Origin of the sequence: Pseudomonas sp. RGM2987 (genome assembly GCF_022952855.1) — a bacterium.
Classification (GTDB): Bacteria; Pseudomonadota; Gammaproteobacteria; order Pseudomonadales; family Pseudomonadaceae; genus Aquipseudomonas.
This window is the reverse complement of the sequence record NZ_JALJDX010000200.1, coordinates 1-57,671: the sequence shown is the minus strand read 5'-3', so window position 1 is coordinate 57,671 and position 57,671 is coordinate 1. Positions and strand designations below refer to the sequence as shown.

Here is a 57,671-nt window from a genome sequence, read left to right as displayed (position 1 = left end):
AGCATCGGTGCCGATCCGCTGGCTGGTTACCTGAACCCGCGCAAGTTGGTGAACCTGGCGGTGGAGACTGGCTGCGATGCCTTGCATCCCGGCTACGGTTTCCTTTCGGAAAACGCCGAACTGGCAGACATCTGCGCCGAACGCGGCATCAAATTCATTGGTCCATCGGCGGAAGTGATTCGCCGCATGGGCGACAAGACCGAAGCGCGCCGCAGCATGATCAAGGCCGGTGTGCCGGTCACGCCGGGCACCGAAGGCAACGTGTCGGGCATCGAAGAAGCGCTGACCGAGGGAGATCGCATCGGTTACCCGGTGATGCTCAAGGCCACGTCCGGCGGCGGCGGTCGTGGTATTCGTCGCTGCAACAGCCGCGAAGAACTCGAACAGGCCTTCCCGCGGGTCATATCCGAAGCCACCAAGGCGTTCGGGTCGGCGGAAGTGTTCCTGGAAAAATGCATCGTCAATCCCAAGCACATCGAGGCGCAGATCCTCGGAGACAGCTTTGGCAACGTGGTGCACCTGTTCGAGCGTGACTGCTCGATCCAGCGCCGTAACCAGAAGCTGATTGAGATCGCCCCCAGCCCGCAACTGACCCCCGAGCAGCGCGCCTACATCGGCGACCTCTCGGTGCGCGCCGCCAAGGCCGTGGGCTACGAGAATGCCGGCACCGTGGAGTTCCTGCTCGCCGAAGGCGAGGTGTACTTCATGGAGATGAACACCCGGGTGCAGGTGGAACACACCATCACCGAAGAAATCACCGGGATCGACATCGTTCGCGAGCAGATCCGCGTTGCGTCCGGGCTGCCGCTCTCGGTCAAGCAGGAAGACATCGTGCACCGTGGCTTTGCGTTGCAGTTCCGGATCAACGCCGAGGACCCGAAAAACAATTTCCTGCCCAGCTTCGGCAAGATCACCCGCTACTACGCCCCAGGCGGCCCGGGTGTGCGCACCGACACGGCGATCTATACCGGCTACACCATCCCGCCGTTCTACGATTCGATGTGCCTGAAACTGGTGGTCTGGGCGTTGACCTGGGAAGAAGCGATGGACCGTGGCCTGCGAGCCCTGGACGACATGCGCCTGCAAGGGGTCAAGACCACCGCCGCGTATTACCAGGAAATCCTGCGCAACCCGGAATTCCGCAGCGGCCAGTTCAACACCAGCTTCGTTGAAAGCCACCCTGAACTGACCAACTACTCGATCAAGCGCAAACCCGAAGAGCTGGCCCTGGCCATCGCCGCCGCCATTGCCGCCCACGCAGGCCTGTAAGGAACCATGACAATGTCCAAGAAGATCCACGTAACCGACACAATCCTGCGCGACGCCCATCAATCGCTGCTTGCCACTCGCATGCGCACCGAAGACATGCTGCCAATCTGCGACAAGCTCGACAAAGTCGGCTACTGGTCGCTGGAAGTCTGGGGCGGCGCGACGTTCGACGCCTGCGTGCGCTTCCTCAAGGAAGACCCGTGGGAGCGCCTGCGCCAACTGCGCGCGGCCTTGCCTAACACCCGTCTGCAAATGCTCCTGCGCGGCCAGAACCTGCTGGGCTACCGCCACTACAGCGATGACGTGGTTCGGGCATTCGTGGCCAAGGCCGCCGTCAATGGCATCGATGTGTTCCGGATTTTCGATGCAATGAACGACGTGCGTAACCTGCGGGTTGCCATCGAAGCGGTGAAGGCTGCCGGCAAGCATGCCCAGGGCACCATCGCCTACACCACCAGCCCGGTGCACACCATCGACGCGTTCGTGGCCCAGGCCAAGCAGATGGAAGCCATGGGTTGCGACTCGGTGGCGATCAAGGACATGGCCGGCCTGCTGACCCCTTACGCCACCGGCGAATTGGTCAAGGCCCTGAAGGCTGAGCAATCGCTGCCGGTGTTCATCCACTCCCACGACACCGCCGGCCTGGCCGCAATGTGCCAGCTCAAGGCCGTGGAAAATGGCGCCGATCACATCGACACCGCCATCTCCAGCTTCGCTTGGGGTACCAGCCATCCGGGCACCGAATCGATGGTCGCCGCCCTTAAAGGCAGTGAGTTCGACACCGGCCTGGACCTGGAACTGTTGCAGGAAATCGGCCTGTACTTCTACGCCGTGCGCAAGAAGTACCACCAGTTCGAAAGCGAGTTCACTGCGGTGGACACCCGTGTCCAGGTCAACCAGGTCCCGGGCGGGATGATTTCCAACCTCGCCAACCAGTTGAAAGAGCAGGGCGCGTTGAACCGGATGAACGAAGTGCTGGCGGAAATCCCGCGGGTGCGCGAAGACCTCGGCTTCCCGCCGCTGGTCACCCCGACCTCGCAGATCGTCGGCACCCAGGCGTTTTTCAACGTGCTGGCCGGTGAGCGCTACAAGACCATCACCAATGAAGTGAAGCTTTATCTGCAGGGCGGCTACGGCAAGGCGCCGGGTTTGGTCAACGAGAAACTGCGTCGCCAGGCCATCGGCAGCGAAGAGGTGATCGACGTGCGTCCGGCCGATCTGCTCAAGCCGGAAATGACCAAGCTGCGCGGTGAAATCGGCGCGCTGGCCAAGTCCGAAGAGGACGTCCTGACCTACGCCATGTTCCCGGACATCGGTCGCAAGTTCCTCGAAGAACGTGAAGCCGGCACCCTGACTCCGGAAGTGCTGTTGCCGATCCCCGAGGCTGGCAGTGTCACCTCTGCCGGCGGCGAAGGCGTGCCGACCGAGTTCGTCATCGATGTGCACGGCGAGACCTACCGCGTCGACATCACTGGCGTCGGCGTCAAGGCTGAAGGCAAGCGCCACTTCTACCTGTCCATCGACGGCATGCCGGAAGAAGTGGTGTTCGAGCCACTCAACGAGTTCGTCGGCGGCGGCAGCAGCAAGCGCAAACAAGCCACTGCACCGGGTCACGTCAGCACCACCATGCCGGGCAACATCGTCGATGTGCTGGTCAAGGAAGGCGACGTCGTCAAGGCCGGCCAGGCGGTACTGATCACCGAAGCCATGAAGATGGAAACCGAAGTGCAGGCGGCCATCGCTGGCAAGGTCACCGCCATTCATGTGGCCAAGGGCGACCGGGTCAACCCCGGCGAGATCCTGATCGAGATCGAAGGCTGAGTCAGCAGCCTCGATCCAACCTTTTTACCTCGGGGGAGCATGTGCTCCCCTTTTTTTTGCCCATTGCTTGCCGCTGTCGCCTTTGTGGGAGCGGGCTTGCTCGCGAAGACGTCGGCACATCCAACCTGTATGTTGACTGTTACATCGCTTTCGCGAGCAAGCCCGCTCCCACAAGGGCGGCGACGGGTCAGAACATCATTCGCCACTGACCCAGCAACGCGCCGTTGCGGTTGTCCTGACCCGTTTCGCTGTTATAGCTCAGCCCCAGGGTATGCCGTGGCGAAACCGCCAGGTCCAGCCCCGCTTCGACGAGCAGGCTGTCGCGGTCCAGTTCGATGCCTTCGATGGTATACGTGTTGCCGCCATTCGCCAGGCGCTGGCGGGAGAGACCCCTCACCTCGCCGTAGCGATGTTTCCAGCCGACATTCAGCCGAGGTGACAGCGCCATGCCCTGATCGAACGCAAAGCCCCGGGCGAGGCGCAGGCCCAGGTTGCTGTGGTAAGTGTCTTGGGCCTGGCTGTTGACCTGCAACGCGGCGTCGCCACCTTTCTCGGTATATCGGTCGCGCTGGTAGCGTTGGTAGCCCAGGTGGACATAGGGCTCGACATCGATCTGGGCGACGTCGAAGCTGTAGCCGACTTGGGTAAAGGCCTGATGCGTGCGGGCATCGTAACGACCTTTAAGATGATCACTGAAACGGTTGAAGGCCACATGACGCTTGGTGGTGCCGTCATGACTGCCGAACGTGGCGCCGAAGCGCAGCGCCAGAGGGCCGTCCTGACGCAAGGCGTAGGCGCCAACGTGCCAACTGTCGAGCCCTCCGTCGAATCGGTAACCGTCCAACCGGGTCTGGCTCTTGCTGCCGATTATTCCCAGGCGCCATTCGGGGCTGACGGCCCAATCGGTTCCCAGCATCAGGCCTTTGGTCGAATGCTTGAGGGCATAGCGGTCCAATTGCTTGCCCAGTGTGCCGCTATTGCCCAGCGCCTGGACCCAGACCTGGCCGTCGGCATACCCGCTCCCTGGGTGGTTCTGGCCCATGGCCGAGATCATGCCGGCGCTGATCGGAGCCATGCTGCTCAGGGTGGCATTGCCCAGGTCTGCCGTGTCATAGCCGCCTAATTGATCGATGGCCTCGGCGGCTGTGATCAGGTTGGTGCCGAGCAGGGCGCTGATGGCTGCGTTGGGTTTTGGTGTGGTGCTCGCGGTTTGCGGTTGGCTCGCAGGTCTTGGGGTGGCTTCTGTGCTTTTGAGAGGCTCGACGGGCTGATGCGTTGGGATCTCATCTTCCGGTATGGCGGCTGACACCTGCGCACCGGCTGGCGCATCAACAAGCGCTGGCTTCGGTGGTTTATTCGCCGGCGGCGTTACTACACTAGACCCAAATTTTTTCCCGTTAGGGGTATTGGCAGCGTCCTCGATTAGGACCCCATTGCGGACATAGGTCAGCCGAACCTCTGTCCCAGGGTAGTGTGGCTGAGCTGTCACGTACGCAAGCTGACTGACGACCTGACCGAACTCTCCCTCAACTTTTTTCGCCTGGATGACGGTATGCCCACCGGTATCAATGTGCTCGCCCGGTACACTGGTGATGGTCAGTGTCGCGTTGTTCAGATGTGCGATGCCGCCGACTTTAATGGTGGCGTGATCGCCCTCGGCATTGACGCGATAGATCAGGTTTGCCGTTTTTGAAAGGGAAAGGTTCTGGGTAACAGTAGGAGCGCCGATCTCTGGGCCGACCTCCAACTGGCCTGCCACGTTCAGGAGTCCCACCGTTCCGTTGCCTGCGAACCAGGCATTCTCACGCACGTCGACCCGGCCAGAGACAGTGCCGGTGTTGGTCATGCGGGCTTTTGGTTCAACAGTGACGCTATTGGCGACAACCCCCTTGTTATCGAACACACCGAGAACCCCAATCTGCCCGCCAATATGGCCGGTGTTCACCAGCATGGTTTTCGGCTCGATCACTCCCCAGCCAGCGAAATTCCCAGCCTGCTCCCACTCGCCTTTGGTAACGTGCAGGGCCTCGAAATTGCGCGCTTCTTCCAGTTTGCCGCCCTTGGTAATGTCCAATTGCAGCATGTTGGTGCCACCACCACCGTCCACCGAACCTACGAACTTTGCGCGTCCGCTGAGGACCGCCAGATCGTTTGTATCCGCCAATTTTTCCTCGCCTTGGTGAGGCTTCGGGACTTTGGAGGGCGTGGTATCCGTTGCAGCGGCGAACGCCTTGAGGCGGCCTTGCAGCTCGGCTGTTGTAGCGGCGGGGACAGGGATGTCGGCAGGTTGCTGAGCCATGGAAACATCAGCGCACCCCAGCACCAAGGCAACAGCCAGGGCGAGGTGCTGGGGTGGGTAAACGTGTCGGGTTTGCATCGAATGCAGCCTCTTTTGAGTAGAGTCTGCACTTTAAAAACTCCGTCTGGCGGGCGATGCCAGCCATGTCTCTGCCGTTGGCAAGACACATCGGATGCGAGTTGTAGGCCGATGATGCTGCGAACGGAGCAGCGCCGCGATTACCTCCATGAGCTGCGGCTTTGCCCTACAGCATTCGTGGACCTGTCTCTATAACTGAAACGGTGTCAGGCAACGCTCAATCGTAAGGCGCAGTATCAATTGCTCGATACAGATTAGGTTCGCGATGGTAGGCTTGCGGCCGATCAAAATTGAGCTTTGTAAAGCCTTTCTGTGTTTCGCGTAGGATCGTTCCGAGATACAGAAACTCAGCTTTGTAGCGTCAGGGTGTCGCCTATAGTTCTCTCGTCACCGACCAATCGGTGATCGATCTTAGCCGGTCGAACAAGAGAGCACGAGCGCCCCCCAACGGCGGCGCTTTTTGCTGCTTAGGTTTCCATCTATGGCAGCTGTGCGTGGGACATCTTCGGGTGTGCCGGATTCTCTTGTCCGGTCGGCTAACCCGCGTACAGCCGCCACCCACATTTGCTTAGCCGCGAACGGTGGTAGCTCCTAACTCAAGAGAGCAATCCCGATGGTCAAATATCACCCCCTTCAGGCAAATACCAGCACAGGCGCCACACTGTTCATCGACTCAGAAGCTGGCGCCTCCGATCTTCTCGAAACAGCTGTACACCGAATCAGAGCTGCTCGGGATCTACTCAACAGTGTTTCCTGCCTATGTACGAAAAACGCTGAAGGTTATGACCTTGAGCACTTCGCCAATGCGGCTCACTTACTACTGCAGGACGGCTGCGATGCATTGGAAGTGCTGGGGTGGGGCATCGAGGGACGGGGCGATCTCACCGTATCTTCCAATAGCGATTCGTCCTCGGAGCCTATGGATTTAACCGTCTAGCCGGAGGACTGGCATGGCGTCAGTAAAGCTGTATATTCATACAGCATTGCTGGCGTCAAACTGGTTGGCAGTGGTTCTGCCACGTCAGTTACCAATTGTGGACCACCTTTTTTTCACGCAACATCGCGTAACGGCGATAGGCGGGACGTGCAGACCTTCAAAGCAAGGTAGAATCGCGACCCGCTTTTGGGGGCTGTATGGCAAAAGAGGCGCAAATGACATTCGCTGAGCTGGACGTACCATTCTTTTCGAAGGCACCTGTCCAGTCATTGACTACCGCTCGGGCCGCAGCTCGTGCAATGGCTACTGAAATCCCCGCGGCGTGCCAGCTGGCGTTTGCAAGAGCGTTTGGCGTTCGGCTGATTGAAGCCTGGTGGCGCGGCCTCAACGAGCTCAAAATCGCGCCTCAAGAGCTTCGGTTACCTCTTGCTGAATTTGAAACCTCAACGCTTTCCGACACTGCCAACCTGCTGGCTGAGCAGATTGGTTTGGAAGCCGCAAAATTCGATGCTGAAACGGCCGCTTATCAGATAGGGCTTACCTATACCAGTATGCTGCCCGCGGAGCATCGGGGAGAGTTCGGTATTTTCTATACTCCTCCCGCCCTCACTGCGCGGCTTATTGATCAAGCCACTTCAGCTAATGTCGATTGGGCAACGTGTCGTGTGCTGGATCCGGCGTGTGGCGGTGGTGCGTTCCTTGCGCCTATCGCACAACGGATTATGAAGGAGCTTGCTCAGTGCAGCCCCAAGCTGTTGCTGCAAAGTATCGGTAACCGGCTACATGGTTTTGAAATAGATGCCTTTGGAGCTTGGCTCAGCCAAGTGACGTTGGATGCAGTGTTGTTACCTATCAGCAGCACTTCGGGTCTGCGCTTACCCATCATGATTACGGTATGTGACTCCTTGCGTAATCATCCGACCAAAGACGGGTTCGACTTGGTCATCGGTAATCCGCCATATGGCAAAGCAAAGCTGGATGCCGCAACACGAGAGCTATACAAGCGCTCTCTATATGGCCATGCCAATCTTTATGGCCTGTTTACTGATTTTGCCATTCGCCAAACCAAACCAGGAGGGGTGATTGCTTTCGTTACCCCTACATCTTTCTTGGCAGGGGGATACTTCAAAAATCTTCGTGCTTTGATAGGCCAGGAGGCCCCTCCGATTTCTCTTGATTTTGTCGCCGCCCGTAAAGGCGTTTTCGATGATGTTCTACAAGAAATGGCGCTCACCACGTACCGAAAAACTGGCAAAGCCGTACCCGTAGCAGTGTCTGAAATAATATCTGCTGAGGGTGTGACCGAGATTAGGGAAACCGGCTCGATTTTTTTGCCGAAGGACATCACTCTGCCTTGGCTGCTGCCTCGCAACCCCAGCCAAACCTCACTTGTGGCAAAGCTTGTCGAGATGCCTCATCGGCTTGTCGATTGGGGTTATCGAGTGAGTACGGGGCCATTGGTCTGGAACCGCCATAAATCGCAATTGGTTTACCAAAAGGGTAGCAGTCGGCTGCCGCTTATTTGGGCTGAAGCAATTACAGCTGATGGTGAGTTCGTTTTTCGAGCAGAGAAAAAGAACCACGCTCCGTACTTCGAACTGGCTCCCGCTGACCAATGGCTGGTGACCACTGAGCCTTGTGTGCTGTTACAGCGCACCACTGCCAAGGAGCAGAGCCGTCGTCTTATTGCGACCGCTTTACCGATAGATTTCCTTCAGTCACATGGCGGAGTGGTTATAGAAAATCATATCAATATGGTCAAGCCCATCACAGACGCTCCCAAAGTCAGTACTGCTGTGCTAGCCGCATTTCTGAACAGCGGAGCTGCTGACCGTGCGTTTCGGTGCGTCAGTGGGTCTGTGGCGGTTTCAGCCTATGAGCTGGAGTCTTTGCCTTTGCCCAATCCGTCAGCCTTGAAGGAACTGGCGAGGCTGGTTGACGCTGGTGCTTCAAAAGAGGCCATCGAAGTTGCATGCTCCAAACTTTTCTAAGGAAGAAATAGTGCTACCACCTTACGTCTCGCGATTGCTGATATCCGAAAGGCTGCCTCTGATTTTTCCAGAGGGAACGCCCAACCGTTCCTATTGCACACGCGAGCTGGCGGCGAGCACAGTTTTTGCGATGCTCTATATCGGTGCAGTCGAGGGTGCGGATGTTTGGCTTGGGCCGGTGCATGTGTATCGAATGACAGATACACAGGCTGAAGATTGCTGTCAAAACGCTCGCTTAAGTTACCGGAGCAACTTGCGGAAAAAGGCCTTTCAGGTCCCAGGCGTTCGTTGGTACGCAGACAATACCCGTGAACCTATTCGCGACGAAACCTTGAGAGAAGGTTTGTTAGTGGTGGGGGCTGTGCTTGAACGGCCTGATGTACCTACGACATCGGGGCTGCCCCGTTATGCACTTAAAGCGGACCTTGCGGCTCTTTTCGACCCTGACCTAGCAGGTGAGGACTTGTCCGCTGCCATCTTGGAATGGCAGGAAAAACATCTGTCGCGCAGTGCGAGAGCTCGTGTGTCCCTCATGCGAGCAGGTACGGCAGGAAGAGAGGGTGTTTTAGTGTCTTTCCCTAATGGGGACACCCGTCGGCTCGTTTCGGGGCCTAGCTCAGACATATCGAAGGCAGTTGTGGAGGTTTTTGCTGCCAAGTTCTTGGAACAGCCAGGAGTCATCTGGCTGAGTGAATCAGGTAACAAGGTTGCTCATCCCGATCTTCAGCTGGCTTCGGTTATTGGACTGGACATTGAAGCGCAGAAAAATCTTCCTGACCTGATTCTGGTAGATCTTGGCCCGATTGAACCATTGATCGTCTTTGTCGAGGTAGTTGCTACCGACGGAGCGATTACCCCTCGCAGGCAAGAGGCGTTGTACGCGATAACAGACAAAGGTGGCTTCAGTCGCTCACAAGTCGCTTTTGTAACGGCTTACGCGGACAGGGAAGCAGCCGGATTCAAGAAAACCATCACGGGGTTGGCTTGGGGGACTTTTGCTTGGTTTATGTCTGAGCCGGATAACTTGGTGCTTCTTCAGAATGGCGTGAGTCGGCTCGCAAGCCTCAACGTATTTATTGAGGCGAAAGACCCGTTGATTCCCTAGTCCCTATCCGAAGGGTGAGTTGATATTCATCCTTTGATCGCTGCTGTCTTGTACTCACGTCAATTGCGCTTCAGATACGCCTTCCCATAATGCCGCTCCATCCGCGCCTGGATCAGCTCCAGCGCAATGGACATCAACCAGTAGATGATCGCGGCGGTCGTCAGCATTTCGATGTAGCGATAGCTGGAGCGCCCATAAGACTGCGCCAGGAACATCACTTCCCACACACCCATCACCGAGATCAGGGACGAGTCCTTGAGCATGGAGATGAATTGGTTGGTGGTCGGCGGGATGATGGTGCGCATGGCCTGGGGCAGGGTGACGCGCCAGAAGATCACGGTTTCCTTCAGGCCCAGGGCGAGGGAGGCTTCGCGTTGGCCGTGGGGGACGCCGAGGATGCCGGCGCGGAAGATTTCGCTCAGGTAGGCGCCGTAGTTCAGCGAGAGGGCGATGATCCCGGCGGTGATCGCCCCCGGCACGACGCCCAGTTGCGGCAGGCCCAGGTAGATCAGCAGGATCTGGATCAGCAGCGGCGTACCGCGAAAGAACGAGGCGTAGAAACTGGCAATGCCGAACGCCACCGCACTCTTGGACAGCCGCGCCAGGGCGGTGATGAAGCCCAGCAGTGACGAGGCGACGATGGAGCACATACACAGGAACAACGTCAGCGCCGCCCCTTGCAGAAAACCGTTGGGCGCCAGGTGCAGGCCGACCAGGTTCGGCAGTTTGTCGAGGATGATCGAGAACTTCAGGTCGAAGCTCAGGAAGAAACCCGCGAACAGCACCAACATCGCCGCCCAGGTCAGGTACAGCCGGGTGCGAAAGCCGAAGATTTTTTGCAGGCGCGACTCAGCCACCGGTTGCGGTGGCTGGGCAGGGGGCGGAAAAGAGGTCATTGAGTGATGTCGGCGCCGATCCATTTCTGCGAGAGTTTGCTCAAGGTGCCGTCCTGTTTCAACTGGGCAAACACGTCACGAACCTTGGCATCCCATTGCGCGTCGCCTTTTTCGATGGCCACCGAGTTCGGTTCGGCGTACAGCGGTTCGCCGGCCAGTTTGAAGCGCTTGTCTTCGGTCAGGCGTGGCTGGGCGGTGACGAGGTTGGTCAGCACGGCATCCAGGCGCACCCCGGCGCCCAGGCCCAGGTCCTGGAACGCCACGTTGTCGGTGTCGTAGGGGGCGATCTGTACGTTGTCGAAGGGGTAGCTCAAGCGGGTGTCTTCGGCGCCTTCTATCACCAGGTTCTTGTTCAGGTAGCTCTCGTAGCTGGAGGCGCTGGTGAGGCCGACTTTCTTGCCGCTCAGGTCCTTGGCGCCGTGGATGCTATTGTCCTTGGCGTTGACCACGATCACCGCCGGCGAGGCGTAGTACTGCACCGGGAAATCGAACACTTCGGCGCGGGCCTTGCTCGGCGTCATCGAGCAGATGCAAATGTCGTAGCGCCCGCTCCAGTGCCCGGCTGCGATCACGTCCCAGGATGGCGTTTCCAGGCGCAGCTTGACCCCCAGCTTCTGGGCCACGGCTTTGGCGACATCGACGTCGAAACCGTCGAGCTGGTTCTGATCGTTCAGGAACGAGAAGGGTGGATAGCTTTCCATCAGCACGCCGACCAGCTCTTTTTTCTGTTCGATGCGATCCAGCGTCGCGCCGGCGAGCGCCTGCGTCGAGGCAGCCAGCAAGGTCAGGCCCAGGGCCAGCAATGGTTGTCGTTTCACGTGAGGGCCCTTGCTTTAGAAATAAGTTGTAGTAAACCAATTGGTGCGTATTAAATAGTTATAAGAACAACTCCGGTAGTGAGTATTTTTCATAAGCTTATGAGTGAATCGCATATGGCCTCAGCAACGACAGTCATTCTCGATGGCGGCATGGGCCGCGAACTGCAACGCCGCGGCGCACCGTTCCGCCAACCCGAATGGTCGGCGCTGGCGCTGAGTGAAGCACCCCAGGCGGTGGAGGCCGTGCACGCGGCCTACATCGCCAGTGGTGCCAGCGTGATCACGAGCAACAGCTACGCGGTGGTGCCGTTTCACATTGGCGAGGCGCGTTTTGCCGAAGAAGGCCAGGCGTTGGCCGCGCTGGCCGGCGAACTGGCGCGGCGGGCAGTGCAGGCTTCGGACAAGGCGGTACGGGTTGCCGGGTCGCTGCCGCCGTTGTTCGGCTCTTATCGCCCCGACCTGTTCGACGCGTCCCGCGCCAGTGAGCTGCTCGCGCCGCTGGTCACCGGCCTCGCGCCCCATGTCGACCTGTGGCTGGCCGAAACCCAGAGCTCCACGGTCGAAGCCCGGGCGATCCACGCCGGCCTGCCCAAGGATGGCAAGCCGTTCTGGCTGTCGTTCACCCTGAAAGATGAAGACACCGACGAAGTGCCGCGCCTGCGTTCCGGCGAGCCGGTGGCGGACGCCGCGGCGGTTGCGGCCGAATTAGGCGTCGAGGTGCTGCTGTTCAACTGCAGCCAGCCGGAAGTGATCGGTGCGGCAATCGATGCCGCACGCGATACCTTCCAGCGCCTGGGCGCGACGATCCATATCGGTGCCTACGCCAATGCGTTCCCGCCGCAGCCGAAGGAAGCGACCGCCAATGACGGCCTCGACCCGCTGCGCGAAGACCTCGATCCGCCGGGGTACCTCCAGTGGGCAGCCGACTGGCGCAAGCGCGGGGCCAGCCATCTGGGCGGCTGCTGCGGGATCGGGCCGGAACATATTGCGGTACTGGCCCAGGAACTGGCCTGAGCCCTTGCACCATTATTCCCTGTGGGAGCGGGCTTGCTCGCGAAGAACGATAACGCGGTATCTCTGTCAGACCGCGCCGGCCGTTTCGCGAGCAAGCCCGCTCCCACAGGGGCTACGGGCAAAGGTCATATCAGCTTACGCTTGCCGCCCGGTTCAGCCGTCCTCCATACATATGTATGCCGTTTCGGGTCGAACGGCGCGATAGGGTCCGGACTCTTCAATAGAACCGGACCCTTCATATGTCTAACTTCACCGCCGGCTCGCTGGCCCCCCAGGGCGAACCGCTCAGTGCCCAGGCCCAGGCGCAAGTCAGGTTGCTGGAACAGCTGGACACCAACCAGATCCAGCTGACCCGTTTGTTCGCAGCGCTTCCCACCTTCGACAGGGTGACAGGCAACCTGCTGGTCAGCGCGCTCAAGGCACAGTTTCCCGGCAAAAAACTCCATCCTTCACTGCCTGACGCTATCGATCCGGACGACTGTTTCGTGAATCACTTCACCACAGACCCGGCGGGAGCACGCTCCCTGACATCGTCAGAGACGTTTACCAGCGTCATGCACAGCAGCTTGCTCAGCGATACGGCGCCCGTCTTCGCCAACACCGGCGTCGGTTTTTTCACCCTTCCGGATTCGCTGGACGAAGCCGACAGCGTCTTCGCCGACCCATTGGACAAACAGACGCTACGGGCCATGGAGTCGGTGTTTCACATCCCCCAGCCCACGACGAATGAGCAGGTGAAGCGCCAGTTTCGTAACGAGCTGGCGCTTTTCCGTCACAAGGAGAACGGGGGCGATGTGCTTGGGCTGAACATACCGCTTTCGACAGAAGCCGCCCTCGCGCAGTTGTTTTCCCGACGCTTCGCGCACCTTTTCCAGCTCTACAAAGTCGATCGGGATCCTGCCGCCCAGCTTTCCCAGAGCGAGCGAATCCAGCAAAGCGAGGAAGACCGCCTGCTGGATATCATCACCACCCATCCTTCCCAGGCGGATCGCAGCCGTTTGTTGCGGGCGCCCGTCCCCCACGTCTATGCAGTCATGCTCGACATGGGTACGGCAGCGCAGCAGGCATGGCCGGCTGCGATGGTGATCAAATTCACCGACAGGCCGTCGCTGTTCCTGTATTCCCTGGAATACGGGCTGCAGCGATTTGATTCATTCCACAACCTGGTCGATCACGTGCGGCCCAGCGTTCAGGGCCAGGAACGCACGATCCTGGATATCTGCGTGGAACTGTCCGGACATGTCTTTGAAGTCGCGGCGGCGGACCTGTTGCAGAGGCAAAGCGCCGCCCTGGACACGGCCCTGAATGCGCCGGGCAACGAAACGGTCGCCGTGCGGGTGTTTGCTCAACGAGCCGAAGACGCCTTGGGTTTGCCCATGTTGTCACTGGCCGGACCCATGATCGCTCGTCAGGAAACCCTGGTGGAGAATCGTCGCCCCGGCTTCTACAAAATGGCGACGTTTGCCGGGCAGGCCCGCTATCGCCGTCTGGAAGGGCAGGTATTCCAGGCGGTCTATGCCCTGGGCAGCGATATTCCGACGCTGGTGCAGTTCACGCGCCAGAAGATCCGCCAGTATTTGCAGCGAACCATCCATCCGCGCCTGGACCTGGATCCTGATCAAACCATGATCCGGCTTTCCTTCGGTGATGCAGCCAACCCGAGACAGTCGCGGGTCAGCAGCCTGACCCAGTTGATGCTCGATAACCTGCGCCCGCCGCAGTACCCCAACGCCATGCGCGAAGTGCTGGCGATCAACCTGGTGGATCGACATGGACAACGCGTGCGCCACCCGGCGAGCGGTTTTCTGATCACGTTGAACGGCGGCGAACTGGCGCGGATGGCGTCGAATATCGATGCCGGCGGCAGCTACGAAATTCTGCTTCGCGAGCAAATGAACCAGCCTCGATACAAGGCTGCCTGGCAGGCGGCCTACCGGGCCAGTCTGGAGTTCAAAGGCTACGAGGCGCTGCTCAAGGGCGACGAGGTGTTCAAGACCGCTGTGATGGATGAGGTTTCCTACCCACCCACGTCGCAAAAGCTGGTCGCACGATGGCTGGAAGCAGTCCTGCAAGCGCCCAGCGCCGCGAAACGTGCCCCGGTAGGTGGGCGCAGGGTGCACGTCCATGGCCTGCTGCTGGGCGGAACCGCCGGCTTGCAACCTGGCACCATTGGCAACGCGGTCACCATTGACGGTGCGCTGGTGTTTTCAGACCAGAGCGGGCCGGACATCAAGGGGACCGTGGGCGTTTACTTCCCGGACAGTCCTCATGGCAATGACCTTCACGAGTTCGCCGACCTGAGCGATGGCGTCACAGCGCTGTTGCAACAGGAAGAATGGCGAACGTATTTTCGCTCGCGCATTTCGACCCTCGACCAGGAGGAAATAAATCGTGCGTTGGGCCAGCATCGCGGTCGACCACTGATCCGTGGCTATCTGATCACCGACGATGTACTTGAAACCCTTCACCGGGCCCACGTCAATTTCCACAGTGCCTACGCCGACCACCGTTCCAACAGCAACCGCGACATCGGCCTGCAAACCGCCGCGCGGATCATGATGATGGTGGTCGAGATCGTCATGGACCTGGCCGGCCTGCTGCTGATTCCCGGTTTCCAGCTGCTGACGCGGGCCATCCGCACCGGCCTGTTGGTGGTCAAGACCGGTGGCGTTCCCAGGGACCTGGCAACATTGGTATTCGTCCACACCGTAGCAAACACCCGCAAGCAGGCAGGCTTCGGTGGCGTGAGCGTGAACTTGCGCGGGCAGACCTCATTTCGGGCGATAACGGCGCAGCAGAACCAGGCGCAAGCATCGTTCGGATTGCCCCTGGAGGAGGCGCTTTATCGCCGCTATGCCGTGGCGGATACCACGCTGGTCCAGAGCCTGCCAGCCGATGCCCAGGGCTTCTACCGACCGGTGATTACCGATGGCGCCACCGGTAGCGTGACCCGGCCTGTGTTCGTACGCCAGCCTGATGGGACGGTGTTCCGGGTGCACGACAACACGCCGATCAGAGCCACCGAGGCCAACATCGTCGACCCTGTCACGGGGTTGAACATTCGCTCCAGTGGCGTGATGCGCAGCACCGTGGCGCGTGCACCCGATGGCGAGTGGCGCGCCGTAGGGTTTGGCATGGGCGGGGGCAAGCGATCGCGGCCCGGCTCGCCTGAACCGGGCCCATCGGCACCCAAGCAACCGGCCACCTCATCGCTTCGCGCCGTTTCCGACCTGATCCGTACGCCAAACCAATGGGACGTAGAGATCATGGATCTGGTCCCATCCATCATCACCCGCCTTCCAAACTGGCCCCAGAACCGCAGTCTGTTGATCATCGACCAACGGCGCGGGCACCAGGATTGGTCCGTGCGCTTCACGCCGGGACAAGATGAAACCGGCTACCCGATGCGCAGCCATCCACTTAGAGCAAGTACCGATGTGGTGCTGGTGCGCACGGGCGAAAACCACTACACGTTGATGCTCGATGAAAGTAATGAAGTCCTGTTCCCGGCTGACGGCAATTGCTTCTTCAACGCGGTCGCCCGGGGACTGAACGAGGGGCCGGTGCAACGACGATTCACGATGCAGCGCCTGCGCAATGAGATTGCCGACTACATCGACCAACATCCGGAGATGGGTCACTACCTGGTGGCGCAACCCACCGCGGTGCAACAGGCCCTGGCTTACAACGCCCCGGCGTTGGAACATCTGCTGGGCGAGTCGGCGGTGCTCGATCTGACCCGGATCGTCTACGGATCGCCCAATCCCCAAGGCCTGTTTCAGCCGGTCTTGAACCGCTTGAACCTGTATGCCCAGGACATGGCCCGTCGATATTTGAATCAGGCACAAGGCGCCAACCTGCCACCGGAGATGCTGCGCCTGATCGGCAGCTACCTGTCGCCCCGTACGCCCGTTCGCCTGCCATTGAGCAGCACGCCTTTCTACTCGCTGAAGGATCAGGCACTGCGGGTCTTTTTCGAGGACACCTTGTTGGGGCCGGTCCTGAACCAGGAGGTCACCGAACTGCTCAACAATGAGTATCTGATGCTGTCCCAGGACGTGCTCCATATCATGCTCGAGTACGGCGTCCGGGCCAGGGAGCTGACCGATCATCACCCCAGGAACCACCTGGGCTATGTCGAGTACGATCGAGCCGTGCATGGCAACCTCACCGAGGAGCAGCTTGAGGAATCGCTCAATGGTGCGCTTCTGGTTGATCACGACGATTTGAGCAGGATGAAGAAGCGATACGAACACGAAACCGGCAATGCCATGGACGACCCTGCCGATCTGTTGGATCAATTCATCTATTACGACCGGGCGGAAGATCTGGTCGATCTGTTCACCGTTGTCCTTGGGCGCTACCCGATCTTGCTGCGACGGGCCAATATCCTGCTGCAATCTTCGGTGATTGCTTCCAACCTGGGTGGCCTGCTGCCCTTGAATGTGGTTTCCCAATGGATCCGCACCCCGGCGTTGTCCGATGCGCGACTGCAACTGATCGCCGAGTATGCCGGCAGCCGTTATCAGGAAGTGGCGACCAGAGGCCGCATTGATATCGACTGGATGCGGCCATTCGATGACCAGAACCTGCGTAGCCTGTTCAATCAGCGGTATCCATTGTTGAAGTTCTTCACCTTTCTGGGGGGCATTCGATACATCGAGGACAGCGACTTATCTGCGATCGCAAGGCTGTTCAGCGTTCCCCAGCCACCTTCCAATAGCCGGATGGCCATTCTGTTCGACACGCCGAATATCTGGGGCGCGCTGCGCAATATGCCAGGTGCCACGCTCCAGAGCGCCAGGGGTATCTGGGAAGACCTGATAGGGCCGCAGTTCACCGACGAGAGCATTCGCTTCGCCCTCGGGCGGGCGGATTCGCTAAGTTCCGAGGCGGCGTTTAGCCAAGCCTTGATCGACAGCCTGGTCGAGGAAGAAGCCCTGGCGCACCAGCTGATCATGGATGCGTACGTCGTGACCCAAAGACAGGCCCAGCACTTTCTCCACAACTTCCAATTCACTAACCAGCGTGCCGATCACAGCCGGTTGACCCTGGCCCGCTACGTGAATCTCAATGGCGAAATACCGCAATGGGCATGGCCCTATGCCCGTCCCGGGGTAAACGACGTAACGCTCGCAGGATTCATGGAGCGCAGGAAGCCGTCCAAGTCGTAGTCGCGCGCCCTGATCGATCGCCAGCGCGAAGGGGTTCGCGCTGGCGGTCATCCGTCACTCACAACCTATGCGCGGCATTGCGCCAGGCTACGCACCTGCCCGCCGTCGCGCTGGTTGGCCTCGCTCAACCACTGCTCGAACGCGGCGCCAATGGCCGGCCATTCCGAATCCAGCATCGAATACCACGCGGTGTCGCGGTTCTGACCCTTGACCACCATGTGCTGGCGGAACACGCCTTCAAAGGTGAAGCCCAGTCGTTCGGCGGCGTAGCGCGAGCGGGCGTTGGCGTTGTTGCACTTCCATTCCAGGCGTCGATAGCCCAGGGCAAAAGCTTCTTTGGCCAGCAGGTACACCGCCTCGGTGCTTTTCGGCGAACGTTGCATTGGCGCGCCGAAGGTCACGTGGCCGATCTCGATGCGGCCCTGGGCTGGCACGATGGACATCAGGCTGAGAATGCCTTGCACCTCGCCGCTGGCGCGGTCGATCACGCTGAAAAAATACGGGTCGGTGTTGGCCGCATGATTGTCCAGCCAGGCATCGAAAGCGCTGCGTTCCTTGAACGGACCGTAAGGCAGGTAATCCCAGAGTTTCGGATCGGCCCCGGGGCCTTCGAGCGCTTGCCACAGACCATCGGCATGACGGGCCGGGTCGAGTTTTTCCAGGCGGATGAACCGCCCTTCGATTAGCCGGGTAGACGGCGCCGGTACGCCTTTCCAATCGGCGAGTGAAGTCGACATGCTGCGCTCCCTACAGGGCTTTGCGAAATTGAATGAAGCCAGGGCGTTCGGCGATGCGCTCGTAGAGCTGGATCGCGGTCGCGTTGGTCTCGTGGGTCAACCAGTGCACCTTGCAGCAGCCATCGGCCTTGGCGGTGCGGTAGACGAACTCGATCAACTGCCGACCCACGCCAGTGCCGCGGCATTGCTCCGTCACCAGCAGGTCCTGCAGGTAGCAGGAGTTCTCGATGCTCCAGTTCGAGCGGTGATAAATGAAATGCACCAGGCCCACGGCCTTGTCGCCCTGCCAGGCGAGTGCGCCGTGGGTCGGCTCGCGTTCGTCGAGCAAGCGTTGCCAGGTGCTTTGGCTGACGGCGTCCGGCAGTTCGGTGTTATAGAACCGCAGGTAGGCCTGCCACAACGGCAGCCATGCGGCGTGGTCGTCAGCGCTGACGAGGCGGATTTCGGTCTGGCTCATGTTCACTCCTTGGACGAGGGGGCGGGCATCAGGCGCGCGAGCGTCTGGTCTTGCGGGTCGGGGCTGGCCGCGAGGCCGTTGCGCACGCCGGCGGCGTCCGCCGGGCTGCGGTTCTGGCTGAGTTTGCGCTTGCCCTCCAGGCGCTGGATGGGCAGGGCGAACCCGACGATGGCCTTGAGCATGCTGTCGATGTACTCGGCTGGCGCGTCGTCGAGTTTCCAGGGCTGGCTGCGACCGGTTTCGTGGCGGTCGGTGAGGGCGCTGACCAGGTTGCGCAGCCGGTGCGGATCGCTGAACACCTCGGCGCTGCCGTAGGCGTGTATGGCCAGGTAGTTCCAGGTCGGCACGACTTTGCCGTGCTCGGCCTTGCCGGGGTAGAAAGCCGGGCTGACGTAGGCATCGGCCCCGGCAAAAACCACCAGGGCTTCAGCGCCGGCTTGCAGGTCACGCCATTGCGGATTGGCCCGGGCCATGTGGCCGTAGAGGGTGCCGTTGGGGCCTTGTTGGGTGTCCAGCAACAACGGCAGATGACTGGCCTGCAAGCCGTGCTCACCCTGGGTGATCAGGACGGCCAGGCGGCAGTCGTCCATCATCCGATGCAACTGCGGCAGGTCTTCCACGGCGAAGGCTTTAGGGTTGTACATGACGATTTTCCTTGGCGATTGCGAGCATCCTAGGCAGGCTATTGGTCTGTTGTAAGAGCCACTTCGGGCCAATTTGATAGGACCATTTTCGAGGTTGTCATGAGCAACACCGTGCCGCCGCTGTCATTCAATCCCGCCGGAATCGAGCTGGACCGTCGTCACGGGCTCAGCCGCCAGCTTTACCAGGCGTTGCGTGCGCGGGTGCTCGACGGGCGCCTTGCCAGCGGCACGCGGCTGCCGGCCAGCCGGGACCTGGCGGCGGCGCTGGCGATTTCCCGCAACAGCGTGGTGCGCGCCTACGATCAGCTTTATGCCGAGGGTTTCATTGAGGGGCGGGTGGGGGACGGCACTTATGTGGCGCAGTTGTCTTCTCTGGTGCTGGGCGGACCCCATCGCGAGCAGGCTCGCTCCCACAATGAAACGCGTTCCCCTGTGGGAGCGAGCTTGCTCGCGAAGGGGCCCTCACGGGAAAACATATCCACAAAAATATCCACAGGGTTTTCAACAGGCTTACCCACAGCCTTATCCACAGATTGGCTGGATTTACCTGTGGGTCCATCCAGTAAAGTTATCCACAGCGGGGCGCTGGAACGGGTCGAAAAGCATCATTTGGCTCAGCCACCCAGCGGTCCGCCGCGGGCGTTTCGGGTGGGTGTCCCGGCGTTCGATCTGTTCCCATTCGACGTCTGGGCCAAGCTGAACGCGGCTTTCTGGCGTAAACCGGACCTGCAACAGCTGTGCTACGGCGATTCCCAGGGCGACGCGCGCCTGCGCGGCCTGATCGCCGCATATCTGCGCAGTTCCCGCGGCCTGCACTGCACGGCTGAACAAATTGTGATCACCAGTGGCGCGCAGCAGGGCATCAGCCTTTGTGCACAGCTGTTAGTAGACCCCGGCGACGTCGTGGCTGTGGAAAACCCGGGCTATCGCGCCGCCGGGCATGCGTTTGCCGTCGCGGGTGCCGAGGTCAGGGGTGTACCGGTGGACAGCGACGGCCTGGATTGCACCGCGCTTGCCGCGTTGAGCCATTGTCGGCTGGCGTACGTCACGCCGTCTCATCAATACCCGACCGGGGTGGTCATGAGTCTGCCAAGGCGCCTGGAGTTGTTGGCCTGGGCCGAGCGCAACGATGGCTGGATTGTCGAGGACGACTATGACGGTGAGTACCGCTACAGCGGCGCACCGCTGGCGCCCTTGGCGGCGCTGGATCGCCAGGGGCGTGTGCTGTATGTCGGCACGTTCGGCAAAGTGGCGTTTCCGGCCCTGCGCCTGGGCTACCTGGTACTGCCGCCGGGCCTGGTCAATGCGTTCGCCCGGCGCCGCGCCGTGGATGTACGCCACTCGGAGGTCAGCACTCAGGCGGTGATGGCCCAGTTCATGGCCGCCGGGCATTTTCAGCGGCACATCCGGCGCATGCGCCGCGCCGCCCTGGCCCGGCGTGATGCGCTGCTGGCCGGTTGGCCGAAGGCTGTCGCCGGGGTCAGTGCCATGCCCACGGTCGTCGCGGGCCTGCACGTGATGGTGCCGGTGGACAGCGCCGAACGTGAACGCCAGTTGATCGCGCAGGCAACCGCTATCGGGATCGAAATCAATGGCCTGAGCAGCTATTGGTTACCCTCCACCCCGGCGGCGCAGGCGCGGGCCGGGCTGGTACTGGGTTTCGCTGCCGTTGCGCCGGCGGCGATTGCGGCGGCGCTGGCGGATCTGGCCAAAGCCTGGAAAAACTGAGGCGTCAGACCGGGCATGAAGTGCAACGCCGTTCATTCAGGAAATCACCGAACCTGTGGCGAGGGAGCTTGCTCCCGCTGGGCGCGTAGCGGCCCCCGAGTCCGGCAACGCGGTACGTCAGGCAAAACGCAGTCAGCTGTGATGGGCCTGCTGCGCAGTCCAGCGGGAGCAAGCTCCCTCGCCACAATGAGTCAGCCAAGCCTTAGGTGAACAATCTCGCAGGCCCGGCGCTGAGTGTCATGAATGTTTCTTCTGGAAAAACACCTCCTTGGCCTGATCCACCGCGATTTCGCTGCGGTAATGGTCGATCAGTTGTCGCTGGCTGAGGGACTGGGTCCCTTCGTCAAGGACCGTCTTCTCGTTGGCCTGCTCCACGGTTTTCAAGCGCGCCGACAGAAAAGTGTAGGCGGGCACCCAGTTGGTCGAATAACGGAAATCGGCAAACCAGAGTGTCTTGTTGGTCTTCAGATCCTTGATCTCATAACGGTCGAGGTAGCCGTAGGGTGGGTTCTTGATGCGCTGCCGGTTGGTCTTCTTGCTGATGGAGATCTGGTTGCGGCTCTTGAGCCATATGACGCCACTCATGGTCGGTGGCCGTTGCTTGATGACATTCATCACAGTAGCGAAGCCCAGGACATACAGGGCGCTCGCTTCCTTATCGAGTTGCGTGCGCAGGTTTTGCGCCGAGCGCCGTTGTGCCTCCGGCAGTTCGAAGGTTTCGTTGGATTCCACGCCTTGCGCCTGATCGAGCGCTTTTTTGATCGCCGCGCTGACTTTTTCCATTCGACTGGCGTGAGCGTTGAGCACCATGCCGATACCGGCGGTTGTCTGGCCTGGCTTCTTCACGGCCTCTTCCATCTGCGCCTTGAACGCCGCCAGCCCGTTGATCAGGTTATTACCCTTGGTGATGCTGACGTCGAGTGCCGGCACAACGGTCGACGCCGCGTCGGGTTTGATGTGGGGAATCCATTCGCCGGTCTCCTTGCGGTGGAAGGTGGCGATGATCTCGCCCGAGAACGGGTTCTTCACATCGAGCCAGTCGGTCTCCTCCATCATTCTGGACAGGCGCGGCTCGCCACTGACCAGGCCCCAGAAGCGCGCACGGATGAATTTTTTCCTGGGCCTGGGGCGCTGTTCATAAGGCGAGCCGGCGTTTCGCCGGTCCCGTCTTTCATCCAGGGCCGCCGCCAGATGATGCAACGCCCATTGCTCAAGCGTGGCGATCCCCGTGCGCAGTCGAGTCAGTTGCTGCGGTTGCACGCTACCCCGGTATTCGGTACCCAGGTAGTGAAGGTGCTCATCGATGGCGGCGAACTGTTCGGCCAGGCTGCCAAATGCGTCGATTCGCTCGTCCAGCCGGATCACGCTGCGCTCATCGATAGCGTCGCGCAGGCTCTGGTACGCAACCGTGGCGTTATCGACGACCTGGTTGAGCGCCTCCCAGCCTTCGGGCATCGTCTCGACGCTTTCCAGCGACAGGCACAGGTGGCGGTACATATCCAGCTTGATCAGGCGCAGGTCGGCGGCGGTGTAGAGCGGCATTTTCTTGCGGTGCCGCCGGATGAATTCGAAGCCTTCAAAACCAAGTTCCTTGAGCTCGGTGAAGCGCGTTTCCATGTAGTCCAGGCGCTCGATCATGTCATCGCCGACGCTGACCATGCTTTGGGCCGCATCAATGTGCTCTTGCTCCAACACCTTGACTCTGGAGGTGACCATGCTCTTGGCCTTGCCAATGGCCGGGGTGAATCGTTCCTGAAGCGCTTCCATCTCGGCGAAGGTGAAGTTGATCTGCGCGTTCAGGTAGCCGAGCCGGGTGCGAGGGTAGTCAGGTCTGGACTGGAAGAGCGGCCATTCCATCAACACCTGCAATGCCTGCTCGTAGTTCGCGCGCTGTGCCTTGAGCAGGCCGACATACTCGTCGCGCTTCACTTCCCTGGCAGGCCCCGAGGCTTCGTTCAATTCCTTGGCGTGCATGGTCAGCAGTCGTTGGTTCTGTGGTTTCGTTCCTTCGAATGTGTTCAGCGCGGCCAACAGGTCGATCCGGCGCCGCTGGGCGTCGGCCACGACTTTCTGCCTGATGCCCTGGGAGCCGCTGCCGCGTATGCGTAGGCGCGTGTCGATGTGCCATTTGCCGTGGGCGTCGCCTATCAGGGGCGGACCCTCGCGTGCAGGGTCCTTGCCATCGATGATGCAGACCTGCTCGCCTTCGACCTTCACCTTGAACCAGTTGCCGGCCATTTTTACCGACCAGTCCTGTCCTTGCTGGTAGAGCCCTTTAAGCGCGCCCTCGGCTTGCAGCTGCCCCGGATCCTGGGGTTCGTCGATACTCAAGGCGTCGAGGAACGTGGCGCTGTCGCGGGATCGGCCCATCAAGGCGCCGCTGGAGCGGATGGTCTCGTAGTGTTCGGTTGGCAGTTGCGCACTCGAAAGCGGTTCGAGTAGTTCGATCACCAATTCATGCTTGGGCTTGGGCAGGCTTTGCAGTTCGCGCACCTCCTTCGGGGCTTGGGCCCGATGCGGTCTTCGGGCGGCCCTGGCGCGGTCAATGGCATGGGTAATGACCGCCAGCGCAATGTTCAGCAGCAGGTCCGTGAACACCTCCCACTTGGCCGGCCGGTCGCTCGGGTCCTTGAGCTGCGTCAGTTTGTCGATGTCATCGAAGATCTGCCAGAGCCAGGTTGCGGTGCCTACCGCCGTGCCCAGATACGGCAGGGCCAGGTTGAAAATCAACCAGCCGGCGCGCTTGAAACTCTCCCAGCGATTTTCCCGGTTGGACACCGACTGACGATCAGCCAGCTCGACCATTGCATCGGCGTTGGCCTTGAACAGCTGTGGCAGGAAGTCCGCCCCCAGGGTCTTGTCGGTCAGGCTGACGGGGCCGCTGTTGGCCAGGGAGGTCAAAGGCGCGGCCACGAACGCCACGATGCTCCAGGGGGAGGGCAGCAGGTCCGGGAAAACATAACGGCCGTAGTCGTCACGCACCCCGTCGGGTAACCAGGCCAGCACCGACTGGCGTAGCGAAGGGGTTTGCCTGATCGCGTACAACAGGTTGCTGAACGAGGGGTATTGGCTCAACTGCGGTTGCAGCATCGGGCGATACAGCAGGCAAGGCCCGGCGTTGGAATCCTCGGGACCGATGACGAACATGTTGGTGACGACGTCTTCGGCATCGCCCAGTTGCAGTTCGGGTACGAAGGCCAGTTTGCGTATGACAATGGTTTTGCCGTCGACCTTGCGATCAGCTTCTTGCGTCGCCATCAGGGCCGCGACGTAGCGATAGCCTCGGTCGTCCAGGTGTCCCTCACCGCGGATCTTGCATTCGAGTGCCAGCATGGGCAGCTGGATGCGCAACTGGGTGGTATACAGCTTTGCGCGGCGGCTCGACTCCGCTGGATCATCCAGCAGTGTGCGCCTGATCAGCTCGGGGTATACGCGCCCGATATCGACCTGGGTAATGAGGCCCTCGATGTACTCGACGGTCAGCCACTCAGGCAGTTCTGTCTCGTCCAGGAACACCAGGGACTTGTTGCCCAGGGGCAGCGCGATCAGGTTCTGCAAGGCCAGTTCAACGAGACTGAAGCGGGTGACGTCGATCTTTCCCGGTACCACGAAACTGCCCCAGATAACCGGGCTGCGGACTTCGATCTCAAGTTCCTCCAGGTCGAGCTTCGCGGCGTCGGGGTGCTGCGCGATCATCTGGGTTCTCAGCAGGCTCAAGGCGTAGTCCCGAATGGGCGCAATCTCGTCCAGATAGGTCTTGCCGGCATGGGTCTGGTTCAGGATCGAGAGGTCTTTCATGTGCTGGGCAAACAGGGTCTGATCCGAGGGCGAGGCTGCCAGCAGCCAGTGAGGCATCTGCTTCTGGAACCAGGCCACCAGCGCATCCTCGTCGGGTTCGTCACCGCTGGCAGGCGTGTTCTCGTAGGACATCCATGTTTGCGGCAAGGAACCGATGACCTTGACCTGCTCGGCAATCATCCCGCAGGCCTTGTGATCGAAAATATTGCCGTCGGGCTCAAACAGCCGCCACTGGACCTTGCGATAAGTGGCGCCACCAAAATGGGCCGGCAGTGATCGCCCCAGGGCTTGCCGCGAATCGAATTTCTGGTAGCCGTTGACGATCGAGTACTTGAGGATGACCTCTTTTCTATCGATCGTGCCGATCAGCACCACGATCGAGTTGTCGCCCAGCCGCGATACCTCTGGGCCATCGACCTTATCGATGTCGATCAGATACGCATGGCTGTCGTAAGGGTCATGGTCCTTGCGGCCCTTGCGGTCAGGGTAATGGAACAGTTGCCTGGCCATGGCGCATTCAGTCGAGGTCCAGCCCTTTACACGGTCGACATTCCAAGCCTTGCGCAGCGCACTGGAGAGCTCATGCCAGCGCGGGCCGGACTCGCCCAGCGAAGCATTCCAATACGCCAGTTGCTGCTCCTGACAGGCCGTCAACATCGCCGGCACCAGCTCATTGAGCAGATGCCCGATCTGGTCGATACGCACCGGCAAATGCACATCGGGGGACGTCAGCGGTAATTGGGTCAGGAAGTGCAACCCTTCGATCAGCAGCAACGGATCGCTTTTTTCATTCACCATCCCGGCCAGCATTTCGCTGAGGGTTTCATAGCGCGTCGAGCGACGCACGATTTCGTCGTCGACGATGTCCCAGGCCGGCTCGCCGACCACGGTGTTATAGGGGTCGAGGTTCAGCTCGGGGTAGAGCTTCTTGAGCGCATCGCGCAGCAGTATCGACGCAACCTCCGGATACGTAGGCCCGGCGAGCAACTGGTTGAGCACGGCATCCTTGGGGTTGGTCTCGGGCCTGGGGGTCGGGGTGATAGCGGTGGGTGTCATCTGAGGCTCCCTGCCTTGTGGTACATGGAAAACCCGCAGCGAAACGCTTGGGGTTTTCCATGCTAGGGCGGCGCCAGATGAGGGAGGCGGTAACTATGTATACCCATATGCCCTGTGGGAGCGGGCTTGCTCGCGAAGGCGGTATGTCGGTCCCAGCCATACCGGCTGACAGTCCGCCATCGCGAGCAAGCCCGCTCCCACAGTTTCGGTTTTTTGTCGCTCACAAATCCTGCCCCCACCACAGCCCCCTGTGGGAGCGAGCCTGCTCGCGATGACGGCGGCACATCCAACCTCTTCACCACAGACATACCCCGATCACGGGCAAGCCTTGCTCCCACAGAGTCTTTCACTGCCCGGATTTGATCCGAGTCCAGGCCCGCGTCCGTGCCCGCTCGGCGTCCTTGGGCAGCGGTTGCAAGGTGTACAGCGTCGCCATCGCCGCCTCGGTCGGGTACAGGTTGGGGTTGTTGCGAATGGCCGGGTCGACCATGTCCGTGGCGTCCTTGTTCGGGTTCGGATAACCGACGAAATCGCTGACCGGCGCGATCACCTTCGGTTGCAGTAAATAATTGATAAAGGTGTAGGCGTCGTCCGGGTTCTTCGCGCCTTTGGGAATGGCGAGCATGTCGAACCAGATCGGCGCGCCTTCCTTGGGCAGGCGCATGTCCACCGTCACGCCATTCTTGGCTTCCTTGGCCCGGTTGGCGGCCTGGGAAAAGCTGCCGGAATAGCCGACCGCCACGCAGATATCACCGTTGGCGATGTCAGCCATGTACTTGGACGAATGAAAATAAGTGATATGCGGGCGGATCTTCATCAACAGCGCTTCGGCCTTGGCGTAGTCCGCCGGCTTCTTGCTGTTGGGGTCCAGGCCCAGGTGCTGCAAGGCCAGCGGCAGAATCTCCGAAGGCGAGTCCAGCAGCGCCACGCCACACTGCTTGAGCTTGCTGATGTTTTCTTCCTTGAAGATCAGGTCCCAGCTGTCCACCGGCGCGTTGTCGCCCAGGGCCGCCTTGACCTTGTCCGGGTTGAAGCCGATCAGGATGGTGCCGTACATGTAGGGCACGGCGAATTTGTTGCCCGGATCGTTGGCCTCGATCAACTTCATCAGCTTGGGATCGAGGTGGCTCCAGTTCGGCAGCTTGCTGCGGTCCAACGGCTGGAACACCCCGGCCTCGATCTGCTTGGCCAGAAACACATTGGACGGCACCACCACGTCATAGCCGGAGTTGCCGGTCAGCAGCTTGGCCTCCAGGGCCTCGTTGGTGTCGAAAATGTCGTAGACCAGTTTCACCTGGCTGTTCTGCGCCTTGAAATCGTCCAGGGCCTTGGGCGTGATGTAGTCGAACCAGTTATAGACACGCAGGGTGCGCTCCTCGGCCTGAACGGCGCCACACAGCAGCGTGGCGCACAGGGCCGGGGCCATTAAACGCTTGAGTTTCTTCATGCTGTTTTTCCTCATTGGGCGCTTTGAAAACCTTCGAGAACGTTCACGGCATTGATGCCGATTTCTGCCACCGCATAACCGCCTTCCATCACGAACAGCGTCGGCTTGCCGAGCGCCGCGATGCGTTTGCCCATTGCCAGGTAATCCGGGCTGTCGAGCTTAAACTGCGAGATCGGATCGTCCTTGAACGTGTCCACGCCCAGCGACACCACCAGCACATCGGCGTCGTAGTGCTGGGCTTCGCCGCACGCCTGTTCCAGCGCCGCGCTCCACGTATCCCAGCCTGAGCCGGCCGGCAAAGGGTAGTTGAAGTTGAAGCCCTCACCGGCGCCTTCACCGCGCTCATCGGCATAGCCCAGGAAAAACGGAAACTCCGCCTCCGGATGTCCATGAATCGAGGCGAACAACACGTCACTGCGTTCATAAAAAATCGATTGCGTGCCATTGCCGTGGTGGTAATCCACATCCAGGATCGCGACCTTCTTGTGGCCCTGGTCGAGGAACGCCTGGGCCGCAATGGCCGCGTTATTGAGGTAGCAATAACCGCCCATCAAGTCACTGGCCGCGTGATGCCCCGGCGGGCGGCACAAGGCAAAGGCACTGCGGGCGCCGCGTTGGATCGCCGCCTGGGCGGTGAGCGCCACCTGGGCGGCGCTGTAGGCCGCTTGCCAGGTTCCGGCAGTGATCGGCGCACCACCGTCGAAGCTGTAATAACCCAACTGCCCGTGCAGGCTGGTCGGCATGACCGTACGCAACGTCCGCGCCGGCCAAGTGAACGGCAACAAATCGCCGTCGCGCTTGAACTCGGCCCAGCGCGCCCAGGCGCCCTTGAAGAACTCCAGGTAGGCGGGCGTGTGAATCCGCTGGATCGGCCCCAGCCCGAAATCCTCCGGCGCTGTAACGGGGCCCAGCGCTTGAGTCTTGACCCGCTCCAGCACGTGATCGGCACGCGAAGGCATCTCGAAACAAGGCATCAACTGCCCGTCCATCAATTCGCAGCGTCCATGGTGCAGGTGATGATCATCCGAATAGATCGTCAGCATTGTTGTTCTCCGCAGGCTGAATCGTTGGGTCACAGTCTTGCGGGGCGGGGCGTTTCAGAGAACGGCAGGAGAGGCCAAAAGGGGATCGAAACGGCCAAAAGGTTTGACCACAAATGGCCCCTGGAAGATTTCAAAGCTGGACCGGGGTTTGCCGCCGTCCCGTGGCGAGGGAGCTTGCTCCCGCTCGGCGGCGAAGCCGTCGCAAGCCGGTCGAAAGAATGCGGCCCTGCATACATAAAAATGTCTACGTACCCTGTTTCGTTCAAGGAAAAACCTGGCCGAATCGAATAATGGAACGATTTGAAATATTTAATTAAGGAAAATAATAGATTTGCTCTGAGCAGAGTCGGCTTTTGAAACTTCCAGTGAGGATTTGAATTTCGGATTTTTATAAAAAAGCGAAATTTCCTACTTTTTTATTCTTTGATTCTTGGCATTCTTCGGGGCCTTCGAAAGGCTGGCGTCGCCGCTTGCTGCCGTAGGGCGAGCACCGGTTGCATAAGGCGAAACTTCCTACAAGCAACCTTGAAAGTTCAACACGAATAACCCGATCGCTCAATGTAACCCCATTAAGAAAGTTTCAAGCAGGCTCGTGAATGCCGTACTCCGAAAAGCTCTCCATCCATTATCTGGCTATAGCCAGAAGTCCCATTTCCCAAGAGAGTTTTGTGGGCGCAGACGTACGCTTTTCAAACGAATACGAAGCATTGGAACGCGAGTTGAATAAAGCCCAATCGATGCACGGAAGCGGCCAGGTCGACTGGTCAAAGATTGTTGAAGGCAGTGAGCAACTGCTACGCGTCCAGTCGAAGGATCTGCGTGTCGCGGCGTGGCTGACCTGGGCGTTGTATCAGTGTGAGTCGTACCGGGGCTTGCTGGCCGGAATCAGCCTGCTGCAGCACTTGTGTCATCACCATTGGCCAGAGGTGCATCCGCTCAGAAACCGAACCCGTGCCGCCAGCATTGGTTGGCTGGTGCCTCGCCTGGAGCAGGCATTGGGCGATGACGTAGCGATCAAGGAACAATTACCGATGTTTCGTCATCTGGCGGAACAACTTGAAAGCCTCGAAGCTATCTGTAGTACCCGGCTGGGCGATGAAGCGCCTCTGCTGTTGCCGTTGTGCCGACGGCTCAACACCATGATCCTGCGTACAACCGAAAACCTGCCCCAGCCAGGCGCCATCCAGGCGGTTGTGGCTCAAGTCAAACAAGTCGCCACTCAGTTACTCGCCCCTGGCGCTCCCATTGAAAACGAAAAAGACGCCCACAGGGCTCTGCGCGCGCAGGAGGAAGGCGCTCGGCCGTTATGTGCCTGGTGGCTCAAGCAAAAAGCGACTGATGTCCGCGCCCTGCGCCTTAATCGAACTTTGCTCTGGCTTACCGTCGACGTCTTGCCCGAGCGAAACGCCGAACAGATCACGCCGCTTCGCGGGCTGCCGGCAGACAAGCTGAAAATGTTTTCGGACGGTTTCCGGCAAGGGCACTACGCGGACGTGCTTGTGGAAATCGAGGCCAGCCTGGCGAAGGCGCCGTTCTGGCTCGATGGCCACAGGCTCACCTGGGAATGCCTGCAAGGTTTGAATGCCGAGCAGGGCATGCGTGAGGTCGAGATCCATTTCGCATTGTTTATCGAGCGTCTGCCGGGAGTCATAGACCTGCGTTGGCATGACGGGGTGGCTTTCGCCGATCCGGCTACTCAGGCCTGGATCGAAACTCACATAAAGCCTCACCTACGAATCGCCAGCCCTGTGCCCAGTATCGATGTCATAGGCAACCCGGCTCCTTGGGAGCAGGCCTTCGAACAAGCCCAATCGATCCTGCGCCAGGAAGGGCTCAAATCTGCCATCCGTTCGATAAGGCAAGGCATGCAGAACGTCCTGGGTGCTCGCGAGCGGTTCCTCTGGCGGTTTGCAATGGCCCGCCTGTGCTTCTCGGCCAAGAAATACGAACTTGCCAAGGTTCAACTCGAGGCGCTCGACCAGATGCTGCAACGTGCCGAGCTGCATGTATGGGAGCCCGAACTCGCGCTCCAGGTGCTGCATCTGCTTCACGACTGCTGCGAGTTATTGCCCCAGAGCCACACCGTGCGTGAGCACAGGGAAGAAGTCTATCGAAGGTTGTGTCATCTCGACCTGGAACGGGTCATCGAATAGGCCTCCGGGTCCCTAGAACGTAAGGAGAAAATCATGGCCAGAGAAGGCTCTGTCGCCCCTAAGGAACGCATCAACATCACCTTCAAACCCGCTACCGGCGGCGCCCAGGAGGAGATCGAACTGCCGCTGAAGCTGTTGGCGATCGGTGACTACACCCATCGCAAGGACGAACGCAACGTCGAGGATCGCAAACCGATCAGTATCGACAAGACGACGTTCGATGAAGTGCTGGCCAAGCAAGAGCTGAGCCTGACGCTGAGCGTATCGAACCGCCTTCAGCAAGAGAGTGAGACACAAGAGCTGGCTGTACAGCTGCGCGTGCGCTCAATGAAGGACTTCACCCCTGCGAATCTGGTCGACCAGGTGCCGGAGCTCAACAAGCTCATGCAATTGCGCAACGCGCTGGTGGCGCTTAAGGGCCCGTTGGGTAACGCGCCTGCGTTTCGCAAAGCGATCGAAAACGTGCTCGCCGACGAGGATTCTCGCAGTCGAGTATTGAACGAACTGGGCTTGAGCACCGCCGTCCAGGACGCCTGAACCGTTGAGTCAAGGAAGCTAGATAATGAGCACCCGTGCAGCGCAGCAGATAAGCAGTGAACACAACGAACAGAGCATTCTCGACGGCATCATCGCGCAAACCCGTCTTTCCCCGGATGACGAGGCCTACAGCATTGCCAAGCGTGGCGTATCGGCATTTATCGAAGAGCTGCTGAAGCCGCATAACAGTGGCGAGCCAGTCAAGAAAGCCATGGCTGACCGCATGATCGCCGAGATCGATGCCAAGCTCAGTCGCCAGATGGACGAAATTCTTCACCATCGCGACTTTCAGGCGCTTGAGTCAGCCTGGCGCGGGCTGCAATTGCTGGTTGATCGCACCAACTTCCGCGAAAACATCAAGATTGAAATGCTCAATGTCTCCAAGAGCGACTTGTTGGACGATTTCGACGATTCCCCGGAAATCATGCAATCAGGCCTCTACAAGCACGTCTACACAGCTGAATACGGGCAGTTCGGTGGGCAACCGGTAGGGGCGATCATTGCTAACTATTTCATGTCTCCCAGTGCGCCCGATGTGAAACTGATGCAGTACGTGTCCAGCGTTGCCTGCATGTCCCATGCACCCTTCATCGCGGCAGCCGGGCCGAGCTTCTTCGGCCTGGAAAGCTTCACTGGCCTGCCAGATATCAAGGATCTGAAGGACCACTTCGAAGGACCGCAATTCGCCAAGTGGCAAAGCTTGCGCCAATCCGAAGATGCTCGATATATCGCCCTGACCGTGCCGCGTTTCCTGTTGCGCAACCCATACGATCCCGAGGAGAACCCGGTCAAGTCCTTTGCCTACAAGGAGACCGTTGCCAACAGCCACGAGCATTACCTGTGGGGCAATACCGCGTATGCGCTGGGAACTCGGCTGACCAACAGTTTTGCCAGGTTCCGCTGGTGCCCGAACATCGTGGGTCCTCAAAGCGGCGGCGCAGTTGAAGACCTGCCGTTGCACCACTTCGAAAGCATGGGTGAAATCGAAACCAAGATTCCGACAGAGGTGCTGGTCTCCGATCGCCGTGAATACGAACTGGCGGAAGAAGGCTTCATTTCCCTGACCATGCGCAAAGGCAGCGATAACGCCGCGTTCTTCTCCGCCAGCTCGGTGCAGAAGGCCAGGTTTTTCGGCACCAGCGCCGACGACAAACAGGCGGAGCTGAACTACAAGCTGGGCACCCAACTGCCGTACATGATGATCGTCAATCGTTTGGCTCATTACTTGAAAGTCCTCCAGCGCGAGCAACTGGGGTCGTGGAAGGAGCGCACGGATCTGGAAAGGGAGCTCAACAACTGGATCCGCCAGTACGTTGCCGACCAGGAAAACCCCAGTGCCGAGGTCCGGGGGCGTCGTCCGTTGCGTGCGGCGAAGATCGTCGTCAGCGATGTGGAAGGTGAACCGGGCTGGTATCGCGTAGGCCTGAATGTACGGCCCCACTTCAAATACATGGGGGCTGATTTCACCTTGTCGCTGGTCGGCAAGCTGGACAAGGCGTAGGCGCGCCTCATGACATACGGCAGTCTTTTTGAGCGCCTTGGCGGTGACGTCGAAAAACGGGTGGGTCTTAGTCGCGAGTCATGCGTTACGGCATCCGTGGCTGCTCATTTGGCGAAGATGCTCAGTACCCGCGCAGGCAGCGTGCAAACGTCAACTGATTTCGGATTGCCGGATCTCAATGACATGCGCTTGGGCCTGCACGATGCAATGACTCAGGGCCGTGTGGGGATCCAGGCGTTCGTCGAGGCCTATGAACCCCGCCTCAGAAATGTTCGTGTCGCTTCAAGGGCAAGTGACGGCGATCCGCTTCGGCTGTCCTTCAGCATCGACGCGGTGCTGGAGGTTGGAAATCTGAAGCGGCAGGTCAGCTTTTGCGCATGCCTGGACGGCAGTGGACGGGTCAAGGTCAGACAAGGATAGCCTCGCATGTCTTTTAATCATTACTACCAAAGCGAGCTGACGGCGCTTCGCCAGTTGGGCGTACGTTTCGCCGAACGCAACCCTGCGTTGGCTCCCTTTCTTGGACAGGCCGGGCAGGACCCGGATGTGGAGCGGCTGCTGGAGGGCTTCGCCTTCTTGACGGGGCGCTTGCGCCAGAAGCTCGATGATCAGTTGCCGGAACTGAGTCATTCGTTGATGCAACTGTTGTGGCCGAACTATATGAGGCCATTGCCCGCCTTTGGCATGTTGCAGTTCGACCCGCTAAGGCGGCCCGGCCCTGCACTGCGCGTGGAACGTGATACGCCGGTGCAGAGCAAGCCTGTCGAAGAGGTGTGTTGTCGCTTTCTGACCTGTTATCCAACGGACGTCCTGGCACTGGAGCTGACAGGCTTGAATTATTCGGTGAAAGGCGAAGGTTCGCTGCTGAATCTGCGGCTGGAGATGTGTTGCGATGGGCATTTCGGCGAGCTGAAAATGAGCCGTTTGCGCCTGCACTTCGCCGGTGAGCGCTACATCAGCCAGATGCTCTACCTAAGTTTGTTACGTAACCTTGAGCGTATCGAGTTGGTTGCGCTGGACGGCGCCGGCGCAGCCCTCAAGGCTGCGGATGGCAGTCCCGTCACGTTCAGGATGGCGCCCGACAGTGTGCAGCCGGTAGGGTTTGCCGAAGAGGAGGCCCTGCTTCCATATCCGCTGAATACCTTTCGCGGTTATCGCTATCTGCAGGAGTATTTTGCTTTCCAGGACAAGTTTCTGTTTGTCGACGTCATTGGCCTTGATGTGATCAATACCTTGCAGGCCGATAGCTTCAAACAGATGCGTGGTCTGGATCTGCGCTTCGATATTGGCAGAAGCGCTCTCCAGCGGATGCGCCCGACACTGGAAAACGTAAAGCTCTACTGCACGCCGATCGTCAATCTGTTCAAGCATGACGCGCAGCCTATCCGCCTGGATGGCAAGCAGGATGAATATCCATTGCTGCCGGCTGACTACGAACAGAAGCATTGCGCTGTGTTTTCGGTAGAAAGCGTCACGGGCTGGAAGCCTGGCGGTCTGGGTTATCAGGCCTATGTACCGTTCGAATCCTTTGAACACGACGCAAGCTTTGACGTGTCCCAGGACCGCCCTTATTACAGCGTTCGCCACCGGCCTTCGTCACTGTATGGCGGTCTCGATACCCGCCTGGGCTTTGGGGCGCAACACGTTAGGCCTCATGAAACCCTATCCATAGAGCTGATGTGCACCAATCGGGATCTCTCCTGTCGGCTCAAGCCGGGTGACATCGATCAACCTGGAGACAAAACTCCGGACTCGTTGAGTTTTCGCAACATTGGCCGGGTGACACCGAGCTTCGCACCTCCGCTCGATCACGGCTTCCTCTGGAAGTTGATCAGCAACATGTCCCTCAACTACCTGTCGCTGGCAAACGTCAATGCGCTCAAGGTAATCCTCAAGACCTACGATTTTGCGCGGTACTACGACGAGCAGGCAGAGAAAGTCAGCAAGCGTTTGCTCGACGGGCTCAAGTCGATCAGGCATCAGCCTGTCGACCGGCTGCATCGGGGCTTGCCGGTTCGTGGCCTGCGCACGGAACTGACTATCGATCCACAGGGCTATATCGGCGAGGGCGACCTGTTCATCTTCGCTTCGGTCCTCAATGAGTTTTTCGCGTTGTATGCCAGCCTCAACTCGTATCACGAACTGCGGGTGACCAGCACACAAGGAGAGGTGTACCAATGGGCACCCCGTATGGGACAGCAGCCGCTTCTATAAGCGCGCTGACAAAAGGGATACGCGAGTACTCGTTGTTTCAGGCGGTGCTGCTGGTCGTCAATCAGCTGCGCGAGGCCCATCCTGAGCTCGATGATGAAACGCTATACGAACGGTTGGAGTTCCAGGCCAACCCGAGCCTGGGGTTTGCCTCCAGCGATATTGACCGCGTCGAGTTTTTCGAAGAGCACGGCCAGGTACGGGCGCGCGTGCGCCTGAACCTGCTCAGCCTGGTTGGAGCGGGATCGCCGCTCCCGGCGTTCTATGGTGAACAGGCCCTGGGTGAGGCGGGCAGTAATCCGACTCTCCAGTTCCTCGACGTGTTCCACCATCGTCTCCATCGATTGATGCTGCCGATCTGGCGCAAATACCGCTATTGCGCAAGCTTTCAAAGAGGGGCTGGAGACCCGTTTTCGCAACAGCTGTTTGCCCTGGTCGGCCTGGGCGGCGAAGAGCTTCGCAAGGCCAGCCACCTGAACTGGCGGCGCCTGCTGCCGTACCTGGGGCTGCTGAGCCTGCGAGCTCATTCAGCGGCGCTGATCGAAGCCGTCCTGCGTTATTACTTCAAGCACGCCGAACTCAATCTCGAACAATGCCTCGAGCGTCGGGTAGTCATTCCTGGCGAGCAGTGCAATCGCCTTGGGAGCGCCCACAGCCGGTTGAGCAACGACCTGGTCCTCGGCGAACGGGTGCGCGACCGCGGCGGCAGGTTCCGGATCCATATCAGTGGGCTGGACTGGCAACGCTTCCATGAATTCCTGCCTATAGGTATCGGTTACCAGCCGCTGTGTTCGTTGGTGCGATTCACCCTGCGCGATCCCCTGGAATACGACATTCGCCTGGTCCTGCGTCAGCAGCAAATACGTGACTTGCGCATCGGCGGGCAGAACACCTGCCGCCTGGGATGGACCAGTTGGCTGGGGCGCGAGCGCGCTGATGGCGTGGTGATCCTCGGCAGCAAAACTCATCAGGAATGGACAACATGATCAACGTAGACCTTCAGCAACTTATCCAGGCGCTGGACGCTGAAACGCGAAGCGACCTGGAGCGCTCGGCCGAGCATTGCGTAGCCCGCGGCGCGGACAAAGTGCTGGTGGAAGACCTGGTGCTCAGTCTGCTGGGGCGTGCGCAGGGCCTGCTCGTACGTGCCTTGCAGGATGCCCGGATAAGTGTTGGCGAACTAAGCGCCGCCCTGCAACCGCAGATGGGACACAGCGCTTCGCGCAATCCGGTATTCGCGCCCGAGCTGGTGCAATGGTTGCAGGATGCTTTGTTGGTCGCCCATCTCGAACTGGGTCAAAGCCAGGTCGGACAAGCGGCGTTGATCCTGGCGTTGCTACATAACCCGCTTCGCTATGCCGGTAGTACTTACCAGGCATTGCTTGGCAGGTTGAGTGTCGACCGACTCAAGGAACTGACCTCGCAGCCGCACCAGTCGGGCCCCGATCGAACCGCGGCGATGAACGCCAACCTGCTGGAGCAGTTCACCCATAACCTGACCCGGCAGGCTCGCGAGGGCCAGCTCGACCCTGTGCTTTGTCGGGACGGCGAGATCAGGCAGATGATCGATATCCTCGTTCGCCGGCGCAAGAATAATCCAATCGTGGTCGGTGAAGCCGGGGTGGGCAAGACGGCCATTGTCGAAGGGCTGGCCTTGCGCATTGCGGCCGGGGAAGTGCCGGCAGTGCTTGAGGGTGTGGAACTGCTGGCACTGGACATGGGGCTGCTGCAGGCCGGCGCCAGCATCAAAGGTGAGTTCGAGCGGCGCTTCAAGGGCGTGATCGAGGACGTTAAGGCCTCCCCCAGCCCCATCATCTTGTTTATCGACGAGGCACACACCCTGATTGGTGCCGGCAACAACGCCGGCGCCTCCGACGCCGCCAACCTGCTCAAACCGGCTCTGGCCCGGGGCGAGCTACGCACCATCGCTGCCACCACCTGGACCGAGTACAAAAAATATTTCGAAAAGGACCCGGCCCTGGCCCGCCGTTTCCAACCGGTCCAATTGCACGAGCCGACTGTCGATCAAGCCGTGACGATCCTGCGGGGGCTGGCTCAGGTCTATGAAAGCAGCCACGGCATTTATCTGCGAGATGATGCTGTGGTCGCGGCGGCGCAGTTGTCGGCTCGCTATCTGACCGGTCGTCAGTTGCCGGACAAGGCCGTGGATGTGCTCGACACCGCCTGTGCCCGTGTGCGCATCAGCTTGGCTGCTGCGCCTCCAGGCCTTGAGCGATTGCGTGGCGAGCAGGCAGAAGGTGCACGCCAGCGGTATGCATTGCGCCGCGACGCGGAGGCTGGATTGCCGATCGATCCCCAGGCATTGGACGCGTTGGAGAAACGCCTGCAAGCCATTGATCTCGAACACCGGACCCTGGAAATCCAATGGTCCGAGCAACGCATCCTTGCCGAGCGTCTGTTATCTCTGCGACGGCAGTTGGCCGGGGCGCGTGAGATCAAAGGTGATCAGCTTCTGGGTGTCGAGGCCCTGGAGGAGGCGCTGCACGAGACCCACCGCTTATTGGTAGCGGCGCAGGTCCAGGAGCGGCTGGTCAGCTTCGAAGTCTGCCCGCGACTGGTGGCTGAAGTGATCAGTGCCTGGACCGGCGTGCCGCTGGCACAGCTGGCTCGGGAGCATAACGCCAAGGTCGCCAGTTTCGCCGCGGACATGCGTGCCCGGATTCGAGGCCAGGAACAGGCGGTACAGGCGCTCGATCGGGCGATGCGCGCCGCCGCTTCAGGCCTGAACAGGTCCGATGCCCCGGTGGGGGTGTTTTTGTTGGTCGGGCCCAGCGGAGTCGGCAAGACCGAAACGGCGCATGCCCTTGCCGACCTTTTGTATGGAGGTGATCGCTTCATCACCACGCTCAACATGGCCGAGTTTCAGGAAAGACATACGGTTTCCCGGCTGATCGGCGCACCACCGGGCTATGTTGGCTTTGGCGAAGGCGGCATGCTCACCGAAGCCGTTCGTCAAAAACCTTATTCCGTCGTGTTGCTTGACGAGGTGGAGAAAGCCGATCCGGATGTGTTGAACCTGTTTTACCAAATCTTCGACAAAGGCCTGGCCAATGACGGTGAAGGGCGGGAAATCGATTTCCGTAACACCCTCATATTGATGACGTCCAATCTGGGCAGCGAACGTATCGCCGAACTGTGCGAAAGCGACGAGGCACCGAGTGCCGAACGCCTCGAGGATGCGATTCGCCCGATCCTGAGCGAGCATTTCAAGCCCGCGCTGTTGGCGCGTATGTGCGTGGTGCCTTATTTGCCGGTCGATGGGGCAGTTCTACGTGAATTGGTGCAAGCCAAGCTCGATCGATGGGGCGAGCGGCTGCGTCGCCGCCAGATGGGCTTCAGCTACTGTGAAGCTCTGGTGGGACATCTGGTCGAGCGTTGCACCCGCAGCGACAGCGGCGCGCGGCGGATTGACCGTCTGTTGGACCGACACCTGACGCCGCTGGTCGCCGACCGGTTGCTGGCGGCCATGGCAGGGGCCGACCCGTTGCGGCATGTACATGCCACGCTCAACAGCGACGCGGGCGTAGTTTGCGAGTTCAACTGAGGTGGGTGCGATGTTGAGAGAGATCGCGCATCCGCTGGCCTATGCAGAAGCGCTCCTGGCACAGTTTTCCAGCCTTTCGCGTGCTGCGGACGGTGCTGCCTTGATGGAAGACTTCATCCGGGGCGTGGCGCGACTCAGCGATTGTGAGTTGGTGCAGTTGTACCTGTGTGATGCAAGCCACACCCGCCTCGAGCTGGACATCGAATGCCTGGAAGATCACTTGCATTTTCGTGATCACGGCGGCCTGCCGTCCGACTATCACGATGAGCAACTGCTGCAATACGCCCTGCGCCAGAACCGCGTCGTGTGCCTTGATGCGGTGGGTGAAAGCCTGCACGAAACCCGTTTCCTGCCGCCCCGGGCCATGCCATGGCAGTCCTTGCTCTGCGTGCCCCTCGTCAATTCCCAGGACGACACGAAGGGGCTATTGCTGTGTGCGAGCGCTGAGCACCTCGATCTGCAAGGGTTCGCTCAATCCCTTGCACAGCTTGGGGCGTTCGCCCTTAGGCAGATGCATCTGTTGCGCCGTCCGTGCCGTCCCGTCGAAGAACACGTGCTGCCCACCACACACTTGCCGCAAGGTAATGGCTTCGGCCTCATCGGCAAGAGTGCGGCGATGCGCAAGACTTGTGCACTGATCAGTAAAGTGCTGCACAGTCCCTTCACAGTCCTGTTGCAAGGGGAGACCGGCACCGGTAAAGAGGTGGTAGCCCGGGCGATCCACGACCATGGCCAGCGTCGGTCCAAGGCCTACATCGTGCAGAACTGCGCCGCGGTTCCCGAGAACCTGCTGGAAAGTGAGCTTTTTGGTTATCGCAAAGGCGCGTTCACCGGTGCGGACCGGGATCGGGCCGGGTTGTTCGATGCGGCCAACGGTGGCACGTTGTTGCTCGATGAAATTGGCGACATGCCATTAGCCCTTCAAGCCAAATTGCTGCGCGTATTGCAGGAAGGGGAAATCCGTCCGTTGGGGTCTAACGACACCCACACCGTGGACGTGCGCATCATCGCCGCGACCCATCGCGATCTGAAAAAGCTTATGGAAGAGGGCAGGTTCCGCGAAGACCTGTATTACCGCCTCGCACAGTTCCCGATCCTGTTGCCGGCGTTGCGTCAGCGCGAAGGCGACATCATCGAGTTGGCGCGGCATTTTGCAGATAAGGCCTGCACACTCCTGCAATGCGATCCGGTGTGTTGGTCAGCGGCAGCGCTCGATCACCTGGCCGCCTATGGCTTCCCCGGAAACATACGAGAACTCAAGAGCATCGTTGAAAGAGCAGTGCTGCTGTGCGAAGGCGGCGAACTGCTTGTCGAGCATTTCGCGTTGCACATCGATACCCCATCCGAGCGCGGCCGCGTAGGCCTGCGCGAACGACTGGCACAAATCGAGCGTCGCCTGCTGGTCGACTGCCTGCGCGAGAACAACGGCAACAAGACCCGTGCCGCCCGGGAGCTGGGCCTGCCGTTGCGCACCCTGCTTTACCGCCTGTCACGCCTGAAGGTCGAGCGCAAAGACTTCGATGATTGAACTCGTTCTTCGGCCATTCATACCCGTGCCGCTGCGGCCCTTTCGTTTACGGAGATTTCCGATGCCTGTCTTTCCATGGCGAGCCGTCCTGCTGACCTTCGTCCTGCCCATCGCCCTCAGCGGCTGCAGCGGCAACTACAAATTCAACGACAGTGAATATCGCCCCCTGGGTGATCCGGAGGCGGTGAACCGTGGCGGTTGACCCCAAGGAGCTTCTATAGATGGAACTTGTTTTCGAAGTGCTCAACACCAGGCAGTTCATCGCGGCACAGCTGTGTCAAAAAGCCTTCGGGCCAGCCGGCGGCGTGATCGGGCGTGGCGAGGATTGCGACTGGGTCATTCCTGATCGTCGACGTCTGCTTTCCAAGCGACACGCGGTGGTCAGCTATCGCGAGGAGGCATTTTTCCTGACCGATACCAGCGGCAACGGTACGACCCATCGGGCAAGTGGCGCACGCCTGGCCAAGGGCGAGCCGGTCCGTATACAGGACGGCGATGCCTACATCATGGGGGATGTCGAGGTCCTGGCGCGGCTGGTCCCGGGAGAGGGTAGCAGTATGGCCGCAACAGGGCGCTCGACCCTGATGGGCAATCTGATTCCGGACGACGTCTTTCTAGACCTTGATCCGTTGAAAGCGTTGGACCAACAAGAGCGCGCTTCTCGGGACATAGATGAGTTGATAAGCCCCACTGCCGTGTCGCCGGATGCCCTTGGCCGTTCGGATTACGCCCGCATCGACCTCGAAAGCCTGCTGTTGCCGGAGCTGGTCGAAGCGCCCGTCGAGTCTGGGCCTGAGCCGATTCCGCCTGCCGCCGTTGTCGATCATCCACGCGACGCTTTCTGGAAGCGCTTCGGTGCTGCCCTGGGCCTTGATCTTGAGAATCTGGACGGCGATGCACGTGAAGCCCTGGCCATCAGCGCGGCGCAGTTGCTCAAGCAAAGCGTCCACGGTTTGCAGCAGGGCTTGCGCACTCAGTCGGTGTTGAAAAACGAGCTGCGTCTGTCCCAGTTCCCCATTCACGACGAACAGCGGAGCCCGCTCCAATGCACCGACGATACCCGGCCTGCCTTGAAAAAGCTGCTGCTCCCGGACACGCCATCCCTGTTGCCGGCCGATCAGGTCATTGCCCGGGCGTACCGGGACCTGCAAGCCCACCAGGTGGCTCTGCTTTCAGCCAGTCGGGCGACCCTGCGTGCAACGCTGGAGCATTTTTCGCCCCGGCAATTGATCCTTCGCATGGCGCGGGAGCACAAACCCTTGATCACCACCTCGGGTCACTACTGGAAGGCTTATGGCCGTTATCACCAGGATCTGTGCCAGGACGACGACTGGACCGAGCGCGTTTTGGCCCGCGATTTCTCTCGCGCCTATGAAGAGCAGGTTCGTCTGGTGTCCAGCCTGCAAACCGAGTACCACGGATGACGACCATGTCTCGTTGCACGATGTTTTTATTCAGGATCATGACGGTGCTAGGCACGATGTTGCTGTTGACCGGGTGTGCCGCGCTGTCGCCCTTTTCGACGATGACCAAGCTCAATCTCACGTTGATCGCCAGCGACCAGCTCAATCCTGATCTCTATGGACGGCCATCGCCGGTGGTGGTGCGATTGTTCGAACTCAAGCATCCGGTGGCGTTCGAGAATGCTGATTTCCTCAGCCTCTATAAGCGAGCGAGGGAAACCTTGTCCCCCGACCTGATCTCCAGCGAAGAGCTGGAACTGCGCCCCGGTGAAAGCGTCGAGTTCCGGCTCAGCATTGCCGCCCAGGGGCGTTACGTTGGCGTGCTTGCGGCTTATCGTGACCTGCCGCATGTCCGCTGGCGCCACACCCTGCCAATAACAGCACAGCAGCTGACCGAAGCGCACCTGGTCCTGGATCAGAAAGGCATCTTCAACACGCTTGCTACGGTGCCAAAGGAGGCAGGCCGATGAACCACGATAAAGTCATCTGGCAAGAAGGCATGTTGTTGCGCCCGCAGCATCTGCAACACAACGACCGCTATCTTGACCACCAACTCAGGCTACGCACCCGGTTGCTGGCCAGTTATGCCTGGGGCTTCCTGACGCTGGAAATCGACCGGCAGTTTCTCAACATGGGCCAGTTGGTGATCAGCCAGGCCAGTGGCGTACTGCCAGACGGGACCTTGTTCGAGTCCGGGGGCAGCACCGAACCGCTGATCCTGGAAATACCTTCCAGCACCAGCAATACACCGGTCTACCTCGCGCTGCCTTTGGTGACTGGCAATCACATCGAGTCTAGGCGTCCTGAACAGTCTGATGTGCTGGCGCGCTATACCACATACGACGTGCAGGTGGCCGATTCCAACGCCGCAAGTGCCAGCCAGAGCCAGATCAGTTGTGGCCGGCCAGATCTGCGCCTGCTGCTGGGAGAGCAACAGAGCGACCATGCGTTCGTGAAACTCAAGCTCTGCGAGATCCTTGACGCCACGGCAGACGGCGTCATCAGGCTCGACCCGGATTTTGTGCCGAGCTTTATCCAGGCGCGCTCATCCCACTATCTGCAGTCATGCCTGAAGGAGATCATCGGCATGCTTGCCCATCGTGGCGACAGCCTCGCCGAGCGGATTCGTTCCAATGGCAAGGTGGGGGGCGCGCAGGTCGGCGATTTCATGATGCTGCAGCTGATCAATCGCAGCGAATTGTTGCTGCGCCATTACCTGGATCTGGAGCAAGTGCATCCCGAAGCGCTGTACCAGGCGCTGTTGACGCTGTTGGGCGACCTGGCGACCTTCTCCAGTGACAGCAAACGCCCGCCGCTCAACAACCGTTACCAGCACAGCGACCAGGGCACGTGTTTTCGAAGCCTGATGCAAGCGATCCGGCAGGTGTTGTCGATGGTGCTCGAGCAGCATGCCATTGAGCTGCAACTGCAGGCGCGCCAATACGGCATCTTCGTCTCGCAGCTAAAGGATCTTTCACTGCTGGACTCGGCGTCGTTCGTACTGGCGGCCAGTGCCAGCTGCGATGGCGAAGGGCTGCGCCAGCGGTTGCCGTCGCATCTGAAGATCAGTTCGGTGGAGCGCATCCGGCAATTGGTCAACCTGCACCTGCCGGGCATCAGGATCAGGCCTCTGCCGGTGGCGCCGCGGCAGATCGCGTTCCATGCCAACAAGACCTACTTCATCCTCGAGCTCAGCGCCGAAGACCTGGTTCAACTGAAGCAATCTGCTGGCTTTGCATTCCATGTGTCCGGGGATTTTGCCGAGCTTGAGCTGAACTTTTGGGCCATCAGGAACTGAACGCAATGGATCAGGAAAATCCCCAGGACGAAACCACGGTCCTGCTCGATCACCATGGACAACGTCCCGTGTCAGGGCCATTGACCGACGGCGGGGCGCCGCCGCGCATGGAGCAGCTACAAGAGCGGATGATCTATGCAGCGCACGTGCCGCGTTCGCCCATCTTCAATATCAGCCTGAATCCGCTGGTAGCGGCAGCGTCCGGGTTGCTGTCGCAAGTGATCCAGCTCAAGCGTGGCGGCGAACGCGAGGACTTGCATACCCTCAAGCAAGAACTGAGCGGGGGCCTGGAGCAGTTCGAAGCCCGTGCCGTGCAAAAGGGCGTGGAAAGCAGCCAGCTGATTGCCGCTCGTTACGTGCTGTGCACCGTGATTGACGAGGCGGTCGTGACGACGTCGTGGGGCCTGGGCAGTGGTTGGTCACAGATGAGTATGCTCAGTACGTTCCACAGCGAAACGTTTGGTGGCGAGAAGGTGTTCCAGCTGCTGGAGCGCTTATCGAAAAACCCCATCAAACACCTGGCGATGCTCGAGCTGCTGTACTTGTGCCTGGCCCTGGGTTTCGAAGGCAAATATCGGGTCCAGACCCGCGGGATGCTTGAGCTCGAAGGCCTTCGCGATGCCCTGTATCGGTTGATTCGCCAGGTACGCGGTACTCCCCCTGAACTGTCACCGCGTGGTGAGGACCGCGAGGTCGCTCCTCGCAAGCCGGCGCGTATTGTACCGGCCTGGGCCGTGGCCGCCTTCACGGCGGTCTGCCTGGGGATGATGTATTCGAGCTTTGCCTGGGTATTGGGCGAGCAACGCACAACTGTACTGCGACCTTATCAATCGCTAGAACCGGCCACCGCTTTGCCGCGGCCGTGAACAGGGACGTTCCATGAAAGTGCTTTTCAGAAAAACCGGTGCCTGGGTGCGCCAGACCTGGGTTTGGACGCTGCTGCTGTCGCTATGGGTTGCGCTGATGGTGTGGTTCGTCGGGCCTCTTTTGGCCGTCAACGACTACAAGTTCTGGGCGAGCGCAACGGCGAGGCTGTTGACCATCATTGTGCTTCTCCTGGGCTGGGGCCTGGGCATGGTTTTCCTCAATGGGCGCGTGGGTTCAAGTGCTGGCACCCCTGGAAACGACACCCTCGGACCTCCCGTTGCGCATCAGGCGAGGATTGACCAGGCGCGGCGGGAAGTGCGCTCGCGCTTCAGGAGCGCGCTGAAAGCGCTGAAGTCCTCCAACCTCTATCCCGGGCGAAGCGAGCGCTGGCGCAACGATCTGCCGTGGTACCTGTTGATGGGCCCGCCCGCCAGTGGCAAGACCCGTTTGCTCGATAGCGCCGGCCTGGAGCTGTCCCAAGGCAGGCTTGAGCGAGACCCCATGGGCAACGTGTCCGGCACCGGGCATTGCGAGTGGTATTTTGCCGAGCACGCCGTGCTGGTCGACACCCCCGGGCGCTACCTGACCCAGGCGGACAACAACGTCGACGACAGCGCTTGGGCTGCCTTGCTCGAGCTTATGCGCAAGCGTCGCCGCCGACGCCCGCTGAGCGGTGTCCTGATGACCGTGCCTGTCGAGGTCCTGCTGTCGGGCGGCGAGGCAGAAATCAGCGCCTTGGCCGGGCAGATCCGCGGCCGTCTGCAAGAACTGCGACGACGGCTGCACGTCGATATGCCGATATACCTGGTCTTGAGCAAAGCCGACCGAGTGCCTGGCTTCAATGAGTTCTTCGATTCGCTGACGCGGGAGGAAAACGACCAGGTGCTGGGCGCCAGCTTCGGTCGACATCAGCGTGGTTGCGACGTGAGTCTGCTGCGTGCCGAGTTCGAAGCGTTGTTGCAGCGGCTCAACAGCCAGGTGATCACGCGGATGCATCAAGAGCGTGACCCGCTGCGGCGTAGCAACATTCTGGATTTTCCCCACCGACTGGAGCAGATCGGCGCCAACCTGTGCCTGCTGGTCGAGCAGGGGTTCACGGGCAACGCCTGCACGTTGCGAGGCTTCTACCTGACCTGCGCATCGTCGTCGAGTCGTTCGGGTGTGCCCAGCAGTGCTGTTGTGCCTGGGCGGCACTCGCGATTCATTCATCATTTGATCAGCCGGCTAATTATTCCGGACGCCGATCTGGCCAGCCTCGATCAGCGCGAGCGCCGGCGTCTCTATTGGGGACAGCGGGCGATGTACCTCGGGGGGCTGACGGTCCTTGGCCTGTTCGGGCTGTTGTGGGCCTATGGTTTTTCGGCTAACCACGAGCGTCTGGAAAACCTGCGCTTGTTGGCGCACCGCTGGGACCAGCACCGGTCGGTACAGACGAGCAGCGACGATTGGGCTGCGATGCTCAAGTCACTTGATATTCGCTTCGAGGCGACCCGGGTCTTCCCGCCCGCCGGGGCAGTGCCATTGTACGAACGGGTGGGTCTGTACCAAGGCGAGGCCAGTAACGCTGCGATAACCCAAGCTTACGAACATGAGTTGCGAGCGCAGCTGTTGCCTCGAATCGCAAAAAGACTCGAAGAGCATATTCGCAGCAATCGGGGTGACCGCGAACAACTGCTCAACAGCGTGCGTGCGTACTTGATGCTGGGCCTGGAAGAGCGTCGCGACAGTGCTTGGCTCATGGATTGGATGGCCAGCGATTGGTCTCTTCGCTACCCCGGCGACACGGCGCTGCAAGCGCGGCTGAACGCTCATTTCGCGCGTTTGTTGGAGCGATCCTTCGTCCATGCGCTCGACGAACCGCTGGTGGCCCAGGCCAGGGATGTCCTGCGCGGGGAGTCCCTGGCCATCGTCGTGTACAGGATGCTGCGCGATCAGGCCAGCCATCTGCCGCCCTACAGGCTCAGTCACCATCTGGGCGCGCAGGGAGCGTTACTCGTCGGCACCGACCATGTGATCCCCGGCTTCTATACCCGCCAGGGTTACGAGCAATACTTTTCGATCCAGGGTGCGACGTTGATCACCCGGTTGTTGCGGGACAACTGGGTATTGGGTGAGGGCGAAGGCCTTAGCGGCATGGACATGCGTCGGCTGATGGTCGAATTGGAACAGCTGTATTTTCGTGACTATTCCGACCGTTGGAGCGAAGCGGTCGGCCGGGTAGCGTTGCAAACGGCTACGAGTGCGCCAGAAGGGGCCGAGCAGCTCGCCGGGCTGACGTCGGCTCATTCACCGATCATGCAAATGCTGATTCAAGTGCGGGAAAACACTCGAATCCCGATCGTTGCCGAGCACTTCGATAACGTGGCGCAGGCGGCCGGAGAGAGTGGGCAGCCCATTGCAAGACTTGCCGCCGTGGCGGGGAACGTCTCGCAGGTCTTGAACGAGCGCCTGCCGGACACTGCGCAAAAATCTTTGCAGCGACGTTTCGAACCGCTGCATCGCTTGCTGGGTCCGGACAACGAACCGACGGCCGATCTGGCCCAGGCCCTGCGAGCCCTCGATGAAGTGCAATTGCAACTGGCGAGCCTGGCCCGGGCCAGTGCACCGGATCATGCCGCATTCGAAATGGCCCGCAACCGCATGGGCGGCCAACGTGATGCGTTGAGCCATCTGCGCAGTGCGTCCGCTCGCTTGCCGCGCCCGGTTGGGACATGGTTCAACGCAGTGGCCGAGGACAGTTGGCGCCTGGTGCTCAACGATTCGTACCGCTACTTGAACCAACGCTATCAGAGCGAGCTGTACAGCTTCTATGCCAAGGCGATCAACAAGCGATATCCGTTCAACGCCCACAGTGCCAGCGACGTCGCGCTCAACGACTTTCGGGAGTTCTTCAAGGATCAAGGCGTTGCCGACCGGTTCTTCGAGCGTTACATCCAGCCCTTCGTCATTGATTCTGCGGGGCACTACCGTCTGCGCAACGTGGACGGCCAGGGTTTGCCGGTGTCCAGGGTCTATCTGGATCAGATGGCGGCGGCGCGCACCATACGGCGCAGTTTTTTCGCCCAGAACCCGGCTGAACCGCAGGTGCAGTTCACGCTTGAACCTTACACCCTCGATCCAACGGTGAGCCGCTCCGAATTCCGCTTCGGTGACAAGCTGCTCGAGTACCGTCACGGTCCGATCCTGCCTGTGGTGTTTACCTGGCCAAGTGAGGCTCAAGACGGTCGCACGGCCCTGGTGCTGGAAAAAATGGTCGGACGAGGCGTGGGGATCGAGAAGAATACCGGGCCGTGGTCGCTGTTTCGGTTGTTCGATCTGATGCAGGCCGAGGACTTGAGCGGGCGCGATGTGCGCGTGCTCAAGGCAGACCTGGGCGGCCTGCGCGCCAATTATCTGTTGACGAGCCAGCGCACGCCGAACCCGTTCGACATGAGCGTTCTGCGTACCTTTCGAATGCCGGTGCAGCTGTGACACAAGGTGTCGGCGCCTGGCGCAGTGCCGGGCGCACCGACCCAGGCAAGGTCCGGCAACGTAACGAGGATGCCTTTCTCGAGTGCCCGCAGCAGGGTTTGTGGGCGGTTGCCGATGGGATGGGTGGCCATTGGCGTGGCGACATTGCCAGCCAGTTGGTCATCGCCCACCTGGCGGACCTGCCGCTACACCGGGATTTAAGCGCGCGCTCAAAAGCCGTGCGCCAGTGCCTGCGCTGGACCAATCGACGGCTGACCCATGAGCTTACCGTCACCGACGATCAGCCTGGGATTACCGGCAGTACGGTAGTGGCACTGTTGCTGGAAGCTAATCGTGGGGTCTGCATCTGGGCCGGCGACAGTCGCTGTTATCTATGGCGTGGCCGACGGTTGTATCAACTGTCCAAGGACCACTCATTGCAACAACAGCTGATCGACTCCCGACACATCAGCCGCGACGAGGCCAGTGCCCATCCGGCGGCCAAGGCATTGACCCGTGCGGTGGGTGCCGCGCTGGATCTGACGCTGGAGGTGCTGGAGCTGGATGTTCACCATGGCGATACGTTCCTGTTGTGTAGCGACGGCTTGTATCAAGCCCTCAGCGCTCAAGCCTTGGGCAATGCATTGGACCTGGCCTCACCGCGCAGAGCAGTCGAGCAGCTTTTCGATGGTGCGCTGCGCGGCACGGCGCGGGATAACCTGACGGCCGTGGTGATTCGTCAGTGAGCGAGGAGGGCGGCCAACCCACGTATTTCGCTTTCGACGCTGCTGTGCCCACCGTGGCTTCGAACGAGCGCAGCACCGGCGAAACCCCGGAAATTCTCGCCGGGCGCTATCGACTCGAACGCATGCTGGGGGCTGGCGGCATGGGAGTGGTGTGGCGCGCCCGGGACCTGTTGCACGAGCAGTACGGCGATCCGGAGCCCTATGTCGCCTTGAAAATGCTCAGCGAGCAATTCAGTGAATCACCCGACGCCAGCGCATTGCTGTACAGCGAGTTTGCCCTGACCCGACAACTGCGCCATCCGAACGTGTTGCACCCGTACACGTTTGAAGTGGACGCGGCCCACAGGCAGGCCTTTATCACCATGGAGTTGATGCATGGCATTACCCTCGACAAGTTGCTTTGTGAAAAGCCTTCGGGATTGACGTGGCATGAGCTCAAAGCGATTGCAGTGCCACTGCTCGACGCCCTGGCATATATCCATGGTCGAGGCGTCCTGCACGGAGACCTTAAGCCAAGCAATGTCATGCTCAGTGGCGAGGAGGTGCGCTTGTTCGATTTCGGCCTGGGCCTGGCCGAAAAAGGACCCTGCAAGCGCCTTCCTCATCTGGACCGCAAACGCCTCAAAGCTTGGACCCCTGGCTACGCCGCCCCGGAGCTGCTCGAAGGAGCAACGCTATCGGCGGCGGCCGATGTCTACAGCGTGGCTTGTCTGTTATACGAACTGGCGAGCGGCAATCACCCGTTTCGTCGCCTGCCTTCCACCCAGGCTCGTGATGCCCGGTTGGAGCGCCAACTCAACGCCCCCCGCAATCTGCCCCGGCGCTGCTGGCCAGCGCTGCGTGCGGCCCTGGCATTCGATCCACGGCAGCGCGACATTAGCGCCGCGCAGTTGCGCGATGCCTTGGGTGGTGGTTCGTTCTGGTGGTAGGGCCTCATGTGTACTGCCAATGCAGACGCAAGAGCTCGTTTGACGCCTAGGTGGGCAGAGATATAGTACTAACTATAAGTGTAGGAAACGACAGAACTTGCTATAAGACTCTTCATTTTTTAATTGTGAAAAGAATAGAACTGATAGTGGTTGTTATACGTTCATGTTTAATATTTCCTATGTGCGTTCTGAGTAGCTGTTATGCATTACAACGCGAGCGCTATTTGGTTTTTATAAGCGTATTTTAATATGAGGGGGAAAATTCCGGTTTTTAGATATATAAGCTACAGTCATGTGGCGATTATATGTGTTGACTGCTATTGGGAAAAATGCGAGCATTCAGCGAGGTGAAGGAGGAAAACTATGGCATTGCATAGAGCTATTGATATAGCAAATTGGTTTGTAGCAAAGTGCGCAGAGTCGGGAGATCTTATCACGCACTTGAAATTGCAGAAGCTCCTTTATTATGCGGAGGCTTGGACTCAAACGCTTACAGGTAAAGAACTTTTTTCCGAGCAGATACAAGCTTGGGCTCATGGTCCGGTAGTCCCTGAAGTATTTCAGGAATTTAAGAAATATGGCTGGAATCCGCTCCCTGCGCCAGAGGATCAAAAAATTCCAGTTGTTAGCTCTGAAGCTGAGGAGATACTTCTCCAGGTTTTTGAAGCATATTCTGATCTACCCGCAAAAACACTTGAGGAAATGACTCATAGGGATGCGCCTTGGATTAAAGCTCGAGGTGATTTAAGTTCGGAGGAACGTTGCGAAACCATTATGCCAAAGGCTGAAATTCTTGATTTTTTCAGAACAAAATACGCGACGGAAATGTAATGGCCAAACTTCCAAAAACCAAAGTCAATGAGGAAGCAAAAAATATTGAGAAAGAAGGGGGCGCTGCCGTTACGGATTTAGAAAAGAAGATATTTGACCTTCCTTCATTTAAGAAAGATGGAGCGCGTGAGGGGCTGCAACATAAAAATCCATATGTGGTCCTGAAGTATTTTCAAAAGGACTGGGAGTGTTTCTCTGCGTGGACTAAAGATGAACTCGGTCAATTTTCAAATTTTTTAGCCACACTGGGTGGCCATACTTGGGATAGTGTATATAAGTCTGGAGGTAAGGGAGGGAATAAGGCCGGTTTAGGCTATACGCAGTATAAGGTTGAGGAAATGAAGGCGGGTGGCTCGCATGTTAAAAGGGTTTTAGAAAAGCTTTCGCCTGAAATTAATTTGATTGAATTACGTGTCAGTCAGAAAATGCGGGTTCATGGCTTTCAGTCGCAGTCAGCATTTTTTATGATTTTGCTGGACAGAGAACATAAAGTTTTTCCTAAATGAATCTCTGATCCATATACAGCTAGTCTGCACGTTGTGTAAAAAAATCTCCGGCTGGCGCACCGCATTGCGTTACACCCCGCCCCTTGTTGATGCGTGCGTTTTCAAGTTATTCGCTAGTGCTTTTACCGCTTACTCATACAGAAAAATTCTTGGTGCAAATTCTTGATTTTAGTCCCTCGGCATAATTTCTGTGCATTAAGAAGATCCTAAGTTTTGATTGTTATATGGGCTTCTCTTAATCTACCGGCATGGCTATAGTCGTTCGGAAAGGCCCGCGTTTGCATAGTTCTTTCAGATCCCTCTGGCACAGCTCTCTGTGCTAAATAGAAGCGGTAATACAAGTCTTCCGACCCATGAAGAAGGCGCAAAAAGAAGGGCGGCATATCGATAGAGTCGATATGCTGTCTTTCTTTTACTGTTGCTGGCTACCGCGGATCGACGTTATCCAGCACCCGATTCGCCATTAATGAGCTCAGTTCTATTAACTGCTGAATGCCCAGCGCGATATTGCGCCGTGAGCCTTCCAGGTCGAATGCGAGTTCGTCGACCATGGCTTCGGCCGAGGCCAGGGTCTCGCTGAGGTTGGCGAGCAGGCTTTCGTTGTCGATGTCTTTCACGACGGTGAATAACTGGCCCGGTTTGGGTTCGTCTTTGGGCTTTGTCGGTTTGGGCGACAGGTAGTGATCGAGAACGCGTTTGGTCGTTTCGTCTTGCTGCTTGGCTTTGGACTTTGCGGACTGGGAGGCGGAATCCGTTTCCGGGGGATTGGGCGTGATCTTGAACATGGTGGATCTCCTTTCGTAAGAGAAACCGTCACTTTCTGCCGCCAAGCAGGTGGGGTGACGGATTACACAAGGTTGGCGGACCGGAACGAAAGGAACCCGGCATCCCCGAAGGGATCCTTGCGCAACCCGCCATAACAGCGGAGTTGTTGCGCCTTTCGAATACCGGGCCGCCAAGCCCGTTCACTGAATGTGCAGTGAAGGGAGATACGATAGGGACCAGAGACAAGGCGCACAAGCGGGCGGATTCTGGCGTAGTTGTAGGCAAAGGCGCAAGGATCTGTGGGTTGGCGCGAGCAAAGCGCACAGGTTGGACATCTATCTGTAGGCATAGGACGACCCCTGTGGCGAGGGAGCTTGCTCCCGCTCGGCGGTGCAGCCGTCGTGGGGCCCGGCTGAGGCCGTTTACTTGGAGGAATGCGTCATTGGTTTCGGGGCGGCTTCGCCGCCAGCGGGAGGCAGCGAAACTTTGGGATGGAGTGAGGCGGGGGCGTTCGGTCCAACGCCAGCGCGGAATCGGTGCGGCACAGTTGCGCAACGTGTGGGGCGGTGGTGCGTTTTGCTGGTTGACGCTGATACCATGTGGCCACTACGTTCGCCCTGTGACATATGGAAATGTGAATGCATAAAAATCTTGAACTAGTCGCTTATATTTTCGGGCCGTTGATCCTGAGCATCATCATTTTGCAATTGGTATTTGGAGCGCTGAATTTCTACAACACTGCAAGATCGCCTACCTATAAAAAACTCAGGCTATTCGCTCTGGATGCTGATCGCGGCCTGGCGGAGCAAGGTTACTTATGGTTGAGTATCCTCACGCCCATTATGTATTTCCTTGTATTCGGAAGCATTGCTTGGGAAGGTTACACACCCTCCTTGAGTGGTGAGGGCTTCAAGAAGTTTATTGAGCTCAGCGCGTTGCCCCTTGCGCTTTTGTCGCTGTGCATACCCTTGTCGGTTCTAATCGCCCGGGTGCATGCCACACATCAAACCTCCATACAAATAGAAACCACTCGCCACAAGAACAATATGGACGCGTACTATGCCCATCGAAAAGCGATGTTCGAGTACTTTGGTTATTTAAAGGAGATAAAGTATCCAGGTGATATTACTGGGGACTTCAATGCGCATCCCAGGCTACATCTACGATTTTTTATCGACAAAGGCCCATCAAACGGAACGCCCGAGGTAAACGTAGAAGCATTTGAAACCAGTCTAAAAACCGTGTCAGAAATTCAAGGGCACATACATAAAGCCCTTCTTCATAAAAGCGATTTGAACAGCGTCATCAATAATTACGCCAGCGCCTGCACCAAGTTAATAGAGCTATCGAGCACGCTTCATTTGCCCTGTGTATATGAAGAGTTGGTGACCAGGCAAGGTTTCTACACCCTTTGTCAGGATAGCGCTCAGCCGGTAGATGCTGACTTGAAATTCTGCTCTTTGGGAAAGGGCACCGATCAGCTCATCGGAGCCTACCGCTATACCCGATCATTCCTGCGTGTTCTGTGCGAATTTGCAGGTTATGACGTTAAATTTTTTAATGACAAACGTTACTACTCTGTAGACAAAGGGAGCGGTTACAAGAGCGATCCCTATTCATTCAGAGACATCAGCGATTACCTGCGCGAAGCCAGTGATATAAGCGTTAATAATAAAGTGGCGCGATACGATCGGGACCAGCGAGCCCAGCAGGCCGCTACGTTTACGGGTGGGTAGGGATGCAGGCGTCGCCTTCGTCGGTCCAGTACCGGCGCGCCATTCCTAGCCTTCGATCAGTCATAGGCGTAGCTGACCAGCACTTCGCGCTGTTGATCGGGTTAAAGACGCTCGATCCGGGTGACGCGCCTTATTGCCGACACCCGCTGGGCCGGCGCCACCTGGAACGCCCCCGATATTATTGTTGACCACCACGCCATGAGGAAAAATCAGAAATGTAAATTTCATCAAGCCTCAAATCTGGCGGTATATCTCCTATGCTGTCAGCGATCTCATCGTAAGGGGACGGTAATATGTAGGAAAAGCCAAAGTCGTCGTCAATGATTAGCGAGCCATTGAAAATTCTTTGGCGGGTCGTGAGTTTTTTTATTTGGTCAAACGACATGCCGGTGGAAAGTAGGTTTTTGTACTTTCCCGTGTAACGAGTGTTGCAACCGATGGCAAAAATTGTTCCGTCGGGAAGTGTCGAAATGGTGACGGTTTTATCCACCACGTAGGCTGTTCTCGTCTCGTTATCTGGCAGGGTGTAGGATTTTACTTCGACTTGATGTTTTTCATAGAGGTCATTGGCATACGTCGAAATATTCTCCCTGAGCAAGATGTTGGCTGCGCAGTGATCGGGTATTATCTCAGCCGTAAAATCAATCATCTTATAATCCATTCATCAATGTGCCGTTCACCTAGACTGGCGAGTCTTTGATAAGGTCGTAGTTTTTAAAATCGCCATGGCCAATTCGTCCGAATACAGCCAGCGTTGGGTTTTCATCTGCCAGATCTTTCAAGATGAGATCTCCTGGGCGGGGTAGAAATGTAATCTGATGGGGGCCCTCAGCTGGCGATCGCTCGACTTCCTCCACGTCGACTTATTCTTTGGCGAGTAACTTGTTCGCCAATGCCAGATCGAACTGCTTGTTGCCGAAAATTGATTTGGTCGCGAATGCTTTTTTCAGCACCTGCGAATCCAGGCTCAGTTCGTGTTTTTGCGCTGCGAAGAGAATCGTCAGGAATGGGAACGCGTAAGTGTCAGGTTCGGCCAGTACGTCATCAATCAGTGAAGGCGTGCCGAGAATGCAGTTCTCTGCCCTGGTCAGGTAAGTCTTTGTCAGCCGTTCGGTTATTTTGCTAACCGTGGCACTGACTTCATTGGGCGCTGGGGTTCTGATGATGCCTCCCAGCTCATCGCCAAATTCTTTTTTGTCTTCCGATAGGGAGCTCTTCGACAGAAAGGACGCGTTCAGCAGTCGGCTTTCATAGGGCGGTGCCAGGTCTTTGCAGAAGGTGAACGCTTCACAGGTAAAAATTTCCATCCCTGCGTAATAGCCGTCGGCTTTGTTCAAGTGTTGAACGTAGATTTCTCCAAGTTTTTCCTTGGAAACAAGCAAGCCAAGCTTGTTTTTTCCTGCCTTCAGATCCACGTGAGGTGAGGCTATTTGCTTGAGCGCCGCCAGCAGTTGCGCTTCCACATCTTTACGAATTTCGAGGCTCATGGGATTCACTTGTAGATTAGAAGATTGAAGGTTGCATTGTGTTGAGCGCCTTTGCCACCCAGCGGTACACCTGGCTTGCCTTTGGTATCGACCTTGAACGACCCCTTTGTACCGGAGGAGGGCTTGATGGTGCCTCCTCCTAGGTGCTGTGTGGTGTTGGCCGGCTTAGTCATGTCGAAGACATTGGAACCGGTTTGGTTAGGTGTCAGCTTCCCGGTGCCGTGTTTAACCTCAAAAACATGCAGCTTTCCGTTTTGGTCTTTGGCTACGAAGTCCGCTCGAATGCGTTTGCCGTTGACCTTCATGGTCACTTCTTCTGCGACGACCTTGAAACCGTTGCGCTTGAGGTCATGAATCGCCTTGGTTCTGCCTTTGTTACCACTGACCGCACTTTTGCAAGCCCATCCCCAGGGGTCTATCCACGTCAGGGGGTTTGGCGCGTATTGATAGAGGTTGAATCCCCCCGCCAACCCAATCGGATCCGGCGTAATAAACCGCCCCACATCCGGATCATAAAACCTGAACGTATTGAAATGCAGCCCCGTTTCCCGGTCCAGGTATTGTCCCTGGAATCGCAGGTTCTGCTCTTCGATATAGTACGGCTCGCGCACCTCCGCCAACGTGTTGCCCCACACCCGGTATGTCGCCTGCCAGACGCTGTGGCCGTCGGCTTCGGTGAGTTGTTCCGGCAGGCCGTTGAGGTCGTTGTGGTAGTAGCGGATTTTTTGCAGCGGGCCGCTGCCGTCGACGCGGGCCAGGGGTTCGTAGCCGTTGTCTTCGTACAGATAGAGGCTGGTCTGCTGGTGGCGATGTTCCTGCAACAGGCGCAGGCCGTCCCAGGTGAAGCGGGTTTCGCCCAGGGGGTAGCCGTTGGGGTCGTGCTCGTTCTTGATGATGCGCCGGCCCAGCGGGTCGTAGGTCATGTTGACGACGCTGCCGTTTTCATTGCGCACTTCGATCAGGCGGCTTTCGGCATCGTAGGCGAAGCGTTGCAGGCCGCGGGCGGCGCTGCGTTTTTCGATTAGGCGGCCAAAGGCGTCGTAGCGGTAGCGTTTGTCCTGGTAGGTCAGCAGTTTGTTGTGCACCACCAGGCCGGCGCCGGCTTGCGGGCCGTCCAGCAGGTTGGCGGCGGCGTCGTAGGCGAAGGTTTCGCGCTGGCCGTGCAGGCTGTCCTGGCTGGCGATGATGCGGCCGGTGGCGTCGTAGTGCAGCAGTTGGCGGTGTTGAGTGGCGGGTTGCTGGTCGAGTTTGCCGATGAGGTGGTCGGCGGGGTCGTACTCGAAGTGCTTTTGCACCGGCGCCGGCAGCAGCGAAGGTTGGCCGGTGTGGCGGCGTTGGCGCGCGCGCAGGCGGCCGCTGCGGTCGTATTCGCTGCGGGTGCTGAGCTGCCCCTGGGTGCGCAGCACTTCGCGGTGCAGGCGGTCGCGTTCGAAGTCGCTGATGACCTGGCCGTCGAGGTTGATCTGGTGCAGGTGGCCGCTGCCGTAGTACAGGCGATTGACCCAGCGGCCATCGGGCAATTGGGTCTGGATCAGGTTGCCGAGTTCGTCGTAGTGGTGTTGCAGACGGCCGGCGGCGCTGTTTTCTTCGAGCAACTGGCCGGTCGCGTCGTAGGCGAAGCTCAGGCTCTGGGCGTTGCCTTGCAGGTCAGTGAAGGTGACGGCGGTGAGCTGGTCCAGTGGATCGTAGCTGTAGTCGGTGCGGCCATCGTCGGTGATTTTGGCGATCAGTCGGCCGACGGCGTCGCGTTCCAGGCGGTGGACGATGGGGGCGGGCGGTTGCTCGGGCACCACGGCGAGGCCATTGCCATAAGGCGCTGGAGTGGCGGTCACCGCCGAGACGTTGTCCAGCCGATCGTAGCTGTAGTGTTTGGCACTGCCATCCAGGTCTTGTTGCTCGACCAGCCGATCCCCGGCATCCCAGGCAAATCGATAACTTTCGCCATTCTCGTTGACCAGCGCTTGCAACCGGCCATAGCTATCATAGGCAAATTGCACCTGCCGGCCATGGGCGTCGGTGCGTTGGCGCACCTGGCCGCGGCGGTTGTGCTGATAGAGCGTGGTGTGTCCGGCCGGGTCGGTGTAGCCGGTGAGCTGGCCGGCGGCGTCGCGCTGGTAGTGCTCGGTACGGCCGTCCGGCAATTGGCTGCTGAGCAACCGGCCCTGGGCGTCGTAGCTGAACTGGGTGCGCTCACCGAGGGCATCGGTGATGGTCTGCAGATAGCCACGCGAGTCATAGCTGAACCGCGTCGGGTAGCCCGAGCAGTCGATGTGCTCCACCAATTGCCCGAACGGGTTCCAGCGCAGCTTTTTGCTTTTGCCGCTGGCGTCGATGATTTCGATGACCTGGCCGTGGGCGTCGTAGCGGTAGCGGGTGACGTGGCCCAGCGGGTCGGTCTCGGCGATGCAATTGCCGCGCGGGTCGTAGCGATACTGCCAGCTGTTGCCGGCGGCGTCGGTGTCCACCAGCGGCAGGGCCCAGTGTTCGAGCCACAGGGTGGAGTCGCTGCGGCCCAAGGGATCGGTTTCGCTGATCAGGTTGCCGGCTTCGTCATAGCTGAAGGTGTAGCCGCCGCCCTGTGGGTCGGTGGTGCTGAGCAGCTGGCGTTCGTCGTTCCACTCGAACCGCCAGGTCTGGCCGAGGGTGTCGCTGGACCGGGTGATCTGGTGCTGGGCGTTCCAGTGGCGAGTGCTGGTGCGCTGCAAGCTGTCGGTGATGCGCGTGGTGCCGGCCGCCAGGTCATAGTCGAACTGGTAGGCGTCGCCTTCGTCGGTCCAATGGCGGACCACGCGCCATTCCTGGCCTTCGATCAGGGCCCAGTCGTAGAAGCAGCGCAGGCCGGTGGGCAACTGATGCTCCACCATCCGCCGCCCGGCGTCGTAGCTGAAGCGCCGCTGCACCTGCCCGGTGGCGTCGCGCGCCTCGGCGAGGTTGTTCGCTGCGTCGTAGGCGTAGCTGACCAGCACTTCGCGCTGTTGGTCGGGGTAAAGACGTTCGATCCGGGTGACGCGCTCATGCTCGTGAATCAGTTCCACCTGCACCTGATCGAAAGTGTCGCGCAGACGCACCAACCGTCCGGCCTCGTCGTAGTCGAGGTGGATGCGGTTGTCGTTGCGGTCGCCCAGTTGGCTCAGGCGCAGAAGCGTGGCCCGGCCCGGTGTCGGCTCGAACAGGCGGTACAGGCCGTCGTCGCTTTCGATCAGCAACTGGCCGTTGAGGTGTCGGCGCACGGCAAGGCCTTCGCCGGCGCTGAACACCGCGCCGCCCAGAGGAATCGCGCCCATGT

At 59.2% G+C, this 57,671-nt stretch carries 40 protein-coding genes (1 of these 40 running past the window's edge); 27 read left to right on the top strand and 13 right to left on the bottom strand.

The window, feature by feature from the left end; all coding sequences use genetic code 11:
* Window positions 1-1,269, top strand: partial view of an acetyl-CoA carboxylase biotin carboxylase subunit gene (locus RGM2987_RS15635; RefSeq protein WP_245142779.1) — the 3' portion only. 147 nt of this gene lie to the left of the window's left edge; 1,269 of the gene's 1,416 nt are visible here — the last part of the coding sequence; its start codon lies beyond the left edge, outside the window; the stop codon is at window positions 1,267-1,269.
* 12 nt (window positions 1,270-1,281) lie between these two features.
* Window positions 1,282-3,090 (top strand): sodium-extruding oxaloacetate decarboxylase subunit alpha, encoded by a 1,809-nt coding sequence (oadA, locus tag RGM2987_RS15630; protein ID WP_245142777.1) that lies wholly within the window; start codon window positions 1,282-1,284, stop codon window positions 3,088-3,090.
* Between the two features lie 187 nt (window positions 3,091-3,277).
* Here the strand turns inward: oadA and RGM2987_RS15625 are convergent, their stop codons facing one another.
* Complete coding sequence (locus RGM2987_RS15625; RefSeq protein WP_245142775.1) at window positions 3,278-5,389, bottom strand: autotransporter outer membrane beta-barrel domain-containing protein; 2,112 nt, start codon at window positions 5,387-5,389, stop codon at window positions 3,278-3,280.
* Window positions 5,390-6,080: 691 nt separating this feature from the next.
* Between RGM2987_RS15625 and RGM2987_RS15620 the strand changes: the two genes are divergently transcribed.
* The 3 genes from RGM2987_RS15620 to RGM2987_RS15610 all read left to right on the top strand — a co-directional run bounded on the left by RGM2987_RS15620 (window position 6,081) and on the right by RGM2987_RS15610 (window position 9,500).
* Window positions 6,081-6,404 carry a hypothetical protein gene (locus tag RGM2987_RS15620; protein WP_245142773.1) on the top strand — a complete coding sequence of 108 codons (324 nt, stop codon included), beginning with the start codon at window positions 6,081-6,083 and terminating at the stop codon, window positions 6,402-6,404.
* A gap of 215 nt (window positions 6,405-6,619) precedes the next feature.
* Entirely contained in the window at window positions 6,620-8,395 is a 1,776-nt protein-coding gene (locus tag RGM2987_RS15615; protein WP_245142769.1) for an N-6 DNA methylase, read from the top strand.
* A gap of 10 nt (window positions 8,396-8,405) precedes the next feature.
* On the top strand, window positions 8,406-9,500 hold the full coding sequence (locus tag RGM2987_RS15610) for a BsuBI/PstI family type II restriction endonuclease (protein WP_245142766.1): 1,095 nt from the start codon (window positions 8,406-8,408) through the stop codon (window positions 9,498-9,500).
* 59 nt (window positions 9,501-9,559) lie between these two features.
* On the opposite strand, the gene RGM2987_RS15605 is transcribed toward RGM2987_RS15610, so the two are convergent.
* A complete protein-coding gene (locus RGM2987_RS15605) occupies window positions 9,560-10,396 on the bottom strand; it encodes an amino acid ABC transporter permease (RefSeq protein ID WP_245142764.1) in 837 nt (278 codons plus the stop codon).
* Entirely contained in the window at window positions 10,393-11,214 is an 822-nt protein-coding gene (locus RGM2987_RS15600; RefSeq protein WP_245142762.1) for an ABC transporter substrate-binding protein, read from the bottom strand. The genes RGM2987_RS15605 and RGM2987_RS15600 overlap by 4 nt, the downstream gene beginning before the upstream one ends.
* A gap of 114 nt (window positions 11,215-11,328) precedes the next feature.
* Between RGM2987_RS15600 and RGM2987_RS15595 the strand changes: the two genes are divergently transcribed.
* Together RGM2987_RS15595 and RGM2987_RS15590 are read left to right on the top strand one after the other, a co-directional pair.
* On the top strand, window positions 11,329-12,228 hold the full coding sequence (locus RGM2987_RS15595; protein ID WP_245142759.1) for a homocysteine S-methyltransferase family protein: 900 nt from the start codon (window positions 11,329-11,331) through the stop codon (window positions 12,226-12,228).
* 239 nt (window positions 12,229-12,467) lie between these two features.
* On the top strand, window positions 12,468-17,402 hold the full coding sequence (locus RGM2987_RS15590) for an OTU domain-containing protein (protein ID WP_245142757.1): 4,935 nt from the start codon (window positions 12,468-12,470) through the stop codon (window positions 17,400-17,402).
* A gap of 65 nt (window positions 17,403-17,467) precedes the next feature.
* Here the strand turns inward: RGM2987_RS15590 and RGM2987_RS15585 are convergent, their stop codons facing one another.
* The 3 genes from RGM2987_RS15585 to RGM2987_RS15575 are packed head-to-tail and all read right to left on the bottom strand — an operon-like array spanning window position 17,468 to window position 19,240.
* Complete coding sequence (locus RGM2987_RS15585) at window positions 17,468-18,139, bottom strand: GNAT family protein (RefSeq protein ID WP_245142755.1); 672 nt, start codon at window positions 18,137-18,139, stop codon at window positions 17,468-17,470.
* Between the two features lie 10 nt (window positions 18,140-18,149).
* Window positions 18,150-18,596, bottom strand: coding sequence for a GNAT family N-acetyltransferase (locus tag RGM2987_RS15580; RefSeq protein WP_245142753.1), 447 nt, complete (start codon window positions 18,594-18,596; stop codon window positions 18,150-18,152).
* Between the two features lie 2 nt (window positions 18,597-18,598).
* Entirely contained in the window at window positions 18,599-19,240 is a 642-nt protein-coding gene (locus RGM2987_RS15575) for an FMN-binding negative transcriptional regulator (protein ID WP_245142751.1), read from the bottom strand.
* A 99-nt stretch (window positions 19,241-19,339) separates the two neighbouring features.
* Between RGM2987_RS15575 and RGM2987_RS15570 the strand changes: the two genes are divergently transcribed.
* Window positions 19,340-20,968, top strand: a complete 1,629-nt coding sequence (locus RGM2987_RS15570; protein WP_245142748.1) for a PLP-dependent aminotransferase family protein — start codon at window positions 19,340-19,342, stop codon at window positions 20,966-20,968.
* 237 nt (window positions 20,969-21,205) lie between these two features.
* Here RGM2987_RS15570 and RGM2987_RS15565 read toward each other — a convergent pair whose 3' ends face one another.
* The 3 genes from RGM2987_RS15565 to RGM2987_RS15555 all read right to left on the bottom strand — a co-directional run bounded on the left by RGM2987_RS15565 (window position 21,206) and on the right by RGM2987_RS15555 (window position 28,312).
* Complete coding sequence (locus RGM2987_RS15565; protein WP_245142746.1) at window positions 21,206-25,822, bottom strand: DUF6543 domain-containing protein; 4,617 nt, start codon at window positions 25,820-25,822, stop codon at window positions 21,206-21,208.
* 346 nt (window positions 25,823-26,168) lie between these two features.
* The gene (locus tag RGM2987_RS15560; protein ID WP_245142743.1) at window positions 26,169-27,269 is read right to left on the bottom strand and encodes a polyamine ABC transporter substrate-binding protein; all 1,101 of its coding nucleotides are present in this window, start codon (window positions 27,267-27,269) and stop codon (window positions 26,169-26,171) included.
* 11 nt (window positions 27,270-27,280) lie between these two features.
* A complete protein-coding gene (locus tag RGM2987_RS15555) occupies window positions 27,281-28,312 on the bottom strand; it encodes a histone deacetylase family protein (protein WP_245142741.1) in 1,032 nt (343 codons plus the stop codon).
* 596 nt (window positions 28,313-28,908) lie between these two features.
* Here RGM2987_RS15555 and tssA point away from each other — a divergent pair.
* The 18 genes from tssA to RGM2987_RS15465 all read left to right on the top strand — a co-directional run bounded on the left by tssA (window position 28,909) and on the right by RGM2987_RS15465 (window position 50,397).
* Complete coding sequence (gene tssA / locus RGM2987_RS15550) at window positions 28,909-30,465, top strand: type VI secretion system protein TssA (RefSeq protein ID WP_245142738.1); 1,557 nt, start codon at window positions 28,909-28,911, stop codon at window positions 30,463-30,465.
* A 33-nt stretch (window positions 30,466-30,498) separates the two neighbouring features.
* Entirely contained in the window at window positions 30,499-31,002 is a 504-nt protein-coding gene (gene tssB / locus RGM2987_RS15545; protein WP_245142736.1) for a type VI secretion system contractile sheath small subunit, read from the top strand.
* Window positions 31,003-31,027: 25 nt separating this feature from the next.
* Window positions 31,028-32,503: a type VI secretion system contractile sheath large subunit gene (gene tssC / locus RGM2987_RS15540; protein ID WP_245142734.1), complete on the top strand. Its 1,476-nt coding sequence runs from the start codon at window positions 31,028-31,030 to the stop codon at window positions 32,501-32,503.
* Window positions 32,504-32,512: 9 nt separating this feature from the next.
* Window positions 32,513-32,923 carry a type VI secretion system baseplate subunit TssE gene (gene tssE / locus RGM2987_RS15535; RefSeq protein WP_245142731.1) on the top strand — a complete coding sequence of 137 codons (411 nt, stop codon included), beginning with the start codon at window positions 32,513-32,515 and terminating at the stop codon, window positions 32,921-32,923.
* Between the two features lie 6 nt (window positions 32,924-32,929).
* The gene (gene tssF / locus RGM2987_RS15530; protein WP_245142728.1) at window positions 32,930-34,717 is read left to right on the top strand and encodes a type VI secretion system baseplate subunit TssF; all 1,788 of its coding nucleotides are present in this window, start codon (window positions 32,930-32,932) and stop codon (window positions 34,715-34,717) included.
* Window positions 34,681-35,700 (top strand): type VI secretion system baseplate subunit TssG, encoded by a 1,020-nt coding sequence (gene tssG, locus RGM2987_RS15525; protein ID WP_245142726.1) that lies wholly within the window; start codon window positions 34,681-34,683, stop codon window positions 35,698-35,700. The genes tssF and tssG overlap by 37 nt, the downstream gene beginning before the upstream one ends.
* Window positions 35,697-38,279, top strand: coding sequence for a type VI secretion system ATPase TssH (tssH, locus tag RGM2987_RS15520; protein WP_245142724.1), 2,583 nt, complete (start codon window positions 35,697-35,699; stop codon window positions 38,277-38,279). Before tssG ends, tssH begins: the two co-directional genes overlap by 4 nt.
* A gap of 10 nt (window positions 38,280-38,289) precedes the next feature.
* Window positions 38,290-39,807, top strand: coding sequence for a sigma 54-interacting transcriptional regulator (locus RGM2987_RS15515; protein ID WP_245142722.1), 1,518 nt, complete (start codon window positions 38,290-38,292; stop codon window positions 39,805-39,807).
* Between the two features lie 61 nt (window positions 39,808-39,868).
* Entirely contained in the window at window positions 39,869-40,009 is a 141-nt protein-coding gene (locus tag RGM2987_RS15510; protein ID WP_245142720.1) for a type VI secretion protein, read from the top strand.
* A 19-nt stretch (window positions 40,010-40,028) separates the two neighbouring features.
* Window positions 40,029-41,231, top strand: a complete 1,203-nt coding sequence (gene tagH / locus RGM2987_RS15505; RefSeq protein WP_245142718.1) for a type VI secretion system-associated FHA domain protein TagH — start codon at window positions 40,029-40,031, stop codon at window positions 41,229-41,231.
* 5 nt (window positions 41,232-41,236) lie between these two features.
* Window positions 41,237-41,740, top strand: a complete 504-nt coding sequence (gene tssJ / locus RGM2987_RS15500; RefSeq protein WP_245142716.1) for a type VI secretion system lipoprotein TssJ — start codon at window positions 41,237-41,239, stop codon at window positions 41,738-41,740.
* Complete coding sequence (tssK, locus tag RGM2987_RS15495) at window positions 41,737-43,068, top strand: type VI secretion system baseplate subunit TssK (RefSeq protein WP_245142713.1); 1,332 nt, start codon at window positions 41,737-41,739, stop codon at window positions 43,066-43,068. The genes tssJ and tssK overlap by 4 nt, the downstream gene beginning before the upstream one ends.
* Before the next feature lie 5 nt (window positions 43,069-43,073).
* A complete protein-coding gene (gene icmH, locus RGM2987_RS15490; RefSeq protein WP_245142711.1) occupies window positions 43,074-43,934 on the top strand; it encodes a type IVB secretion system protein IcmH/DotU in 861 nt (286 codons plus the stop codon).
* A gap of 13 nt (window positions 43,935-43,947) precedes the next feature.
* On the top strand, window positions 43,948-47,406 hold the full coding sequence (gene tssM, locus RGM2987_RS15485) for a type VI secretion system membrane subunit TssM (protein ID WP_245142708.1): 3,459 nt from the start codon (window positions 43,948-43,950) through the stop codon (window positions 47,404-47,406).
* A complete protein-coding gene (locus tag RGM2987_RS15480; protein WP_245142705.1) occupies window positions 47,403-48,131 on the top strand; it encodes a PP2C family serine/threonine-protein phosphatase in 729 nt (242 codons plus the stop codon). Before tssM ends, RGM2987_RS15480 begins: the two co-directional genes overlap by 4 nt.
* Before the next feature lie 44 nt (window positions 48,132-48,175).
* Complete coding sequence (locus RGM2987_RS15475) at window positions 48,176-49,060, top strand: serine/threonine-protein kinase (protein ID WP_245142789.1); 885 nt, start codon at window positions 48,176-48,178, stop codon at window positions 49,058-49,060.
* Window positions 49,061-49,423: 363 nt separating this feature from the next.
* The gene (locus tag RGM2987_RS15470) at window positions 49,424-49,891 is read left to right on the top strand and encodes a type II toxin-antitoxin system antitoxin SocA domain-containing protein (RefSeq protein WP_245142703.1); all 468 of its coding nucleotides are present in this window, start codon (window positions 49,424-49,426) and stop codon (window positions 49,889-49,891) included.
* A complete protein-coding gene (locus tag RGM2987_RS15465) occupies window positions 49,891-50,397 on the top strand; it encodes a hypothetical protein (RefSeq protein ID WP_245142701.1) in 507 nt (168 codons plus the stop codon). The genes RGM2987_RS15470 and RGM2987_RS15465 overlap by 1 nt, the downstream gene beginning before the upstream one ends.
* A 425-nt stretch (window positions 50,398-50,822) precedes the next feature.
* Here RGM2987_RS15465 and RGM2987_RS15460 read toward each other — a convergent pair whose 3' ends face one another.
* A complete protein-coding gene (locus RGM2987_RS15460; RefSeq protein WP_245142700.1) occupies window positions 50,823-51,182 on the bottom strand; it encodes a DUF6124 family protein in 360 nt (119 codons plus the stop codon).
* A 618-nt stretch (window positions 51,183-51,800) separates the two neighbouring features.
* Between RGM2987_RS15460 and RGM2987_RS15455 the strand changes: the two genes are divergently transcribed.
* On the top strand, window positions 51,801-52,898 hold the full coding sequence (locus RGM2987_RS15455) for a hypothetical protein (protein WP_245142698.1): 1,098 nt from the start codon (window positions 51,801-51,803) through the stop codon (window positions 52,896-52,898).
* Window positions 52,899-53,076: 178 nt separating this feature from the next.
* Here RGM2987_RS15455 and RGM2987_RS15450 read toward each other — a convergent pair whose 3' ends face one another.
* From RGM2987_RS15450 to RGM2987_RS15440, 3 genes are all read right to left on the bottom strand, one after another.
* Complete coding sequence (locus RGM2987_RS15450) at window positions 53,077-53,547, bottom strand: hypothetical protein (RefSeq protein ID WP_245142696.1); 471 nt, start codon at window positions 53,545-53,547, stop codon at window positions 53,077-53,079.
* 214 nt (window positions 53,548-53,761) lie between these two features.
* Window positions 53,762-54,385, bottom strand: a complete 624-nt coding sequence (locus RGM2987_RS15445) for a hypothetical protein (RefSeq protein ID WP_245142694.1) — start codon at window positions 54,383-54,385, stop codon at window positions 53,762-53,764.
* 5 nt (window positions 54,386-54,390) lie between these two features.
* A partial coding sequence (locus RGM2987_RS15440) for an RHS repeat-associated core domain-containing protein (RefSeq protein WP_245142692.1) occupies window positions 54,391-57,671 on the bottom strand: 3,281 nt, incomplete at its 5' end.

What these genes read in the sequence shown, in the direction of transcription:
- oadA (WP_245142777.1), top strand. Translation starts at nt 1,282, where the DNA reads ATGTCCAAGAAGATCCACGTAACCGACACAATCCTGCGCGACGCCCAT.
- RGM2987_RS15625 (WP_245142775.1), bottom strand. Translation starts at nt 5,389, where the DNA reads ATGGCTCAGCAACCTGCCGACATCCCTGTCCCCGCCGCTACAACAGCC.
- RGM2987_RS15620 (WP_245142773.1), top strand. Translation starts at nt 6,081, where the DNA reads ATGGTCAAATATCACCCCCTTCAGGCAAATACCAGCACAGGCGCCACA.
- RGM2987_RS15615 (WP_245142769.1), top strand. Translation starts at nt 6,620, where the DNA reads ATGACATTCGCTGAGCTGGACGTACCATTCTTTTCGAAGGCACCTGTC.
- RGM2987_RS15605 (WP_245142764.1), bottom strand. Translation starts at nt 10,396, where the DNA reads ATGACCTCTTTTCCGCCCCCTGCCCAGCCACCGCAACCGGTGGCTGAG.
- RGM2987_RS15595 (WP_245142759.1), top strand. Translation starts at nt 11,329, where the DNA reads ATGGCCTCAGCAACGACAGTCATTCTCGATGGCGGCATGGGCCGCGAA.
- RGM2987_RS15590 (WP_245142757.1), top strand. Translation starts at nt 12,468, where the DNA reads ATGTCTAACTTCACCGCCGGCTCGCTGGCCCCCCAGGGCGAACCGCTC.
- RGM2987_RS15585 (WP_245142755.1), bottom strand. Translation starts at nt 18,139, where the DNA reads ATGTCGACTTCACTCGCCGATTGGAAAGGCGTACCGGCGCCGTCTACC.
- RGM2987_RS15580 (WP_245142753.1), bottom strand. Translation starts at nt 18,596, where the DNA reads ATGAGCCAGACCGAAATCCGCCTCGTCAGCGCTGACGACCACGCCGCA.
- RGM2987_RS15575 (WP_245142751.1), bottom strand. Translation starts at nt 19,240, where the DNA reads ATGTACAACCCTAAAGCCTTCGCCGTGGAAGACCTGCCGCAGTTGCAT.
- RGM2987_RS15570 (WP_245142748.1), top strand. Translation starts at nt 19,340, where the DNA reads ATGAGCAACACCGTGCCGCCGCTGTCATTCAATCCCGCCGGAATCGAG.
- RGM2987_RS15565 (WP_245142746.1), bottom strand. Translation starts at nt 25,822, where the DNA reads ATGACACCCACCGCTATCACCCCGACCCCCAGGCCCGAGACCAACCCC.
- RGM2987_RS15560 (WP_245142743.1), bottom strand. Translation starts at nt 27,269, where the DNA reads ATGAAGAAACTCAAGCGTTTAATGGCCCCGGCCCTGTGCGCCACGCTG.
- RGM2987_RS15555 (WP_245142741.1), bottom strand. Translation starts at nt 28,312, where the DNA reads ATGCTGACGATCTATTCGGATGATCATCACCTGCACCATGGACGCTGC.
- tssA (WP_245142738.1), top strand. Translation starts at nt 28,909, where the DNA reads ATGCCGTACTCCGAAAAGCTCTCCATCCATTATCTGGCTATAGCCAGA.
- tssB (WP_245142736.1), top strand. Translation starts at nt 30,499, where the DNA reads ATGGCCAGAGAAGGCTCTGTCGCCCCTAAGGAACGCATCAACATCACC.
- tssC (WP_245142734.1), top strand. Translation starts at nt 31,028, where the DNA reads ATGAGCACCCGTGCAGCGCAGCAGATAAGCAGTGAACACAACGAACAG.
- tssE (WP_245142731.1), top strand. Translation starts at nt 32,513, where the DNA reads ATGACATACGGCAGTCTTTTTGAGCGCCTTGGCGGTGACGTCGAAAAA.
- tssF (WP_245142728.1), top strand. Translation starts at nt 32,930, where the DNA reads ATGTCTTTTAATCATTACTACCAAAGCGAGCTGACGGCGCTTCGCCAG.
- tssG (WP_245142726.1), top strand. Translation starts at nt 34,681, where the DNA reads ATGGGCACCCCGTATGGGACAGCAGCCGCTTCTATAAGCGCGCTGACA.
- tssH (WP_245142724.1), top strand. Translation starts at nt 35,697, where the DNA reads ATGATCAACGTAGACCTTCAGCAACTTATCCAGGCGCTGGACGCTGAA.
- RGM2987_RS15515 (WP_245142722.1), top strand. Translation starts at nt 38,290, where the DNA reads ATGTTGAGAGAGATCGCGCATCCGCTGGCCTATGCAGAAGCGCTCCTG.
- RGM2987_RS15510 (WP_245142720.1), top strand. Translation starts at nt 39,869, where the DNA reads ATGCCTGTCTTTCCATGGCGAGCCGTCCTGCTGACCTTCGTCCTGCCC.
- tagH (WP_245142718.1), top strand. Translation starts at nt 40,029, where the DNA reads ATGGAACTTGTTTTCGAAGTGCTCAACACCAGGCAGTTCATCGCGGCA.
- tssJ (WP_245142716.1), top strand. Translation starts at nt 41,237, where the DNA reads ATGTCTCGTTGCACGATGTTTTTATTCAGGATCATGACGGTGCTAGGC.
- tssK (WP_245142713.1), top strand. Translation starts at nt 41,737, where the DNA reads ATGAACCACGATAAAGTCATCTGGCAAGAAGGCATGTTGTTGCGCCCG.
- icmH (WP_245142711.1), top strand. Translation starts at nt 43,074, where the DNA reads ATGGATCAGGAAAATCCCCAGGACGAAACCACGGTCCTGCTCGATCAC.
- tssM (WP_245142708.1), top strand. Translation starts at nt 43,948, where the DNA reads ATGAAAGTGCTTTTCAGAAAAACCGGTGCCTGGGTGCGCCAGACCTGG.
- RGM2987_RS15470 (WP_245142703.1), top strand. Translation starts at nt 49,424, where the DNA reads ATGGCATTGCATAGAGCTATTGATATAGCAAATTGGTTTGTAGCAAAG.
- RGM2987_RS15465 (WP_245142701.1), top strand. Translation starts at nt 49,891, where the DNA reads ATGGCCAAACTTCCAAAAACCAAAGTCAATGAGGAAGCAAAAAATATT.
- RGM2987_RS15460 (WP_245142700.1), bottom strand. Translation starts at nt 51,182, where the DNA reads ATGTTCAAGATCACGCCCAATCCCCCGGAAACGGATTCCGCCTCCCAG.
- RGM2987_RS15455 (WP_245142698.1), top strand. Translation starts at nt 51,801, where the DNA reads ATGCATAAAAATCTTGAACTAGTCGCTTATATTTTCGGGCCGTTGATC.
- RGM2987_RS15450 (WP_245142696.1), bottom strand. Translation starts at nt 53,547, where the DNA reads ATGATTGATTTTACGGCTGAGATAATACCCGATCACTGCGCAGCCAAC.
- RGM2987_RS15445 (WP_245142694.1), bottom strand. Translation starts at nt 54,385, where the DNA reads ATGAGCCTCGAAATTCGTAAAGATGTGGAAGCGCAACTGCTGGCGGCG.